51 protein-coding genes (1 of these 51 cut by a window edge) are annotated in these 55,580 nt (G+C 68.1%); 24 read left to right on the plus strand and 27 right to left on the minus strand.

The window, feature by feature from the left end:
- The first annotated feature begins 55 nt into the window (after positions 1 to 55).
- The 4 genes from AC1RVW_RS11945 to AC1RVW_RS11960 are packed head-to-tail and all read left to right on the plus strand — an operon-like array spanning position 56 to position 4,800.
- The gene (locus tag AC1RVW_RS11945; RefSeq protein ID WP_409194947.1) at positions 56 to 1,090 is read left to right on the plus strand and encodes an ABC transporter permease; all 1,035 of its coding nucleotides are present in this window, start codon (positions 56 to 58) and stop codon (positions 1,088 to 1,090) included.
- On the plus strand, positions 1,087 to 2,124 hold the full coding sequence (gene yjfF / locus AC1RVW_RS11950; RefSeq protein WP_493200081.1) for a galactofuranose ABC transporter, permease protein YjfF: 1,038 nt from the start codon (positions 1,087 to 1,089) through the stop codon (positions 2,122 to 2,124). Before AC1RVW_RS11945 ends, yjfF begins: the two co-directional genes overlap by 4 nt.
- Before the next feature lie 8 nt (positions 2,125 to 2,132).
- Positions 2,133 to 3,869 (plus strand): IlvD/Edd family dehydratase, encoded by a 1,737-nt coding sequence (locus AC1RVW_RS11955; protein ID WP_493200083.1) that lies wholly within the window; start codon positions 2,133 to 2,135, stop codon positions 3,867 to 3,869.
- 13 nt (positions 3,870 to 3,882) lie between these two features.
- The gene (locus AC1RVW_RS11960; protein ID WP_081268549.1) at positions 3,883 to 4,800 is read left to right on the plus strand and encodes a dihydrodipicolinate synthase family protein; all 918 of its coding nucleotides are present in this window, start codon (positions 3,883 to 3,885) and stop codon (positions 4,798 to 4,800) included.
- A 45-nt stretch (positions 4,801 to 4,845) separates the two neighbouring features.
- Here the strand turns inward: AC1RVW_RS11960 and AC1RVW_RS11965 are convergent, their stop codons facing one another.
- The 5 genes from AC1RVW_RS11965 to AC1RVW_RS11985 form a co-directional block, all read right to left on the minus strand.
- Positions 4,846 to 5,124, minus strand: coding sequence for a hypothetical protein (locus tag AC1RVW_RS11965; protein WP_081268548.1), 279 nt, complete (start codon positions 5,122 to 5,124; stop codon positions 4,846 to 4,848).
- Between the two features lie 163 nt (positions 5,125 to 5,287).
- Positions 5,288 to 5,725, minus strand: coding sequence for a hypothetical protein (locus AC1RVW_RS11970; protein ID WP_493200086.1), 438 nt, complete (start codon positions 5,723 to 5,725; stop codon positions 5,288 to 5,290).
- 66 nt (positions 5,726 to 5,791) lie between these two features.
- A complete protein-coding gene (locus AC1RVW_RS11975; RefSeq protein ID WP_493200087.1) occupies positions 5,792 to 6,196 on the minus strand; it encodes a hypothetical protein in 405 nt (134 codons plus the stop codon).
- 158 nt (positions 6,197 to 6,354) lie between these two features.
- Positions 6,355 to 8,922, minus strand: a complete 2,568-nt coding sequence (gene cphA, locus AC1RVW_RS11980; RefSeq protein ID WP_493200088.1) for a cyanophycin synthetase — start codon at positions 8,920 to 8,922, stop codon at positions 6,355 to 6,357.
- Between the two features lie 37 nt (positions 8,923 to 8,959).
- Positions 8,960 to 11,197 (minus strand): cyanophycin synthetase, encoded by a 2,238-nt coding sequence (locus tag AC1RVW_RS11985; protein WP_437437566.1) that lies wholly within the window; start codon positions 11,195 to 11,197, stop codon positions 8,960 to 8,962.
- A gap of 139 nt (positions 11,198 to 11,336) precedes the next feature.
- On the opposite strand from AC1RVW_RS11985, the gene AC1RVW_RS11990 reads away from it, so the two are divergent.
- Both AC1RVW_RS11990 and AC1RVW_RS11995 read left to right on the plus strand, forming a co-directional pair.
- The gene (locus AC1RVW_RS11990; protein ID WP_285413301.1) at positions 11,337 to 13,628 is read left to right on the plus strand and encodes a cyanophycin metabolism-associated ABC transporter; all 2,292 of its coding nucleotides are present in this window, start codon (positions 11,337 to 11,339) and stop codon (positions 13,626 to 13,628) included.
- Positions 13,625 to 14,104, plus strand: a complete 480-nt coding sequence (locus tag AC1RVW_RS11995) for a cyanophycin metabolism-associated DUF1854 family protein (RefSeq protein WP_493200092.1) — start codon at positions 13,625 to 13,627, stop codon at positions 14,102 to 14,104. Before AC1RVW_RS11990 ends, AC1RVW_RS11995 begins: the two co-directional genes overlap by 4 nt.
- 80 nt (positions 14,105 to 14,184) lie before the next feature.
- Here AC1RVW_RS11995 and AC1RVW_RS12000 read toward each other — a convergent pair whose 3' ends face one another.
- The 4 genes from AC1RVW_RS12000 to AC1RVW_RS12015 form a co-directional block, all read right to left on the minus strand.
- The gene (locus AC1RVW_RS12000) at positions 14,185 to 14,895 is read right to left on the minus strand and encodes a hypothetical protein (RefSeq protein WP_493200094.1); all 711 of its coding nucleotides are present in this window, start codon (positions 14,893 to 14,895) and stop codon (positions 14,185 to 14,187) included.
- On the minus strand, positions 14,892 to 16,424 hold the full coding sequence (locus AC1RVW_RS12005) for an alkaline phosphatase (RefSeq protein WP_493200096.1): 1,533 nt from the start codon (positions 16,422 to 16,424) through the stop codon (positions 14,892 to 14,894). Before AC1RVW_RS12005 ends, AC1RVW_RS12000 begins: the two co-directional genes overlap by 4 nt.
- A 32-nt stretch (positions 16,425 to 16,456) precedes the next feature.
- On the minus strand, positions 16,457 to 17,923 hold the full coding sequence (locus AC1RVW_RS12010; RefSeq protein WP_081268540.1) for an alkaline phosphatase: 1,467 nt from the start codon (positions 17,921 to 17,923) through the stop codon (positions 16,457 to 16,459).
- Positions 17,924 to 18,114: 191 nt separating this feature from the next.
- Entirely contained in the window at positions 18,115 to 18,525 is a 411-nt protein-coding gene (locus AC1RVW_RS12015) for a DUF2177 family protein (protein ID WP_081268539.1), read from the minus strand.
- 79 nt (positions 18,526 to 18,604) lie between these two features.
- On the opposite strand from AC1RVW_RS12015, the gene queC reads away from it, so the two are divergent.
- A complete protein-coding gene (queC, locus tag AC1RVW_RS12020) occupies positions 18,605 to 19,309 on the plus strand; it encodes a 7-cyano-7-deazaguanine synthase QueC (protein ID WP_081268538.1) in 705 nt (234 codons plus the stop codon).
- On the opposite strand, the gene AC1RVW_RS12025 is transcribed toward queC, so the two are convergent.
- Together AC1RVW_RS12025 and AC1RVW_RS12030 are read right to left on the minus strand one after the other, a co-directional pair.
- The gene (locus tag AC1RVW_RS12025; RefSeq protein ID WP_493200099.1) at positions 19,291 to 21,090 is read right to left on the minus strand and encodes an ABC transporter ATP-binding protein/permease; all 1,800 of its coding nucleotides are present in this window, start codon (positions 21,088 to 21,090) and stop codon (positions 19,291 to 19,293) included. The two genes, queC and AC1RVW_RS12025, sit on opposite strands and share 19 nt — an antisense overlap.
- Before the next feature lie 95 nt (positions 21,091 to 21,185).
- The gene (locus AC1RVW_RS12030) at positions 21,186 to 21,746 is read right to left on the minus strand and encodes a phosphonate degradation HD-domain oxygenase (protein ID WP_493200101.1); all 561 of its coding nucleotides are present in this window, start codon (positions 21,744 to 21,746) and stop codon (positions 21,186 to 21,188) included.
- Positions 21,747 to 22,013: 267 nt separating this feature from the next.
- Here AC1RVW_RS12030 and AC1RVW_RS12035 point away from each other — a divergent pair, with 267 nt between their 5' ends.
- From AC1RVW_RS12035 to AC1RVW_RS12080, 10 genes are all read left to right on the plus strand, one after another.
- Positions 22,014 to 23,048 (plus strand): putative 2-aminoethylphosphonate ABC transporter substrate-binding protein, encoded by a 1,035-nt coding sequence (locus AC1RVW_RS12035; RefSeq protein ID WP_081268535.1) that lies wholly within the window; start codon positions 22,014 to 22,016, stop codon positions 23,046 to 23,048.
- 25 nt (positions 23,049 to 23,073) lie between these two features.
- Positions 23,074 to 24,153, plus strand: coding sequence for an ABC transporter ATP-binding protein (locus AC1RVW_RS12040; RefSeq protein ID WP_081268534.1), 1,080 nt, complete (start codon positions 23,074 to 23,076; stop codon positions 24,151 to 24,153).
- Positions 24,154 to 24,390: 237 nt separating this feature from the next.
- On the plus strand, positions 24,391 to 26,067 hold the full coding sequence (locus AC1RVW_RS12045) for a putative 2-aminoethylphosphonate ABC transporter permease subunit (RefSeq protein ID WP_493200103.1): 1,677 nt from the start codon (positions 24,391 to 24,393) through the stop codon (positions 26,065 to 26,067).
- Positions 26,067 to 27,206 (plus strand): TIGR03364 family FAD-dependent oxidoreductase, encoded by a 1,140-nt coding sequence (locus AC1RVW_RS12050; protein ID WP_493200105.1) that lies wholly within the window; start codon positions 26,067 to 26,069, stop codon positions 27,204 to 27,206. Before AC1RVW_RS12045 ends, AC1RVW_RS12050 begins: the two co-directional genes overlap by 1 nt.
- A gap of 49 nt (positions 27,207 to 27,255) precedes the next feature.
- Entirely contained in the window at positions 27,256 to 28,080 is an 825-nt protein-coding gene (phnX, locus tag AC1RVW_RS12055) for a phosphonoacetaldehyde hydrolase (RefSeq protein ID WP_493200107.1), read from the plus strand.
- Positions 28,081 to 28,152: 72 nt separating this feature from the next.
- Positions 28,153 to 28,287 carry a hypothetical protein gene (locus AC1RVW_RS12060; RefSeq protein WP_267898692.1) on the plus strand — a complete coding sequence of 45 codons (135 nt, stop codon included), beginning with the start codon at positions 28,153 to 28,155 and terminating at the stop codon, positions 28,285 to 28,287.
- A gap of 141 nt (positions 28,288 to 28,428) precedes the next feature.
- Positions 28,429 to 29,700, plus strand: a complete 1,272-nt coding sequence (locus AC1RVW_RS12065) for an MFS transporter (RefSeq protein ID WP_081268530.1) — start codon at positions 28,429 to 28,431, stop codon at positions 29,698 to 29,700.
- 96 nt (positions 29,701 to 29,796) lie between these two features.
- The gene (locus AC1RVW_RS12070; protein ID WP_081268529.1) at positions 29,797 to 29,985 is read left to right on the plus strand and encodes a DUF2970 domain-containing protein; all 189 of its coding nucleotides are present in this window, start codon (positions 29,797 to 29,799) and stop codon (positions 29,983 to 29,985) included.
- Complete coding sequence (locus AC1RVW_RS12075) at positions 29,982 to 30,698, plus strand: c-type cytochrome (RefSeq protein ID WP_493200110.1); 717 nt, start codon at positions 29,982 to 29,984, stop codon at positions 30,696 to 30,698. The genes AC1RVW_RS12070 and AC1RVW_RS12075 overlap by 4 nt, the downstream gene beginning before the upstream one ends.
- A gap of 14 nt (positions 30,699 to 30,712) precedes the next feature.
- On the plus strand, positions 30,713 to 32,002 hold the full coding sequence (locus tag AC1RVW_RS12080; RefSeq protein ID WP_493200112.1) for a c-type cytochrome: 1,290 nt from the start codon (positions 30,713 to 30,715) through the stop codon (positions 32,000 to 32,002).
- Between the two features lie 12 nt (positions 32,003 to 32,014).
- On the opposite strand, the gene AC1RVW_RS12085 is transcribed toward AC1RVW_RS12080, so the two are convergent.
- The 13 genes from AC1RVW_RS12085 to gspG form a co-directional block, all read right to left on the minus strand.
- Positions 32,015 to 33,406 (minus strand): 8-oxoguanine deaminase, encoded by a 1,392-nt coding sequence (locus tag AC1RVW_RS12085; protein ID WP_493200114.1) that lies wholly within the window; start codon positions 33,404 to 33,406, stop codon positions 32,015 to 32,017.
- A 56-nt stretch (positions 33,407 to 33,462) separates the two neighbouring features.
- A complete protein-coding gene (locus AC1RVW_RS12090) occupies positions 33,463 to 34,362 on the minus strand; it encodes a 5'-nucleotidase (protein WP_081268526.1) in 900 nt (299 codons plus the stop codon).
- Between the two features lie 25 nt (positions 34,363 to 34,387).
- Entirely contained in the window at positions 34,388 to 35,626 is a 1,239-nt protein-coding gene (gene gspF, locus AC1RVW_RS12095) for a type II secretion system inner membrane protein GspF (protein WP_409194963.1), read from the minus strand.
- Positions 35,627 to 35,645: 19 nt separating this feature from the next.
- Entirely contained in the window at positions 35,646 to 37,037 is a 1,392-nt protein-coding gene (locus AC1RVW_RS12100; RefSeq protein WP_081268524.1) for a GspE/PulE family protein, read from the minus strand.
- 58 nt (positions 37,038 to 37,095) lie between these two features.
- Positions 37,096 to 39,399 (minus strand): type II secretion system secretin GspD, encoded by a 2,304-nt coding sequence (gene gspD, locus AC1RVW_RS12105; RefSeq protein WP_285414924.1) that lies wholly within the window; start codon positions 39,397 to 39,399, stop codon positions 37,096 to 37,098.
- A gap of 5 nt (positions 39,400 to 39,404) precedes the next feature.
- Positions 39,405 to 40,205 (minus strand): type II secretion system protein N, encoded by an 801-nt coding sequence (gspN, locus tag AC1RVW_RS12110; protein WP_493200117.1) that lies wholly within the window; start codon positions 40,203 to 40,205, stop codon positions 39,405 to 39,407.
- A gap of 10 nt (positions 40,206 to 40,215) precedes the next feature.
- On the minus strand, positions 40,216 to 40,764 hold the full coding sequence (locus AC1RVW_RS12115; RefSeq protein WP_493200118.1) for a type II secretion system protein M: 549 nt from the start codon (positions 40,762 to 40,764) through the stop codon (positions 40,216 to 40,218).
- Positions 40,761 to 41,972: a type II secretion system protein GspL gene (gene gspL / locus AC1RVW_RS12120; RefSeq protein WP_493200120.1), complete on the minus strand. Its 1,212-nt coding sequence runs from the start codon at positions 41,970 to 41,972 to the stop codon at positions 40,761 to 40,763. The genes AC1RVW_RS12115 and gspL overlap by 4 nt, the downstream gene beginning before the upstream one ends.
- Before the next feature lie 126 nt (positions 41,973 to 42,098).
- Positions 42,099 to 43,070 carry a type II secretion system minor pseudopilin GspK gene (gene gspK, locus AC1RVW_RS12125; RefSeq protein ID WP_493200122.1) on the minus strand — a complete coding sequence of 324 codons (972 nt, stop codon included), beginning with the start codon at positions 43,068 to 43,070 and terminating at the stop codon, positions 42,099 to 42,101.
- The gene (locus AC1RVW_RS12130; protein ID WP_106935600.1) at positions 43,067 to 43,765 is read right to left on the minus strand and encodes a PulJ/GspJ family protein; all 699 of its coding nucleotides are present in this window, start codon (positions 43,763 to 43,765) and stop codon (positions 43,067 to 43,069) included. The genes gspK and AC1RVW_RS12130 overlap by 4 nt, the downstream gene beginning before the upstream one ends.
- Positions 43,765 to 44,160, minus strand: a complete 396-nt coding sequence (gene gspI, locus AC1RVW_RS12135; protein ID WP_493200124.1) for a type II secretion system minor pseudopilin GspI — start codon at positions 44,158 to 44,160, stop codon at positions 43,765 to 43,767. Before gspI ends, AC1RVW_RS12130 begins: the two co-directional genes overlap by 1 nt.
- A complete protein-coding gene (locus AC1RVW_RS12140; protein ID WP_081268516.1) occupies positions 44,157 to 44,663 on the minus strand; it encodes a GspH/FimT family pseudopilin in 507 nt (168 codons plus the stop codon). Before AC1RVW_RS12140 ends, gspI begins: the two co-directional genes overlap by 4 nt.
- On the minus strand, positions 44,638 to 45,078 hold the full coding sequence (gspG, locus tag AC1RVW_RS12145; protein WP_081268515.1) for a type II secretion system major pseudopilin GspG: 441 nt from the start codon (positions 45,076 to 45,078) through the stop codon (positions 44,638 to 44,640). Before gspG ends, AC1RVW_RS12140 begins: the two co-directional genes overlap by 26 nt.
- A gap of 49 nt (positions 45,079 to 45,127) precedes the next feature.
- On the opposite strand from gspG, the gene AC1RVW_RS12150 reads away from it, so the two are divergent.
- Positions 45,128 to 45,712, plus strand: a complete 585-nt coding sequence (locus AC1RVW_RS12150) for a type II secretion system protein N (protein WP_493200127.1) — start codon at positions 45,128 to 45,130, stop codon at positions 45,710 to 45,712.
- Positions 45,713 to 45,785: 73 nt separating this feature from the next.
- On the opposite strand, the gene ilvA is transcribed toward AC1RVW_RS12150, so the two are convergent.
- Complete coding sequence (gene ilvA, locus AC1RVW_RS12155; RefSeq protein ID WP_493200150.1) at positions 45,786 to 47,390, minus strand: threonine ammonia-lyase, biosynthetic; 1,605 nt, start codon at positions 47,388 to 47,390, stop codon at positions 45,786 to 45,788.
- A gap of 50 nt (positions 47,391 to 47,440) precedes the next feature.
- On the opposite strand from ilvA, the gene AC1RVW_RS12160 reads away from it, so the two are divergent.
- Positions 47,441 to 48,571, plus strand: a complete 1,131-nt coding sequence (locus tag AC1RVW_RS12160) for a site-specific integrase (protein WP_493200129.1) — start codon at positions 47,441 to 47,443, stop codon at positions 48,569 to 48,571.
- Positions 48,572 to 48,680: 109 nt separating this feature from the next.
- Here AC1RVW_RS12160 and AC1RVW_RS12165 read toward each other — a convergent pair whose 3' ends face one another.
- On the minus strand, positions 48,681 to 49,919 hold the full coding sequence (locus tag AC1RVW_RS12165; protein WP_493200152.1) for a porin: 1,239 nt from the start codon (positions 49,917 to 49,919) through the stop codon (positions 48,681 to 48,683).
- A 271-nt stretch (positions 49,920 to 50,190) separates the two neighbouring features.
- Between AC1RVW_RS12165 and AC1RVW_RS12170 the strand changes: the two genes are divergently transcribed.
- Positions 50,191 to 50,640, plus strand: coding sequence for an OsmC family protein (locus AC1RVW_RS12170; protein WP_081268510.1), 450 nt, complete (start codon positions 50,191 to 50,193; stop codon positions 50,638 to 50,640).
- A 15-nt stretch (positions 50,641 to 50,655) separates the two neighbouring features.
- Here the strand turns inward: AC1RVW_RS12170 and coq7 are convergent, their stop codons facing one another.
- Positions 50,656 to 51,285, minus strand: coding sequence for a 2-polyprenyl-3-methyl-6-methoxy-1,4-benzoquinone monooxygenase (coq7, locus tag AC1RVW_RS12175; RefSeq protein WP_493200131.1), 630 nt, complete (start codon positions 51,283 to 51,285; stop codon positions 50,656 to 50,658).
- Between the two features lie 281 nt (positions 51,286 to 51,566).
- Between coq7 and AC1RVW_RS12180 the strand changes: the two genes are divergently transcribed.
- From AC1RVW_RS12180 to AC1RVW_RS12195, 4 genes are all read left to right on the plus strand, one after another.
- Positions 51,567 to 52,832, plus strand: a complete 1,266-nt coding sequence (locus AC1RVW_RS12180; protein WP_493200133.1) for a porin — start codon at positions 51,567 to 51,569, stop codon at positions 52,830 to 52,832.
- A gap of 185 nt (positions 52,833 to 53,017) precedes the next feature.
- On the plus strand, positions 53,018 to 53,998 hold the full coding sequence (locus tag AC1RVW_RS12185; protein ID WP_081268507.1) for an ABC transporter permease: 981 nt from the start codon (positions 53,018 to 53,020) through the stop codon (positions 53,996 to 53,998).
- A 1-nt stretch (position 53,999) separates the two neighbouring features.
- The gene (locus tag AC1RVW_RS12190; RefSeq protein ID WP_493200135.1) at positions 54,000 to 55,271 is read left to right on the plus strand and encodes a M20 aminoacylase family protein; all 1,272 of its coding nucleotides are present in this window, start codon (positions 54,000 to 54,002) and stop codon (positions 55,269 to 55,271) included.
- A 31-nt stretch (positions 55,272 to 55,302) separates the two neighbouring features.
- On the plus strand, positions 55,303 to 55,580 hold the 5' portion of the coding sequence (locus tag AC1RVW_RS12195; protein WP_106935592.1) for an ABC transporter substrate-binding protein. Its footprint extends 1,306 nt past the window's final position; only the first 278 of its 1,584 coding nucleotides appear in the window; it begins with the start codon at positions 55,303 to 55,305; its stop codon lies beyond the right edge, outside the window.

Genomic DNA, 55,580 nt, shown 5'->3' on the forward strand with positions numbered 1-55,580 from the left:
CCGCATGCCCCCATCCCAGCCTTCCCCCGGAAGGGGAAGGAGCAAGGCAGAACACATGAACCGCCTTTCATCTCTCATGAGCCATCGCCTGGCCTGGCCCATCGTCACCCTCGTGCTCCTGCTCGCGGTGAACACGGCCTTCAACGCCAGCTTCCTGCACCTCGAATGGCGCGACGGGCACCTGTACGGCAGCCTGATCGACATCCTGAACCGCGCAGCACCGCTGGTGCTGGTGTCGCTCGGCATGACGCTGGTCATCGCCACGCGCGGCATCGACATCTCGGTGGGCGCGGTGGTGGCCATCGCCGCGGCGCTCGCGGCCTGGATGATCGGCGGCTCGGTGGCCAGCGACGTGAGCCGCTTTCCCATGTCGCTCGCCATCGTCGCGGCCATCGGCATCGCGCTGTTGTGCGGGCTGTGGAACGGCCTGCTGGTCGCCAAGGTCGGCATGCAGCCGATCATCGCGACGCTGATCCTCATGGTGGCGGGGCGCGGCATTGCGCAGCTCATTGCCGACGGACAGATCATCACGATCTACTACAAGCCCTTCTTCTTCCTGGGCAGCGGCTACCTGCTGGGGCTGCCGTTCTCCCTGTTCATCGCGGCGGCGGTGTTCGTGCTGCTGTACCTGGCCATCACGCGCACCGCGCTCGGGCTGTTCATCCAGGCGGTGGGCATCAACCCGACGGCGGCGCGGGTGGCGGGCGTGCAGGCGCGGCGCCTGATCGTCGGGGCCTACGCGTTCTGCGGTGCCTGCGCCGGCGTGGCGGGCCTGCTGATCAGCTCGAACGTGAAGAGCGCGGACGGCAACAACGCGGGTCAGCTGATCGAGCTCGATGCGATCCTGGCGGTGACGCTGGGCGGCACGGCGCTCACCGGCGGGCGCTTCAGCCTCGTGGGCAGCGTGATCGGCGCGCTGATCATCCAGACGCTGACTTATGCGATCTATTCGCTGGGCGTGCCGCCGGAGATCAACCTGGTGGTGAAGGCGGGCGTGGTGTTCGCGGTGATGCTGCTGCAGTCGCCGGAGTTCAGGGCGCAAGTGCGGGCGCTGGTGCAGCGGCCCGCGCATGAAGGAGCGCGGTCATGAGCGCGGTGATCGACGTGACACCCTCGCCGCAACCTTCTCCCGCTTCTCCCGCGCGCGGGAAAGGAAGCAGGAAGGGGCTCAACCCCAAGTACCTGCCGCTGGCAGCGACCATCTCGCTGTTCGTGCTGGTGGCCACGCTGGGCTCGGTCTTCTACGACGGGTTCTTTTCGGCGCAGGTGTTCCTCAACCTGCTGATCGACAACGCATTCCTCATCGTCGTGGCGGTGGGCATGACCTTCGTGATCCTCTCGGGCGGCATCGACCTGTCGGTGGGCTCGGTGATCGCGCTGACCACCATGGTGTCGGCCTCGCTGGTAGAAAAACACGGCTGGAGCCCCGGTGTGGTGATTCCGCTGGTGCTGATGATGGGCACGGCCTTCGGCGCCTTCATGGGGCTGCTGATCGAACGCTACCGGCTGCAGCCCTTCATCGTCACGCTGGCGGGCATGTTCCTGGCGCGCGGGCTGTGCTACCTCATCAGCATCGACTCGATCAGCATCACCAACGCTTTCTATTCGGAGGTCTCGCAGATCCGCATTCCGGTCTGGGGCGAGGCCTCGGTGTCCATCAGCGCGGTGATCGCGGTGGCTGTGCTGCTGGCGGCGATCTTCATCGCGCATTGCACGCCCTTCGGCCGCGCGGTGTACGCCATCGGCGGCAGCGAGCATTCGGCCATGCTGATGGGCCTGCCGGTGCGCCGCACGCTCATCGGCGTGTACACGCTCTCGGGTTTCTGCTCGGCGCTGGCGGGCGTGATCTTCACGTTCTACATGCTCTCGGGCTACGGTCTGCATGCGGTGGGGCTGGAGCTCGACGCCATCGCGGCGGTGGTGATCGGCGGCACGCTGCTCACGGGCGGCGTGGGCTACGTGGCGGGCACGCTGTTCGGCGTACTGATGCTCGGGATCATCCAGACGCTGATTTCCTTCGACGGCACGCTGAGCTCGTGGTGGACCCGCATCGTGGTCGGCGCGCTGCTGTTCGTCTTCTGTTTGCTGCAACGCTTCTTTACCTCGCGCTCTCCACGGCGCTGATTCAACCCATGACAAAGAAACTTCGTTCGACCGAATGGTTCGGCCCGGCCGACAAGAACGGCTTCATGTACCGAAGCTGGATGAAGAACCAGGGCATTCCCGACCACGAGTTCGACGGCCGGCCGATCATCGGCATCTGCAACACCTGGTCGGAGCTCACGCCGTGCAACGCGCACTTCCGCAAGATCGCCGAGCACGTGAAGCGCGGCATCTCCGAGGCGGGTGGTTTTCCGGTGGAATTCCCGGTGTTCTCGAACGGCGAATCGAACCTGCGGCCCACCGCCATGCTCACGCGCAACCTTGCGAGCATGGACGTGGAAGAGGCCATCCGCGGCAACCCGGTCGATGCGGTGGTGCTGCTCACGGGCTGCGACAAGACCACGCCCGCGCTGCTGATGGGCGCGGCGAGCTGCGACATACCGGCCATCGTGGTCACGGGCGGGCCGATGCTCAACGGCAAGCTCGACGGCAAGAACATCGGCTCGGGCACGGCCGTATGGCAGCTGCACGAATCGCTGAAGGCGGGCGAGATCAACCTGCACCAGTTCCTCTCGGCCGAGGGCGGCATGTCGCGTTCGGCTGGCACCTGCAACACCATGGGCACGGCCTCGACCATGGCGTGCATGGCCGAGGCGCTGGGCACCTCGCTGCCGCACAACGCGGCCATTCCGGCGGTGGATGCGCGGCGCTACGTGCTCGCGCAGATGTCGGGCATGCGCGTGGTCGAGATGGCGAAGGAGGGGCTCACGCTGTCGAAGATCCTCACGCGCGAGGCCTTCGAGAACGCCATCCGCGTGAATGCGGCCATCGGCGGGTCGACCAATGCGGTGATCCACCTGAAGGCGATCGCGGGGCGCATCGGCGTCGAACTGGAGCTGGAAGACTGGACGCGCATCGGCAGCCACACGCCGACCATCGTCGACCTGATGCCTTCGGGGCGCTTCCTGATGGAGGAGTTCTATTACGCCGGCGGGCTCCCCGCCGTGCTGCGCAGGCTCGGCGAAGCCGGCCTGCTGCCGCATCCGGATGCGCTCACCGTCAACGGCCAGTCGATCTGGGACAACGTGCGCGAGGCGCCGAGCCTCGACGACGAGGTGATCCGCCCGCTCGACAAGCCGCTCATCGCCGATGGCGGCATCCGCATACTGCGCGGCAATCTGTCGCCGCGCGGCGCGGTGCTGAAGCCATCGGCCGCCACGCCCGAGCTGCTGAAGCATCGCGGCAAGGCGGTGGTGTTCGAGAACCTGGAGCACTACAAGGCGCGCATCGTCGACGAAGACCTGGACATCGACGCGAGCTCGGTGATGGTGCTGAAGAACTGCGGCCCCAAGGGCTATCCCGGCATGGCCGAGGTGGGCAACATGGGCCTGCCGCCCAAGCTTCTGCGCCAGGGCGTGAAGGACATGGTGCGCATCTCGGATGCGCGCATGAGCGGCACGGCGTACGGCACGGTGGTGCTGCACGTGGCGCCCGAGGCGGCCGATGGCGGCCCGCTCGCGGCGGTGCGCGACGGCGACTGGATCGAGCTCGACTGCGACGCGGGGCGGCTGCACCTGGACATCAGCGACGAGGAGCTGGCGGCGCGCCTGGCTTCGTTGTCGGCTTCGGACGCGCAGCCGATGAGCACGCGCGGCGGCGGCTACCAGAAGCTCTACGTCAACCACGTGCTGCAGGCCGACGAGGGCTGCGACTTCGATTTCCTGGTCGGCTGCCGCGGCGCCGCCGTTCCCCGCCATTCACACTGACTCACACACCAGCATGACCCCCAGATACCGCGGCATTTTCCCGGTGGTGCCCACCACCTTCACCGAGCAGGGCGCGCTCGACATCGAGAGCCAGAAGCGCTGTGTCGACTTCATGATCGACGCCGGCTCGGACGGCCTTTGCATCCTCGCGAATTTCTCGGAGCAGTTCGTGCTGTCCGACGAGGAGCGCGAGGTGCTCACGCGCGCGATCCTCGAACATGTGAAGGGCCGCGTGCCTGTGATCGTGACCACCACGCACTACAGCACCAAGGTGTGCGCCGAGCGCAGCCGCCGCGCGCAGGACATGGGCGCGGCAATGCTGATGGTGATGCCGCCGTACCACGGCGCGACTTTCCGCGTGCCCGAGCCGCAGATCTTCGAGTTCTATGCGCGGCTGTCGGACGCGGTGGGCATTCCGATCATGATCCAGGACGCGCCGGCCAGCGGCACCGTGCTGTCGGCGCCGTTCCTGGCGCGCATGGCGAAGGAGATCGAGCAGGTCGCGTACTTCAAGATCGAGACGGCCGGCGCGGCGTCGAAGCTGCGCGAGCTGATCCGCCTTGGCGGCGATGCCATCGAAGGGCCGTGGGACGGCGAAGAAGCCATCACGCTGATGCCCGACCTCGACGCGGGAGCGACCGGTTCGATGACCGGTGGCGGCTATCCGGACGGCATCAGGCCGATCATCGAGGCGCACCGCTCAGGCGACCGCGACAAGGCTTTCGCGCTCTACCAGCAGTGGCTGCCGCTGATCAACTACGAGAACCGGCAAGCCGGCCTGCTGGCCTGCAAGTCGCTGATGAAGGAGGGCGGCGTGATCGCATGCGAAGCGCCGCGTCATCCGCTGCCGCCGATGCACCCCGACACGCGCACCGGACTGATCGAGACCGCGAGGCGGCTCGATCCGATGGTGCTGCGCTGGGGGAAATGAGGAGGCGGGGAGAAGGAGAAAACGCGAACGGGCCTCGGGGGCCGTTCAGGCTTCGGGCGTGGGCGTAGCGCTGGCTTTTTCGAGTTCGCTGACCTGCAGGGACAGGTCGAACAGCTTGGACTTGCTGGCGTAATAGCGGTCGAGCCGCCATTCCTTCAGGATGTCCATGGCAAGCTGGAAGCTCTTGTAGTCGAGGTTGTAGAGCGTGATCAGTTCGAAGCTGCGTTCGGACTCGAGCGCCAACACGAGCTGGGCCAGAATCTTGGCCGATTCGTTGGCCGGGTCCGTTTCTATGAATCGGCGAGCGACCTTGATGGCATTCATGGGGAGTGGTTCCTCGGTAGGCAGGGACCGAGAACTATAGCTAGCACTCCTTTGCCTTTTATGACAGTCGTGTGACAACGGAGGGTATCCATTGGGGTTTCCCCTCGATTGCACACAAGGGCCGGTCCTGCCTCGTGCGGCGGGCCAGCCCCGGGGTCGCCGATCAGCGCATGGGACGCATCGGCATGGGCATCGGTTCCGGCGGCGGCGCCGGCACGACAGGCACCAGGGTGGTGGTCACCGATTCGCGGATCACGCCACCGCCCATCACGCTGCCGTCAACCATGGCGCGGGTGTCGCCCATGCTGCCGAGCACGCGGGCTTCGCAGGCCGAGCGTTCGGTAGGCGGTTGCAGGCCGCAGCGTGCCAGGGCATTGGCACGGTAGTCCGGGGCGCTGGTCAGGCCGCCGCGGGCGGCTGCCTGGCGCGCCGCGCCCGCTTCGCGGATGCAGGCCGCACGGTCCTGCTGGTTGTGGCCGCAGACGGCCAGTTCCCGCTGGTACGTGCTGGAGGATTCGCCTGCGGCCGAGGCGATGGTGGTGGCGGTCAGCCCGCCTGCGGCGAGCAGGGCCAGGATGATCGAACGCGTATTGCTTTTCATGGACGGCTCCTTGGAGTCAGCTAAAAGAAAACCGGGAAATGTTGGACCGGCGTGGATGTGCCGGGTTCAACGTGCGGGCTGTGCCGGCGGCGGCGTCACGGTCTCGCGGATCACGCCGCCGCCCATCACGCTGCCTTCGGTGGTAGTGCGCGCGCCGCCCTTGATGCGGGCTTCGCATTCGGCCTGGTCGGGGCCGGGCTGCTCGCTGCAGCGGGCGAGTGCGTTGACCTGCTCGCGCGGGGCGCTCGGCGTGGTCAGGCCGTCGCGCTTGGCCTCCTGGCGTGCGGCGCCGGCTTCGCGCAGGCACGCGGCGCGGTCTTGCTGAACGCCGTCGCAGGTGGCGCGTTCCTTCTGCATCCGTGCATCGGAGCCCGGTGCCTGTGCGCTGGCCGTCTGGGCGCCGAAAACGATGAAGCCGCTGGCGGCGAAGAGTGCCGTGGCGGATAGAAGTGAACGAACTGTTTTTGTCATGCGGGCTCCTTGGTTGGGCCACGCCATCCGCGAAAGGAGGTGCGTGACCGGAGCCACAGTGTGGTGTCGGCCTGGGGTGCGCGTCTGTGGGACAGGCCGCACCGCACGGCCGGGCCGGACGCGCCCATCGGTGTGGGACGTGTCCGGCAAGGCGGGCGTCAGCCCGCTGCGATGCGCTGCGCGAGGTGAGCGAGCGCTTCCTCGACCTGGTCGACGAGGATCAGCGAAAGATCGCCGGGCTGCAGGCGGGCCAGCGCGGTGTCGATGGCGACGAACTCTCCGCGGATCTCGTCGATGTAGCGCGTGCGCGCGGCGCCCTGCAGGCCCTGGCGCAGCAGCGCCATGACTTCGCCGTCGGCACGGCCGCGCTGCGCCGCGTCCTGGTAGAGGATCACGTCGTCGAAGGCCTGGCCGAGGATGGCGGTCTGGTCGCGGATGTCGGAATCGCGCCGGTCGCCCGCGCCGCTGATGACCACCGAGCGTTTCTTCGCGGGCATGGTGTCCACGGCCGACACCAGCGCGCGCATGGCGTCGGTGTTGTGGCCGTAGTCGGCGATCACGGTGGCGCCGCGATAGTCCATGACGTTGAAACGCCCGGGCACGCCGGCGGCGTCGTTCATGAAGCTCGCGAGGCCGCTGCGGATGGTGTCCCAGTCCAGGCCCACGGCCCACGCGGCGGCCACCGAGGCCATCACGTTGTCGACCTGGAAGCCGATGGTGCCGCCGCGGGTGATGGGCACGTCGCGCAGCGCGATGCGTTCGCGCCACGAGCCTTCGGCGGCCACCAGCGTGTCCTGGTCGACGTACACGGTGCGCTTGCCTTGCGCGCGGTGCGTGGCCATGACCGGGTGCATGCGGTCGGCGGTGAAGAAGATCACGTGGCCCGGGCAGCCCGCGGCCATGGCCGCGACGTTCGGGTCGGCGGCGTTGAGCACGGCGTAGCCGTCGGCGGCCACGTTGCGCACGATCACGCGCTTGAGCACCGCGAGGTCTTCCACCGTGGTGATGTAGTTCAGGCCCAGGTGGTCGCCGCTGCCGATGTTGGTGACCACGGCCACCTGGCAGCGGTCGAAGCCCAGGCCCTCGCGCAGCACGCCGCCGCGGGCCACTTCGAACACCGCCGCGTCCACGTCGGGGTGCATGAGCACGTTGCGCGCGCTCTTGGGGCCGCTGCAGTCACCGCTGTCGGTCTGGCGTCCGTCGACGTACACGCCGTCGGTGTTGGTCATGCCGGTGCGCAGGCCGCTGGAAGCCAGCAGGTGGTTGATGAGGCGCGCGGTAGTGGTCTTGCCGTTGGTGCCGGTGACGGCGACCACGGGGATGCGGCCGTCGTCGCCGTGGGCGAAGAGCGTGTCCATCACCGCTTCGCCCACCGCGCGGCCGCGGCCGAACGAAGGCGAGATGTGCATGCGAAGGCCGGGCGCGGCGTTCACTTCGACCACGCCGCCGTGCTGCTCCTCGAGCGGGCGCAGCACGTTCTCGCAGACCATGTCGACGCCGCAGATGTGCAGGCCGACCATCTGCGCCGCGTCGACGGCGCGCGCCGCGACTTCGGGGTGCACGGTGTCGGTCACGTCGGTGGCGGTGCCGCCGGTGGAAAGGTTGGCGTTGTTGCGCAGCACCACGCGCTGGCCGCGCGCGGGCACGCTGTCGGGCGTGAGGCCCTGCGATTCGAGCCGGCCGATGGCGATGTCGTCCAGGCGGATCTTGGTGAGCGAGGTGGCATGGCCCTCGCCGCGGCGCGGGTCGAGGTTCACGGTGTCGACCAGCTGGCGCACGGTGAGCACGCCGTCGCCGATGACCTGCGGCGGATCGCGGCGCGCGGCCGCCACCAGGCGATCGCCCACCACCAGCAGGCGGAAGTCGAAGCCGGGGAGAAACTTCTCGACCATCACCTCGCCGTAGGCGGCGGCCGAGTCGTAGGCCGAGAAAAGCTCTTCGCGCGTGTTGATGTTGACCGTGACGCCCTTGCCCTGGTTGCCGTCCTGCGGCTTCACCACCACGGGCAGGCCGATTTCGAGCGCGGCGGCCCAGCCGTCTTCGGCGTCGCGCACGGGGCGGCCCAGCGGCACCGGCACGCCGGCGGCATTGAGCAGCTGCTTGGTCAGTTCCTTGTCCTGCGCGATCGATTCAGCCACGCCGCTGGTGCTGTCGACCTCGGCGGCCTGGATGCGGCGCTGCTTGGAGCCCCAGCCGAACTGCACCAGGCTGCCGCTCGTGAGGCGGCGGTACGGAATGCCGCGCGCCACTGCGGCGTCGACGATGGAGCCGGTGCTCGGGCCCAGGCGCTCGGATTCGTCGAGGTCGCGCAGCTCGGTGATGGCGGCTTCGGCGTCGAAGGGGGTGTCGGCCTGGGCGGCGGCGATAAGCTGCTCGGCCAGTTCGGCGGCGCGGCGGCCCACGGCCTCCTCGGTGTACTGGAACACGACCTGGTAGACGCCATCTTCCACCGTGGGGGAGGTGTGGCCGAAGTTGACGGCGCAGCCGGCCTGGGCCTGCAGCGCGACGGCGGCGTTCTCGAGCACGTGGGCCAGCGCCAGCGGCTGGCCCAGCACCATCGGGTGCAGCTCGCCGATGGTGGGGAAGCGGGCGCGCAGGCGGTCCTCGAAGCCGGCGAGCCGGCTGACGGCGTTCTCGTCGCCGTGGCAGGCCACGACGGCCTCGATGGCGGTGTGGCGGCTCCAGAGGTTGGGCCCGCGGAGGGCCCGGATGCGGGTGACTTTCATGGTCGGCGTGGGACTGCTTGCGGGCTGGCGCGGGGGCTCAGGCCAGCTGGGGTTGAAGGGGCTGGGTCTGCGACAGCTGGAGCGAGGCCAGCGCGGCCTGCAGGTCGGCCTCGAAGGCCTCCACGCCGGCGCCGATCAGGTTCAGCGGAATGCCCATGGCCCAAGCCGCGGCCACGGCGGCCAGCAGGCTCTCGAGGCTCACGCCGGCATGGGTGGCGCGCCACACGGTCAGCCGGCCGAGGCCGGGCAGGAACGACTCGCTGCTGCCGTTGGCCAGCACCACGCGGTCCTGCCGCACCAGCACGGCCTTGCCGCCGGCGGCCTGGTGCGCGGTGAGCGCGGCGGCCTGCGGGTCGGCCGCATAGAGGATGACGGCACCGTCGCACAGCGGCGCGAGGCCGGCCACGCGGGCGTCGTCGGCATTCAGCACGGCGGTACCTTCGGACAGCACCACGTCGACCTGGGTGCGCAGCACCTTGACCATCTGGTCGCTCTCGGTGATGTCGTAGTCGGCCAGGGCTTCGCAGCCGTCGAGGTCGGTGACGATGCCGACTTCGCAGCGGTCGTAGGAGAGGCCGTCGCGCAGGATGGTCTCGGCGCCGTTCTCGATCACCACGGCCTGCACGGCGCGGTTCACGAGCAGGCGGTGGCCGGCGTCCCAGTTGGCGCTGTCGCGCGCGTCGACGCGGCGGCGCTCCAGGAACAGGCCGTCGCGGCAGGCCAGGCCGGTGTGGCGCCCGCCCAGGCCGACCAGCCACGCCACCAGGCGCGCCAGCACGGCGGTGTCGCGCGAGCCGGCCACGCCGACCACGGGAATGCGGCCGGGCGCGTCGTTGGGGAACAGGTGGTCGCAGATGGCGCGGCCCACCGGGCGCGGCGAACCGACGGCCGGCTTCAGGTGCATCAGCAGGCCGGGGCCGGCGTTGACTTCGACGATGGCGCCGCGCTGCGGGCCCAGCGGCTTGGAGATGTCCAGCGCCACGAGGTCGATGCCGGCAATGTCGAGGCCCACCACGCGCGCGGCCAGCACGGCGGCATGCGCGACTTCGGGGTGGACCTGGTCGGTGCAGTCGTTGGCCATGTTGCCGTTGCGCTGGATCGTGACCACGCGGCCGGCGGCCGGCACGGCGTCGGCGTCCAGCTCCTGGCGCTTGAGTTCGAGCTGCAGCTTGGCGTCGGTGTCGATGACGATCACGTCGAGCGGGAACTCCTCCTCGGCGCCGCGGCGCGGGTCGCTGTTGAGCTGTTTCTCGATCAGTTCGCGCACCGTGGCCTGGCCGTCGCCGGTCACGGTGATGATCTCGCCGCGCGCGGCAGCCACCACTTCGCCGCCCACCACCAGCAGGCGGTGTTCGTGGCCGCGGATGAAGCGCTCGACCATCACGTCGCTGCCCTCGGGCTCGGCGACCGCGAAGGCGGCAATGACTTCCTCGCGGGTGGTCAGCTCGAGCGAGACGCCCCGGCCGTGGTTGGCATCGGATGGCTTCACGACCACGGGCAGGCCGATGTCCTCGGCGGCTTCCCAGGCTTCTTCGGCATTGGCGACCACCTGGCCCTCGGGCACGGGCACGCCGCAGCTCGCGAGCAGGGACTTGGTCAGTTCCTTGTCGCTGGCGATCGATTCGCCGATGGCGCTGGTGTAGTCGGTTTCGGCGGTCCAGATGCGCTGCTGGTTGGCGCCGTAGCCCAGTTGCACCAGGTTGCCGCTGTTCAGCCGCATGTGGGGAATGCCGCGGTCGGTGGCGGCGGCCACGATGGCGGCGGTGCTCGGGCCGAGGTAGCAGTCCTCGACCTTGGCCTTGACCGCGTCGACGGCCTTCTGCACGTCGGCGGCGGTGAACGGGTCGTTGTTGATGGCGGCCATCAGCAGGCGGTGGCCCTCGGCGAGCGCCACGCGGGCGACCTGCTCGTCGCGCGCCCGGAACACCATGCGGTATACGCCGTGTTCGGAAGTACTGCGGGTTTGCCCGAAGCCGGTGGGCATGCCGGCCAGGTTCAGCAGCTCGATGACCACGTGTTCGAGCACGTGGCCCGACCAGGTGCCTTCGGTCAGGCGCTGGATGAAGCCGCCGCGCTCGCCGACGCCGCAGTGGTGCTCGATGAGCGCCGGCAGCAGCCCGGTCAGGCGGTCGGTGAAGCCGTCTATCTTGTTGGAGGGGTAGTCTTCCAGTTGACCCAGATCGAGCCAGACTTCGAGCACCGGACGGTAGGTCCAGAGATTGGGACCGCGCAGATAATTGATGCGCAGCAATTGGATGTCGTCGAAACGGGTCATGCAAACGTTCGATGTGCTTTGGCCGAGCACCGCGGCGCCTTCAAGCGCGCCCATGGCGATCGGTCAGAATCGGCGCCCGACCAAGGGCGCCATGACGCGGTCCATGCGGCCCGCGACGGGCAAGAGTCAAAGAAACACAATGCAACATCACGATCCAGTCGGCACCCGGGAGGGCGAAACAGAGGCGGCTTCAGACGCGCTGAAAAACCGGCTCGCAGTCGCGGAAAACGTTCTGGTAATACTGTCGGTTGACCTCGACGACCAACTTCGCTTCGCTTGCGGCCTAGTCGCCCTGACTGACCGGCGCCTGATCGCGCTCGATCCGGGCGGCGAATGGCGTGAGTGGCCACTGACGGACGCCTCCCTGGCGCTGCGGCTTTCCGACCATTCCGGCGTCGGAACCCTTGATTTGACGGGCTCCGAGGGCCGGTTGGCCCGCTGGCGCTACACCCTGGCCCACCAGGTGGCGGCGCTGCGCCTGCTCAAGCTTTTCGGCCAGCGCGCGTCCGATGTCGCCAAGGCGACACCCGAGCCGGCCGAGGCCGCCGACGGCGACGATGCCGCCGTTGCCGACACCGAACTCCAGACCCCGCCCTCGACCTGGGTGCTGCTGCGCCTGGGCCGTTTCGCCAAGCCGTACCGCAAGCAGCTGATCCTGGGGTTTGTCCTGACCCTGATTTCCACCGCCGCCACCCTGGTGCCGCCGTACCTGACCATCCCGCTGATGGACGACATCCTGATTCCGTTCCAGAACGGGCAGAAGATCGACACCATGCGCGTCGGCCTGTACCTGGGCGGGCTACTGGTCGCGGCGCTGGTCGGCTGGGGGCTGGGCTGGGCGCGCACCTACCTGCTGGCGCTGGTGTCCGAGCGCATCGGCGCCGACCTGCGCACCACCACCTACGAGCACCTGCTGACCCTGCCGCTCGACTATTTCGGCGGCAAGCGCACCGGCGACCTGATGGCGCGCATCGGCTCGGAAACCGACCGCATCAACGTTTTCCTGTCGTTGCACGCGCTGGATTTCGCCAACGACGTGCTGATGATCGTGATGACCGCCGTCATCCTGATCTCCATCAATCCGCTGCTGGCGGTGGTCACGCTGGTGCCGCTGCCCTTCATCGCCTGGATGATCCACGTCGTGCGCGACCGCCTGCGCACCGGCTTTGAGAAGATCGACCGCGTCTGGTCGGAGGTGACCAACGTGCTGGCCGACACCATTCCCGGCATCCGCGTGGTCAAGGCCTTCGCCCAGGAGCGCCGCGAGGCCGAGCGCTTCCGCGTCGCCAACGCCTACAACCTGCAGGTCAACGACAAGCTCAACCGCACCTGGTCTCTGTTCACGCCGACCGTGTCGCTGCTCACCGAAATCGGCCTGCTCGTGGTCTGGGCCTTCGGCATCTGGCAGGTGGCGCGCGGCAGCATCACGGTGGGCGTGCTCACCGCCTTCATCGCGTACATCGGCCGTTTCTATACGCGTCTCGACTCCATGAGCCGCATCGTCTCGGTCACGCAGAAGGCGGCGGCCGGCGCCAAGCGCATCTTCGACATCCTCGACCACGTGAGCAACGTGCCCGAGCCGGCCAACCCGGTGAAGGTCGAGCGCGTGCAGGGGCGCATCGAGATGAGCGGGCTGGGTTTCCGCTACGGCTCGCGCGCCGTCATCCACGACCTCGACCTGGTGATCGAGCCCGGCGAGATGATCGGCCTGGTGGGCCACAGCGGCTCGGGCAAGAGCACGCTGGTCAACCTGATCTGCCGCTTCTACGACGTGACCGACGGCGCCATCAAGGTCGACGGCACCGACATCCGCCGCTTCGCCGTGGCCGACTACCGGCGCCACGTGGGGCTGGTGCTGCAGGAGCCGTTCCTTTTCTTCGGCACCATCGCGCAGAACATCGCCTACGGCAAGCCCGACGCCACGCGGGAAGAGATCGTGGCCGCCGCGCGCGCCGCGCACGCGCACGACTTCATCCTGCGGCTGCAGCACGGCTACGACTCGCTGGTGGGCGAGCGCGGGCAGGGCCTGTCGGGCGGCGAGCGCCAGCGCATCAGCATCGCGCGGGCGCTGCTGATCGACCCGCGCATCCTGATCCTCGACGAGGCCACCTCGGCGGTGGACACCGAGACCGAGAAGGAAATCCAGAAGGCGCTCGACAACCTCGTGCAGGGCCGCACCACCATCGCCATCGCGCACCGCCTGTCGACGCTGCGCAAGGCCGACCGGCTCGTGGTCATGGACCGCGGCGAAGTGGTCGAGGTCGGGCCGCACGACGCCTTGATGGCGAAGCAGGGCGCCTACTGGCGGCTCTACCAAGCGCAGTTGCGCCAGGCCGACGACGATGCGAGCGAAGGAGCCGCGAACGAGCGCGCCAGCGCGCAGGCACCTTTGCCCATCGCCCACGCAGCCCATCCGGCGGGGGACGCATGAATACCCACAGCAGCAACGAATTCCAGCTGGAGCGCGACGCCTTCGGCCGCCTCGTATTGACCGACGCGCAAGGCGAACGCCACGCCGGCGTCGTGCCGGTGCGGGCCTTTCCGCTGAGCGCGCCGGGCCACGGCGTGTCGCTGGTGGGCAGCGAAGGGCGCGAGCTGGTCTGGATCGACAGCGTCGATCAACTGCCGGCGCAGGCCAAGGCGCTGCTGCAGGAAGAACTCGCGGTGCGCGACTTCGCGCCCACGCTGCTGCGCCTGCACGGCGTGTCGAGCTTCGGCGTGCCCAGCACCTGGACCATCAGCACCGACCGTGGCGACACCTCCTTCGTGCTGAAGGCCGAGGAAGACATCCGCCGGCTCGAAGGCGGTGCGCTGCTCATTGCGAGCGCGCACGGCGTGCAGTTCCGCATTCCCGATGTGAAGACGCTCGACCGGGCCTCGCGCAAGCTGCTGGAGCGCTTTCTCTGAGCACCAAAGAAAAAGCCCCGCAGCCTTTTCAGGGGCTCGGGGCCATGCGCGGCGCACCGCGAAAGCCGGGTTGAACCCGGTCAGTCCAGCAGGTCCGAGTAGTCGCCGCGCTCGTAGGCTTCGGTGGCCTTCCACGGCAGAGCCTTCGGCGCCGGGATGGCCGAGGCGGTCATCACGTTGACGGAAGTGCCGCGCGCGTTGCGCTGCTCGATCTTGCGGGCATACCTGCCGGCCGTGTCCCAGTCGATGCGAAGCGTGCCCTCGCCCTGCTTCAGTTCATAGCGTTGCACGCCCTTGCCGGCCGCGCCCAGGTCTTTCATGCGCGCCAGGCTCGCCGGATCGACCAGCCAGTAGGAGTTGGCCCACGAGCCGCTGTAGCCGACGTTGCCGTAGTTGGCCGCGTCGATGTCGATCAGCTTGCGCTGCTCGCGCAGCACCATGCCCACCTGCACCTTGCCCGCGGCGTCGCGGCGCACCCACAGCGGGGCGGCCGTGTTGTCCGCGTGGGCGTGGCCGATGTGCACCTTGCCCTCGCGGGCTTCGTGGTCGTGGTCCTCGCGCAGCGCGGGCGGCAGCTCGCGCTCGACCCACACCGAGCCGGCACGGCGGAACATCAGGTCGGCGTAGCGGCTCTCGCGTTGCACGCCGTCCTTGCCGATCGACATCATGTGGTGCTGGATGCGCAGGTTCTGGTCCGGCGCCTCGGCATCGCCCGCGGCGCTGGCTGCCAGCGGGAAGGCCACCAGGGCGGTGGCCGCCAGCAGCGTCTTGAGCGTCACGGATGCGATCACAGGCCGGCCGCTTCCTTGACCTTGTTGAACACCTTGATGTTCTCCATGGTGCCCTTGAAAATCTTCGAGCCGGCGCCGCCGGCAAACAGCATCACGTCGCCGCCGCCGTGGGTTTCAGCACCGGGCGAACCCAGGTTGATGCCGACTTCCTGCAGGAAGTTGTCGTCGGTGGTGTCCATGGCGGTCTGGTCGTCGCGCGAGGCGGCGCGCGCGGGCGCGATCCACTTCTTGTTGCCGTCTTCCGCGTTGACGTCACTGCCGGCGGTCGCGTTGGGGCGTCCGCCGTTGCCGAACACCAGCGTGGTGTACGGCTTGCCGTCCGCCGCCTTCGTGGGCTTGCCGTCGGCGTAGCCGTTGACCAGGCCGAGGATCGGGTTGCCGATCTTCGGATAGCCGTTGAAGGCGATCGCGTGGTCATGGTCGGCGGTGACCACCACCAGCGTGTTCTTCAGGCCCGGGTCCTTCTTGTTCATGAAGTCGAGCGCGGTCTGGATGGCCGCGTCGAAGGCCAGCGTGTCTTCCAGCGCGCGCTTGGCATTGGTGCCGTGCAGTGCGTGGTCGATGCGGCCGCCTTCCACCATCAGGAAGAAGCCCTTGTCGTTCTTGCTGAGCACGCCGAGGGCCTTCTCGGTCATGTCCGACAGGCTGGGCTGGTCCAGGCTCTGCTCCGCGCGGTCGAGCTCGTAGGCCATCTCGCTCTGCGAGAACAGGCCCAGCAGCTTGCCGGTTGCGGCCGTGTCGACGGCCTTGAGCTTGGTGCCGGTGTCGACGTAGGTGTAGCCCTTGGCCTTCATTGCGGCCACCAGGTCGACGCCGTCGGTTCGCTTGCTGCTGGGGTTGGTCGCCACCGGCAGGTAGTTGCGCTGGCCGCCACCCATCAGCACGTCCACGCCGTCGAGCAGCTTGGGGTTGTAGTTGGCATGGCCCGGCACGCTCTGCTCGGCAATGGTGTTGTAGCCGTTGCGATTGCAGATGTGGGCATAGGTGGTGGCCGGCGTGGCATGGCCCACGCGCGTGGTCGAAACGGCGCCCACCGAACGGCCCTTGGCCTTGGCCAGCTCGAGCAGCGTGTCGGCGGCCTTGCCGTTGGTCGGCGGGCAGGTGGTGTTCTCGCCGTTGATGTATTGCTTGCCGGTGCTGTCCACGGCAACGGTGTCGCTCGACATCGAGATCACCTCGTTGCGCATCTTCACGCCGGTCATGTAGGCGGCCATCGAGGGCGCGCTGTCGGTGGTCTGGCCGTCGAGCGAATAGGTCTTCACGCGGGCCGCGTACGGCAGCGACTGCATGACGAGGTTCGCGCGCTCCGGGCTCACCAGCGAGCCGGGCTTGGCCGCCAGTTGCTTTTCGCCCTTGTAGATGCGCGCGGCGGTCACGGTGACCGGGCCCATGCCGTCGCCGAGGAAGAAGATGACGTTCTTGGCTTCGCCGGCGGCGTGTGCGCTGCCGGCCAGGGTGCCGGCAGCGGCGCAGAAGAGGGCGGCGGCCAGGCGGGTCTTGCGGGTGATGCGGTTCATGGTCGTGTTCATGTTGGTGTTCGTCGATGAGCGCTTGCGGCCCCTCACAGGCCGACCGCCTTCTTGATCAGGCCGAACACGTCGGTGTTGGTGATGACGCCGGAGAAGTTGTCGGCGCCCAGGCCTTGCGCGCCGAGGAACACGTCGGCACCGCCGTGAGTTTCGGAGTCGCTGGCCGCGTCCGTGGGAACCACGGCTTCCTGCCGGTAGTCCTTGCTTTCCAGCGCGGTGCTGTCGATGGGGCCGCGCGTGGCCAGGCGGACAGGGCCGTTGCCGAAACCGATGATGGTGTACGGGTTGCCGTCCACGTCCTTGCTGGTCTTGCTGTTGTCGACGTAGTCCTTCACCAGGCCCAGCACGCCGGGCTTGCCCGGCTCGGTCTTGCCGGTGCGCGCGGCATAGCCGTTGAGCTGCAGCGTGTGGTCATGGTCGGCCGTGACCACCACCAGCGTGTTCTTCAGGCCCGGGTCGATGGCCTGCATCTTGTCGAGCGCGAGCTTGATGGCGTCGTCGAAGGCGCCGGTGTCCTGCAGCGCGCGGCGGGCGTTGGTGGCGTGCAGCGCGTGGTCGATGCGGCCGCCCTCCACCATCAGGAAGAAGCCCTTCTTGCGCGCGGCCAGTGCGTCGATGGCCTTGCCGGTCATTTCGGCCAGGCTCGGTTCCTTGGTGGCGTCGCGGTCCAGGTCGTAGGCCATGTGGCTCTTGGTGAAGAGGCCGGCGATCTTGGTGGTGCCGTCGACTGGCAGCTTGTCGAACTCGGTCTTGCTGCCGGCGTAGCTGTACTTGGCGGTCTTCAGTTCGGCGATCAGGTCGCGCTTGTCGTTGCGCTTGCCGCCCGCTTCCTTGGAGAGGAAGTAGTCCGTGCCGCCGCCGAAGAACACGTCGACGCCGTCGCCCAGCTTGCCGTTGTAGCCCGCGCCGCCCGGCACCAGCGCCGCGGCGATGGTGTTCTCGGCGTCGCGGTGGCACACGTGCGAGTATGTGGCGGCGGGCGTGGCGTGCGTGATGCGGGTGGTGGTCACCACGCCGGTCGCATAGCCCTTGGCCTTGCTCTGCTCCAGCAGGGTCTCGACGGCCTGGCCGTTGCCCGAGGGGCAGGTGCTGTCGAAGTTGACGTGATAGGCCTTGCCCGAGGCGTCGGTGGCCTTGGTCTCGGGGCTCATGGAGATGACTTCGTTGTTCATCTTGACGCCGGTCATGTAGGCCGACATCGACGGCGCGCTGTCGGTCACCTGGGCGTCGTTCGAATAGGTGTGGACGAAGGCCGTCTCGGGCAGCGTGTCCATCGTCAGGTCGCCGTCTTCGCCGACCTTGTAGATGCGCGCGGCGGTCATGGTGGTGATGCCCATGCCGTCGCCCAGGAAGAACAGCACGTTCTTCTGGGGCTGTGCGGCGGGCTGCTGCGGTTGCTGCGGCAGCGGCAGCAGCTGGGGGCCTTGGTTGCTGCCGCCGCAGGCGGACAGCAATAGCGAAGCGCCCAGCAGCGCTGGGGCAATGAAGCGTTGGGTCATGCGACTCCTCCGGAGGATTGTTTGAGTAGTGCGCGTGGCGCACAGATGTTCCGGAGGTGAAATCTAAAGACGTCGCGTGACTCGGCCATGACGACGCATGTCCGCTGAAAAAGTTCAGCGAATTTCAAGAAAGAAACACGCCGGAAGACTCCGGCGTGTCATGCCCGCTTGCTAGCGGGGAGGGCGCTTGCTCAGCGCGCCGCCATCCAGCGCCAGGCCACCGCGCCCGCCGCCGCCGCCACGCCGCTCACCACTGTGCCCCAGGCGATGTCGATGAACGACAGGGCCAGCGGCCAGTTGCGGATCACCGCGAGGTTGGTCAGGTCGTAGGTGGCGTAGCAGAACATGCCGAACAGTGCGCCCAGCACGGCCGCGCGAACCACGCTCTGCGCCTCGACGCCCGGCATGATCGCGAACAGCAGCAGGCCTATCGGGTAGACCAGGTAGAAAACAGCGGCAAAGGCCAGGCGCGGGTTCGGCGACATCAGGTCGCCCATGGCCTCCTGGTACATGCCCTTGGCGACCACGCCCAGCCAGATCATGTCGATCACCAACAGCACCACGAAGGTGACTGCCCATGCAACCAAGTGTTTAGTGCTCATTCGCGGCATCGTATCCGCGCAGCCTGGGCGGCCTGCGAAAATTGCGCCTTTGGACTACAACGGCCCGCCGTTGACGGATATGCCCCTGCACACCACCGCCCTCGTTCTTTTCTCCGGCGGCCAGGACTCGACCACCTGCCTCGCCGACGCGCTCTCGAAGTACCAGCGCGTCGAAACCCTGGGCTTCGACTACGGGCAGCGCCACCGCGTCGAGCTCGACGTGCGCGGCACCATCCTCGCGAAGATGCGCGAGCGCTTTCCCGAGTGGGCGCCCCGCCTGGGCGAAGACCACGTGCTCACGCTGGCGGCGCTGGCGCAGCTCGGCGGCTCCTCGCTGACCGAGGAGGTCGCCTTCGCGATGCAGGCCGACGGCCTGCCCAACACCTTCGTGCCGGGGCGCAACCTGCTGTTCCTCACGCTGGCCGGCGCGCTGGCGTACCGGCGCGGGCTGCAGGTGATCGTCACCGGCGTGTGCGAGACCGACTTCTCCGGCTACCCCGACTGCCGCGACGACACCATGAAGGCCATGCAGCTCGCCCTGTCGCTCGGGCTGGAGCGCCGCCTCGTCATCGAGACGCCGCTCATGTGGATCGACAAGGCCGAGACCTGGCAGATGGCCCACCGCCTGGGCGGCGAGCCGCTGGTCGACCTGATCGTCGAGGAAACCCACACCTGCTACCTCGGCGACCGCACGCACCGCCAGGCCTGGGGCTACGGCTGCGGCGAGTGCCCCGCCTGCGACCTGCGCAAGAAGGGCTGGGAGCGCTACGCCGCCGCCGGCTGAACGGCCGCGGTGTCCAGCCGGTAGCGCGGCCCGCCGCCGGCCGCGCCCTCCGCCTGCGGCACCATGGTCCAGCGCTGGTTGTGGAAGTCGCCCACGGCCGCGCGGTGCGCGATGGACACCATCGCGCCGCCGGCCGCCTGCACCGTGGCCGCGAGGCGCTTGTAGAGCACGCCCTCGGCCTGCGCGTCCAGCGCGCTGGTGATCTCGTCGGCGAACAGCCACGCCGGCTTCTTCAGCAGCACGCGCGCAATGGCCAGGCGCTGCTGCTCGCCGCCGGAGAGTTTCTGGCTCCAGGCGTCGCTCTCGTCGAGGCGGTTCACCAGGTCGGGCAGCAGGGCGTCGGCCAGTGCCTGGCGCAACTGGTCATCGTTGAAGTTCGTGGCCGGGTTGGGGTAGGTCAGCGCGTCGCGCAGCTTGCCGTCGGGCACATAGGGCCGCTGCGGCATGAAGGCGACGTTGTCGGGCACCTGCAGCCGGCCTTTCGAGAACGGCCAGATCCCCGCGAACGAGCGGAACAGCGTCGACTTGCCGCTGCCCGACGGGCCCTGCAGCAGCACGCTGTCGCCGGGCTTGACCGCCAGGGCGGCGCCGGCGAGCAGCGGCGTGCCGTCGGGCAGCGCGACGCCCAGGTCATCGCTGTGCAGCACCGCGGCGGGCGCGCGCTGCAGGCCGTCGTCCTGCGCGGCATGGGCGGCCATGCTGTCGTCGAAGCTGGTGAGACGGTCGGTGGTGGCGCGCCACACGGCCACGCTGTCGTAGTTGTCGACGAACCAGCTGAGCGACTCCTGCACCTTGCCGAAGGCAGAGCCGATCTGCATCAGGTGGCCCAGCTGGAACGCGCCGCCAAAGTACTGCTGCCCCGCCACCAGGAAAGGAAAGATCACGGCCGCCTGCCCGAAGAACGAGGTGAAGGTGACCAGGTTCTTCTGCTGCTTGATCAGCAGCAGGTAGTTGCGCAGCACGTTGCTGAAGCGCAGGTCGAGCTGGTCGCGTTCGACCTTCTCGCCGTGGTCCAGCGCGATGGCCTCGCTGTATTCGCGCACCCGCACCAGGTGGTGCCGGAAGTCGGCCTCGAAGCGCTGCTGCCTGAAATTGAGGCCGATCAGCGGACGACCGATGAAATGCGTGATGACGGTGCCCAGCACGGAATATCCCAGCGCCACCCAGACCATCGCGCCGACGATCTGGTGGGTGGTGCCGTTGAACGTGAACGAGAAATTGCCCGACAGCCCCCACAGCAGCCCGATGAAGCTCATGAGCGTGACCACGGCGTTCAGCAGGCCCATGGAGAGAGACATCGTGGCGCTGGTGAAGATCTGCATGTCTTCCTGGATGCGCTGGTCCGGGTTGTCCGGCGTCTGCCCGTCCTTGCCGGCGTAGCGCGCCAGTTCCAGGTGATAGAAGGTGCGGTCGGCCATCCAGCGCGACAGGTAGCTGCGCGTCATCCAGGTGCGCCAGCGCAGCTGCAGCAGCTGGGTCACGTAGAACTTGAGCACCTGCACCGCGATGTTGGCGAAGGCGATCCAGCCGAACACGCCCACCTCGTGCCAGAAGACCGCCGCGTTCTTGTTCTGCAGCGCGTCGTAGAAGCGGCCGTACCACTCGTTGCCGAGCACGGCCACGTACACGTAGAACAGGTTCAGCGCGACGATGGTCAGCAGCATCGCGCGGGCGCGCCACTTTTCCTCGGAGCTGAAGTAGGGCGCCGCGAGCTTGAATACCCGGCGCAGGACCTGGACCAGCGTGCCCGTGCGCGCGGTGATGGAGGGGGATGAAGACATGCGGTTTTCCTCTCGGCGCTCGTGCGCCGCTCGCCATGAGGAAAACATATGTTTCTTAGATGGGGCTGAATCGCTCCCGCCGCCCCGAGAACCGCTCAGTTCAGCATCACCCGCGCCGCGACGGCCAGGAAATGCGCCAGCGGGGGCGTCTTCAGTCCTTCCGTCTTCGCCTCTTCGTCCCACAGGCGCAGCCGCACGGCGTCGTCGGCCCAGTGGTGCTCGGCAAAGCGCCGGGCCGCCCCGTCGTCCATCACGCCGCCCTGCAGCGCGAGGCTGCGCACCGAGTCGGGCGAGAGTTTCGAGAAATAGCCGGGCCGCGTGGCGCACAGGTAGCGCTTGGCGTCCACGTGCAGCCGTATGGGCTCGCGCACCTCGACGTCGAAGGCGCCGCGCAGCAGGGGCAGGGCGATGTACTGGTGGCGGTCGTCGATGCCGAGCTCTGTAGGAGAGTGCGATAGCGTCTGGTGCTCGGCGATCAGCAGGTGGCCCAGGTCGTGCAGCAATGCGGCCGTCACCAATGAGTCGCTGGCGCCGGCCTGTTCCGCGAGCCAGGCGCATTGCAGCGCGTGTTCGAGCTGCGTGACGGGCTCGCCCGCATAGGCAACCCCGCCCCGTTCGGCGAACAGGCGGGCGATCTCGGCGAGGTCGAGTGTCATGGAAGTGGAACGCAGCGGGCGGAGGGAAAGCGCGGGTGACAGCGCGCGAAGTCTGGCGCGCAGCGGTGACATGCGGATGACGACGCCCGTTGCCCCTGGCGCCATTTTGGGGATTTGTGTTTTTTTGAGGCATCTGACAAATCCCTGTCACATGCCGCTGCCAGCATCGCCGCATTCGTCGCTGGACAGGATTTGCGTACTTTCGGTCTCCTGCCCGCAGCGTCTTCCGAATTGCCTCACTTCTTTTTCCACTTGGGAATCTCCACCATGCTGCACCGTCAACTCCGCCGCGCCCTCGTGCCGGCCGTCCTGTTCTCGCTGGCATTTGCCGCATCGGCCCAGGGCCGCACCGAACTGCTGGTCTATACCGCGCTCGAGGCCGACCAGGTGCAGGCCTACAAGGCCGCCTTCGAAAAGGAGAACCCGAGCATCGAGCTGAAGTTCGTGCGCGACTCCACCGGCATCGTCACCGCCAAGCTGCTGGCCGAAAAGGCCAACCCGCAGGCCGACGTGGTGTGGGGCCTGGCCGCCACCTCGCTGATGCTGCTCGACAAGGAAGGCATGCTCCAGCCCTACGCGCCCAAGGGCCTGGACGCCATCAAGCCCAACATGCGCGATGCGGCCAACCCGCCCAAGTGGGTCGGCATGGACGTGTGGTCGTCGGCCATCTGCTTCAACACCGCAGAAGCCGCGAAGAAGAACCTGCCCAAGCCCACCAGCTGGGCCGACCTGACCAACCCGGTCTACAAGGGCCAGATCACCATGCCCAACCCCGCCGCGTCGGGCACCGGCTACCTGATGGTCTCGGGCTGGATCCAGATGATGGGCGAAGAAAAGGCGTGGAAGTACATGGACGCGCTGCACCAGAACATCGGCATCTACAGCCAGTCGGGCAGCAAGCCCTGCCGCCAGGCCGGCGCCGGCGAGTTCGCGCTGGGCATGTCCTTCGAATACCGCGCCAACAAGACCAAGCGCGAAGGCGCGCCCATCGACATCGTGCTGCCGAAGGAAGGCCTCGGCTGGGACATGGAAGCCACCGGCATCATCAAGACCAGCAAGAAGCAGGAAGCCGCCAAGGCGCTGGCCGACTGGGCCGTCACCAGGCAGGCCAACGAGCTGTATGCCAAGAACTTCGCGGTGCTGGCGCTGCCGGGCGTGCAGGAAAAGCTCGAGTTCGTGCCGGGCGACGTCGAGAAGCTGCTGGCCAAGAACGACTTCGCCTGGGCTGCCGCCAACCGCGACCGCATCCTGACGGAGTGGTCCAAGCGCTACGAGTCCAAGTCGGAAAAGAAGCCCCTCTGATCCAACCCCCAGGCGGTATCCGGCCATGACGAGCAGCAGCTTTCTTTCCCTTCGCGGCATCGGCAAGTCCTTTGGCGCCACCCGCGTGCTCGACGGCATCGACCTCGACATCGAGCCCGGCGAGTTCGTGTGCCTGCTCGGCCCCTCGGGCTGCGGCAAGACCACGCTGCTGCGCATCGTCTGCGGCATCGAGCGTGCCGACAGCGGCCGGATCCTTCTGGGCGGGCAGGACATCGCGGGCCTGCCGCCCGCGGCGCGCGGCTTCGGGGTGGTGTTCCAGTCGTATGCGCTGTTCCCCAACCTCACGGCCGCGCAGAACATCGCCTACGGCCTGCACCCCACCGGCGCGCTGGCCCGCGAGATGGCCAAGCGCTCGCGCGAGATGCTCGACCTGGTCGGGCTGGCCGCGCATGCCGACAAATACCCGGTGCAGCTTTCGGGCGGCCAGCAGCAGCGTGTGGCGCTGGCACGCGCGCTGGCGCCCAATCCGCGCCTGCTGCTGCTCGACGAGCCGCTCTCCGCGCTCGACGCGCAGGTGCGCGCCAGCCTGCGCAGCGAAATCCGCGCGCTCCAGAAGCGCCTGGGCATCGTCACCATCATGGTCACGCACGACCAGGAAGAAGCCCTGTCGATGGCCGACCGCGTGGTGCTGATGCACAACGGCCGCATCGAGCAGGCCGGCACGCCCGACGAGCTGTACCGCCAGCCGCGCACCCGCTTCGTGGCCGGTTTCGTGGGCCGCATGAACATGCTGCCCGCCACGGTGCTGGCCGACGGCAAGGTACGCGTGCGCGACAGCGAGCTGCTTTGCGCCCCCGGCAACCTGAGCGTCGGCGCGCAGGCCACCGTGGGCATCCGCCCCGAGCACGTGGTGGTGAAGCGCTACGGCACCGAACTCGGCGCCAACAGCTTCGCGGCGCGCCTGCTCGACACCGAATTCTTCGGCAACCGCACCTCGGCCCGCCTGGCCTGCGAGCCGCTGGGCATCGAGATCGAAGCCGAGCTGCCCGCCGACGCGCGCGGCGGTGGCGGCGAGCCGCTGGTGCCGAGCAGCATGGTGCACATCCAGTTGCCGTTGAATGCGCTGTCCGTTCTGGCGCATTGAGATGAGCGGGTGTCCTTTGGGCCTTTCAGGGCGCGCTCACGCCGACGGGGTACCTTGCTCCGCGAATGTCCCCCGGCCTGCGGCCTCCTCCTTTATTTCGCTGCGCAAGGCACCCCATCGTCGTGATCGTTGGACAGCGCAGCCGTTGATCGGCCGCGAACGAGCAGCGCGCCCCGAACAACAGCGTCGCGACCCGACATGAACAGTTCCCCAGACACCATCGCCATGGTGCCCCCCATGGCAAAGCACGCAAGCGCGTTCGATCGCGAACGCTGGATCACCGGCGCGGCCGTTCTGCTGGTCGTGCTGCTGCTGGTCGTGATCGTCGCGTTGCCGGTCGGCGCGCTGGTCGGCCAGAGCTTCTTCGACCGCGCGGGGGCCTTCGTCGGCCTGGCCAACTTCGCGCGCTATCTCGACAACCCGGCGCTGGTGCAGTCGGCGTTCAACAGCCTGGGGCTCGCGTCCCTGAGCGCCGTGATCTGCACCGCCATCGCCTACGTCTACGCCTACGGCCTCACGCTGTCGTGCATGCCGGCCAAGGGCCTGCTGCGGGCGGTGGCGCTGGTGCCGCTGCTGGCGCCGTCTCTGCTGCCGGCCATCAGCCTGGTCTACCTGTTCGGCAACCAGGGCCTGTTCAAGGGGCTGATGGGCGACGTGTCGATCTATGGGCCGCTGGGCATCGTGCTGGGCTCGGTGTTCTGGACGCTGCCGCATGCGCTGCTGATCCTCACCACGGCCATGGCCACCTCCGACGGACGGCTCTACGAGGCCGCGCAGACGCTGGGCGCCTCGCGCTGGCGCATCTTCCGCACGGTGACGCTGCCGTCCTCGCGCTATGGCCTGATCGTGGCCGCGATGGTGGTGTTCGTGCTGGTCATCACCGACTTCGGCGTGCCCAAGGTGGTGGGCGGCCAGACAGGCGTGCTCGCGACCGACATCTACAAGCAGGTGGTCGGGCAGCAGAACTTCCAGATGGGCGCGGTGGTGGGCCTGGTGCTGCTGATTCCGGCGGTGCTGTCGTTCCTGGTGGAGCGGCATGTGCGCGGCAAGCAGGCGGCGGCGCTGTCGGCGCGTGCCACGCCCTACCAGCCCGAGCCGGTGAAGGCGCGCGACCGTGCGCTGCTGGCCTTCTGCGTGCTCACGGCCTGCGGCATTCTCGTGATGATCGGCATGGCGGTGTTCGCGTCGCTGGCCACCTACTGGCCCTACAACCTGGCGCCTTCGTTCAAGAACTACGACTTCAGCAACATGGACGGCGGCGGCTGGGGCAGCTACTTCAATTCGCTGCGGCTGGCCGTGTGCGCCGCCGTTGCGGGCGCGTTCATCACCTTCGTCTCGGCCTACCTGGTCGAGAAGCCGCGCCACTTCGGCCTGCTGCGCGAACTGCTCAACCTGCTGGCCAACCTGCCGCTGGCGGTGCCCGGGCTGGTGCTGGGCGTGGGCTACATCTTCTTCTTCATCTCGCCGTCGAACCCGCTGCGCGCCATCTACGGCAGCATGACCATCCTGGTGGTGTGCACCGTGGCGCACTTCTTCTCGGTGGCGCACCTCACCTCGCTCACCGCGCTGCGCCAGCTCGACCGCGAGTACGAGCTGGTGTCCGAGTCGATGGGCGTGCCGTTCTGGCGCACGCTGTGGCGCGTGCACCTGCCGGTGGCGCTGCCCACCGTGCTCAACGTGGGCGGCTATTTCTTCGTCAACGCGATGACGACCGTGTCGGCCGTCGTGTTCCTCTATTCGCCGCAGACCTCGCTGGCCGCCATTGCCGTGCTCAACATGGACGATGCCGGCGACGTTGCGCCCGCCGCGGCCATGGCCTCGCTGATCATGCTCACGGCTGCCGTCGGCCGCGGAGTGTTCGCGCTGGCGGGGCACTGGGCGCTCGAGCGCACCCAGAACTGGAGGCACCGGTAATGCCCGGTACCCAAGCCCATCATCCCGATCATTTCGACCTCGTCGTGGTCGGCGCCGGCATCGTCGGCCTGGCCCATGCCTACACCGCGGTGCAGCGCGGCCTCAAGGTCTGCGTGGTGGAGCGCGACGCGGCCTGTATCGGCGCCTCGATCCGCAACTTCGGCTTCATCACCATCACCGGGCAGGCGCCCGGCGACACCTGGCGCCGCGCCATGCACGCACGCGACGTGTGGCAGCGCATCGCGCCCTGTGCGGGCATCGACATCGTGCACCGCACCCTCTGGCTCGCGGCCTGCCGGCCCGAGGCGCACGACGTGCTCGAAGCCTTCATGCGCACGCCGATGGGCGAAGCCTGCGAGCTGCTCGACGCCGCCGATGCGCAAGCCAAGGCACCGGCGCTGAACCTGTCGGACGCATGCTCGGTGCTGTTCAGCCCGCATGAGTTGCGCGTGGAATCGCGCACCGCCATCGGCCTGCTCGCCCGCTGGCTGGCCGAAGCGCACGGCGTGACGTTCCGCTTCGGCGAGGCGGTGCTCGAGGTGCAGACGCCGCGCGTGCGCACCTCGCGCGGCACGCTGCATGCCGAGCGCGTGGCTGTCTGCACCAACACCGATCTTCACGGCCTCTTTGCCGATCGCATGGCCGCGCACGAACTCACGCTGTGCCGCCTGCAGATGCTGCGCGTGAAGCCCGAGGCAGGCTTCCAGCTGCCGGGCTCGGTGATGACGGACCTGAGCCTGGTGCGCTACGAGGGCTACAGCACGCTGCCCGAAGCCGCCGCGCTGCGCGCCCGCCTGCAGCAGGAGGAGGCCGCTTCGCTGGAACACGGCATCCACCTGATCGTGGTGCAGAGCGCCGACGGCTCCCTGGTGGTGGGCGACTCGCATCACTATGGCGACGCGCCCGAGCCCTTCGCGATGGAAGAGGTCGACCAGCTCATCCTGCGCCATCTGCGCAGCACGCTCAACCTCGAGAACGCGCGGGTCACCGAGCGCTGGACCGGCGTGTACCCCTCGTCGAAGACCACGCCCTGCGTGATCGACGCGCCCGACGACGCCACGCGCGTGGTGATCGTCACCAGCGGCAGCGGCGCCAGCACCGGCTTCGGCATTGCGCACGACGTCTTCGAGAAATGGTGAGGCGCCCGCCGCGCTTGCCCCCGTTCCCATTCTTCCTGTCCTTGCAGCCATGAACGCCCACAACCATTCCCAGCTCCAGGCCGTCGTCTTCGATTGGGCCGGCACCATCCTCGACTTCGGCTCCTGCGCGCCCATGGGCGCCTTCGTGAAGCTGTTCGAACAGTTCGGCGTGGACATCACCATCGCCGAGGCGCGCGGCCCGATGGGCGTGGCCAAGTGGGACCACATCAAGGCGCTCGGCACGCTGCCGCGCATCGCCGCCCAGTGGGAAGCCAGGCAAGGCCACGCCTTCAGCGATGCCGACGTCGACAGGCTCTACGAAATCTTCACGCCGATGAACGCAGCCAGCGCGCGCGACCACGCCACCTTCATTCCGGGCGCGGTCGAAGCGGTGAACGTGGCACGCCAGCGCGGCCTGAAGATCGGCTCCACCACCGGCTACAACCGACCGATCATGGAAGTCGTCGTGCCCATCGCCGCGGCCGGCGGCTATTCGCCCGACAACCTCGTGTGCGGTGGCGACCTCGCCGAAGGCCGCCCGTCGCCGCTCATGATGTACCGCTGCTTCGCCGACCTCGGCGTGTGGCCGCCGCACACGGTGGTGAAGGTGGACGACACCGGCGTCGGCCTGCAGGAAGGGCTGAACGCGGGCACCTGGGCCGTGGGCGTGGCCATCAGCGGCAACGCCAACGGTCTCACGCTGGCCGAGTGGCAGGCGCTCGACGAAGCGCAGCAGCAGGAGCGCCGCACGCGCGCCACCGCCGAACTCGAGGCCGCCGGTGCGCACTACGTGATCGACAGCGTGGCCGACCTGCCGAAGGTGCTCGAGTACATCGAGCAGCGGCTGCAGCGCGGCGAGCGCCCCACGGCCTGATCGAAGCCGCGCGGCCCCGGCACGCGGCGGCGTCCGACTTGACGCGCCGCGAGGCAGGCATAGCATGGCTGCATGCGAAGCACATCCTTTGTTCTTCTGTTCTGTCTGGGCCTGCTCGTGGGCGCCTGCGACGACAAGCCGAAGCCCGGTGTGCCGGTGCCGAAGGCTTCCGTGAGTGTCGCGGTGCCCGTGCTGGCCGAAGGCTGATCCCCGCAGGCAGGCGGTTGCGGCGCCTTCGGCGCGGCCGCCGCGCGCTTCAGCCATTGCCGTGCAGCACCACGCCTGCGGCTGTCTTCCGCGAGAATGCCACGCGACATGCGCTGGCCCTTCCCGGCGCGGAGAAGAACAATGACGACGACCCGAGAGACAACCGCCCACCAGGCGGATTCGCGCTACGCCATGCTGCGCCTGGGACTCACGCTGCTGATCATGACGGTCGGCAGCAGCGGCATGTACGTGGTGTCGGTCATGCTGCCCGCGGTGCAGGCCGAATTCGGCATCGCCCGCGCCGATGCTTCGCTTCCCTACACATTGCTGATGCTGGGCTTCGGCCTCGGTGGCGTGCTGATGGGCAAGCTGGCCGACCGCATCGGTGTGATGTGGCCGCTGCTGTTCGGCTCGGTGTTCCTGGGCGCGGGGTACATCGCCACCGGCATGTCGGGCGGCATCGTGTCGTTCACCGTCGCGCAGGCGCTGCTGGTGGGGCTGCTCGGCAGTTCGGTGGCCTTCGCGCCGCTGGTGGCAGACACCTCGCTGTGGTTCGTCAAGCGGCGCGGCATCGCGGTCGCGGTGTGCGCGAGCGGCAACTACCTGGCGGGCGCGGTGTGGCCGCCGATCGCGCAGCACTTCGTCGAACTGGTGGGCTGGCGCCAGACCTACATCGGCATGGGCGTCTTCTGCGGCATCACGATGGCGCTGCTGGCCTTGTGCTTCCGTGCGCGGCCGCCGGCGCTTGCGCAGGCGCCTGCCGAGGTCAATGCATCGAGAACGGCACTCCCGCGAGACCCGGCACGGCCCTTCGGCCTGAGCATGGGCACGGCGCAGGGCCTGCTGTGCGTGGCCGGCGTGGCCTGCTGCGTTGCGATGGCGATGCCGCAGGTGCACATCGTGGCCTACTGCGGAGACCTCGGCTACGGGCCGGCGCAGGGCGCGATGATGCTGTCGCTGATGCTGGGCTTCGGCATCGTGAGCCGGCTGGTGTCGGGCGCCATCTGCGACCGTATCGGCGGGCTGCGCACGCTGCTGCTGGGCGGCGTGCTGCAGTGCGTGGCGCTGCTGCTGTTCCTGCCTTTCGACGGGCTGGTGCCGCTCTATGTGATCTCCGCGCTGTTCGGGCTGTTTCAGGGCGGCATCGTGCCTTCGTACGCGATCATCGTGCGCGAGCACTTTCCGCCGGCGGAGGCGGGCGCCCGCGTGGGCACGGTGCTGATGTTCACGCTGTTCGGCATGGCGCTGGGCGGCTGGATGTCGGGCAAGGTGTTCGACCTCACGGGCAGCTACCACGCGGCCTTCCTGAACGGCATCGGCTGGAACCTGGTGAACGTGAGCATCGCGTCCTTCCTGCTGTTCAGGACGCTTCGGCGATCAGGCTGCCGAGTGTTTGCATTGCCCGCTCGCTGAGCGCATGCCGTTGCGGGGCAGCACTTCATCTGCACCGGTCAATTGAGGCGAATCTGCATCTGTTCTTTTTGGCCCGGCGGGGCCACACTAGTCCTCATGTCGAATCTGCTGGGCGCGGTGCGCGCCGTTCTCTGGAGTTTCATCGGGCTGGGCGGCCGCCGTGCCGATGCCGACAAGCGGACCGCTCAGGTCGGCATCCTGCCGCTCATCGGCGTGGCGCTGGTCCTGGTGCTGCTGTTGATCGCCGGGCTGCTGGCCCTGGCGCACTACGCAGCCGGCGCATGAAGGCCGGCCTCCGATTCGCCGCGACCGCGCTGCTGCTCGTGGTGTCCGGCCTGGCCGGCACTGCAGGTGCCGCGACGCCCGCCGCCGTGCCCGACACCATCGAGCAGCGCGTGGCCGCATGCATCGCTTGCCACGGCCGCGAAGGCGCGACCACCAATGCCGGCTACTTTCCGCGCCTGGCGGGCAAGCCGGCCGGCTACCTCTTCAACCAGCTCGTGAGCTTCCGCGACGGGCGGCGCTCCAACAGCGACATGGCGTACATGGTGCAGCACATGTCCGACGCCTACCTGCGCGAGATCGCCGAGTACTTTGCCGGGCTCGATTTGCCCTATCCGCCGATCTCGCCGCTCAGCGACGCCAAGCCCGAAGTGCTGGAGCGCGGCCGCGTGCTCGCGCTGCAAGGCGACGCCGAGCGCCGGCTGCCGGCCTGCGTGCAGTGCCACGGCGCGGCCCTGACCGGCGTGCAGCCCGTCACCCCGGGCCTGCTGGGGCTGCCACGGCTCTATGTGGCGTCGCAGCTCGGCGCCTGGCTCACGAACGAGCGGCATGCCATCGCGCCCGACTGCATGGCCGAAGTCGGCCGCCGCATGTGGACCTCGGACGTCAATGCGGTGGCGAGCTGGCTGGCGACGCAGCCGATGCCGGCCAATACCAAGGCCGTTGCGTCGCTGCCGGCGCCGATGCCGATCGCCTGCGGCGGTACCGCGAAGTGACGAAAGAAGCACCCATGAGCCTGCTGCGGCGCACCGTCTGGGTGGTGCTGGCGCTGATCGTGCTGCTGGCACTGGTCTCCGGCGTCCTGGTGGCGATGAACCTGCGCGGCGAGGACGCGCTGCCCGCGCAGGCCGAGAGCTTCAACGCCACGCCGCAGCTGGTCGAGCGCGGCCGCTACCTCGCATTGGCCGGCAATTGCGCGGGCTGCCACACCACGCGCGGCGGCCGGCCCTATGCGGGCGGCCTGCCCATCGAGACGCCTTTCGGCACCATCTATTCGAGCAACCTGACGCCCGATGCGCAGACCGGCATCGGCAGCTGGAGCAGTGCGCATTTCTGGCGCGCGATGCACAACGGGCGCAGCAAGGACGGGCGCCTGCTGTACCCGGCATTTCCGTATCCGAACTTCACCAAGGTGACGCGCGAGGATTCGGACGCCATCTACGCCTACCTGCGCAGCCTGGCGCCGGCGTCGGAGCAGAACCGCGAGCACCGGCTGCGCTTTCCATACGACACGCAAGCGGCGCTGGCGGTGTGGCGTGCGCTCTCGTTCAAGCCCGAGCCCTTCGTCGCCAATGCGGGTAAGCCGGCCGAGTGGAACCGCGGCGCCTACATGGTCGACGGGCTGGGCCATTGCATCGCCTGCCACGGCAGCCGCAATTCGCTGGGCGCCACCGAAACCAAGCGTGGCCTGTCGGGCGGGCTGATCGCTGTGGAAAACTGGTACGCCCCGTCGCTCACCGATCCGCACGAGGCCGGCGTGGCCGACTGGCCGAGCGCCGACGTCGTCGCGCTGCTCAAGACCGGCGTCGCGCCGCGCGGCTCGGTCATGGGCCCGATGGCCGACGTGGTGTTCCGCAGCACGCAGTACCTCAGCGATGCAGACCTGGGCGCAATGGCCAGTTACCTGAAAGACCTCCCCGACACGGCCGCCACGCCGGCCGCGTCCGCAGGCCCCAAGGCGCCCATCCGCCGCGATGCCGGCACGATGGCGCGCGGCGCGAAGATCTACGACCAGCGTTGCGCCTACTGCCACGGCGACCAGGGCCAGGGTGCCATCGGCGCCTACCCGCCGCTTGCGGGCAACCGCGCCGTCAACATGGCGCGGCCGACCAACCTGATGCAGGTCATCGCGCACGGCGGCTTCCTGCCCACCACGGCGGGCAACCCGCGCCCCTACGGCATGCCGCCGTTCGGCCAGACGCTCGATGCCGCCGAAGTGGCGGCGGTGCTCACCTACATCCGTGGTTCATGGGGCAACGACAGCGCCCCCGTCACGCAGCTCGACACGATGCGGCGCTGAACACCGCACGGCTCAGGCGGTGTGCGGGTGCCGCGCGGCCCCGTACAGCGTGCGCGCGAGGTCGCGGTGCCTTGCCAGCAGAGGTGCCAGTTCGAGCCCGGTGAACTCGCCGCCGCGGATGCGCACAGCGCCGCCGATCACGCTCAGCGACACCGATGCCGGCGTGCAGAACACCAGCGCCGCCACCGGGTCGTGCCCGGCGCCCGCGTGGGCGACGCCGCGCATGTCGAAGGCCACGATGTCCGCCGACATGCCGGGCGCGAGCGCGCCGATGTCGTCGCGGCCCAGCACCTGCGCGCCGCCGAGCGTGGCGATCTCCAGCGCCTCGCGCGCCGTCATCGCCGCCGGGCCGTAACCCACGCGCTGCAGCAGCATCGCCTGGCGCGCCTCGCCCAGCATGTGCGCGCCGTCGTTCGACGCGCTGCCGTCCACGCCCAGGCCCACGGGCACGCCCGCGCGCCGCATGGCGCCGATGGGCGCGATGCCCGAAGCCAGCCGCATGTTGGAGCAGGGGCAGTGCGCCACGCCGGTGCCGGTGCGGCCGAACAGCGCGATGCCTGCCTCGTCCAGCTTCACGCAGTGCGCATGCCACACGTCTCGGCCGACCCAGCCCAGGTCTTCGGCGTACTCGGCCGGCGTCATGCCGAACTTCTCGCGCGAATAGGCCACGTCGTTGTCGTTCTCGGCCAGGTGCGTGTGCAGCGACACGCCGCGCTCGCGTGCCAGCTCTGCCGACAGGCGCATCAGTTCGCGCGACACCGAGAACGGCGAGCAGGGCGCCAGCACGATGCGGCGCATCGAATGGCGCGAGGTGTCGTGCCAGCGGCCGATGAGGCGTTCGCTGTCGCGCAGGATGGCTTCCTCGGTCTCGACCACCTCGTCGGGCGGAAGGCCGCCCGCGCTGCGGCCCACGCTCATGCTGCCGCGCGCCGCGTGGAAGCGCATGCCCATGGCGTCGGCCGCCTCGATCGAATCGTCGAGCCGCGAGCCGTTGGGGAACAGGTAGAGATGGTCGCTGGTGGTGGTGCAGCCAGAGAGCATCAGCTCGGCCATCGCGGTCTGCGTCGACACGCGGATCATCTCGGGCGTGATGCGCGCCCACAGCAGGTACAGGTTGGTGAGCCAGCCGAACAGCTCGGCGTCCTGCGCCTCAGGCACGGCGCGCGTGAGGCTCTGGTACATGTGGTGGTGCGTGTTGACCAGGCCCGGCATCACCACGTGGCCGCGCATGTCGATGGCCTCGGCGCGGCCGTCGCGCAGGGCCTCGTGATACGCGATGGGCAAGTCGGCGGTGGGACCCGTCCAGGTTATGGCGGGGCCGTCGCACACCACGGCGCCGTCGGCGATTTCGTGCCGTGCGGCGTCCATGGTGACCAGGATGTCGGCGTGTCGGAGGATCAGCATGCCGGCATTCTTGCCCCGGTCAGCAGCGGGGGCAAGCACGAGGCCGGGCGCTCGGTTCAGGGCTCGTTGCTGATGCCGCTGCTCACATGCCCGGCCGGCACATGCCGCGAGGCCGCATCGACGTGCCCCGTCTGGTCGTCGAAGAAGAAGTCGGGCTCGAACTCGCGCAGGAACTCGCCCTTGGGCAGGCCGCCGAGGAACATGGCCTCGTCGACGCGGATGTTCCACTTCATCAGCGTGCGGATGGCGCGCTCGTGCGCCGGCGCGCTGCGTGCGGTGACCAGTGCGGTGCGGATGCGCATCTGCGCATTGCCGGCCATCTGCAGCCTGTGCAGCGCCATCAGCAGCGGCTTGAACGGGCCTTCGGGCAGCGGCAGGTCGGCCTTGCTGAGTTCGTGCGCCTGGAAGGCGTCGAGGCCCTCGGCCTGGAACACGCGCTCGGCCTCGTCGGAGAACAGCACGGCATCGCCGTCGAAGGCAATGCGCACTTCGTTCGGCCAGGCGTCGCTGGCTTTCACCGATTCGACCAGCACGCGCGCGGCCGGAAAGCCGGCATTGAGCGCCTCGCGCACGTCCTGCGCGTTGACCGACAGGAACAGGTGGGCCCGCAGCGGGCGCAGGTAGCCGAAGGGCGGGCGGCCCTGCGTGAACACGCCGCGCTGCAGCTTGATGTCGGCGGCAGCGCTCGACCTGAAGATGCGCATGCCCGACACCGGGTCGTTGCGCGAGAGGATCACCACCTCCACGCGCTGCACGCCGTCGTCGTTGAAGCGCAGCAGCTTGCGGATCAGCGAATACGCGATGCCGGGCGCGGCCGGCACGTCGATGCGGTCGAGCTGCAGCTTCATGTAGCCCTCGTTGTCCCCCGACTCGAAGATCGTGTTTTCTTCTTCGAGGTTGAACAGGGCGCGCGAGGAGATCGCGACCACGAGCTTGTCTTCGAGGGTTACGGGCATGTTGCGTCCTGCCTGGCGGTGGCCGTCACTTGACGAACTGGTTCAGCTGGATGATGGGGAGCATCACGGCCAGCACGATCAGCATCACCACGCCGCCCATCGCCACGATCAGGAGCGGCTCGAGGATGGTGGCCAGGTGCATCGCGCGGCGCTGCACTTCTGCGCCGAGCTGGTTGGCCGCGCGCTGCAGCATCAGCGGCAGGGTGCCGGTCTGCTCGCCCAGGCGCGCGAACATCGACACGAGGCCCGGAAAGCGCTTTTTCTGCGCGAGCGCCGAGGCCAGCGGCGCGCCTTCGCGCACCAGCACCAGCGCGTCGAGCGCGTCGGCGCGCATCGCGCGGTTGCCCAGCGTTTCGGAGGCGGCCTGCAGCGCGCGAAGAATGGGCACGCCGGCCGTGGCGAGCATGGCCAGCGTGCTCGCGAAGCGCGCCGCGTTGTAGCCGCGCGCGAGCTTGCCCACCAGCGGCAGCCTGAGCCAGGCCGCGTCGAACTTGAGGCGGAAGGCTTCCTGCGCCAGCGCCATCCGCATGCCGACGGCACCAATAACGACGGCACCGAGCATCCACCAGCCGTAGTTGCGCACGCCCGCGCTCAGCGACAGCATCACCGTAGTGAGGAACGGCAGCGAGCGCTTGGTGCCCGCGAACACCTGCGCCACCTGCGGCACCACGTAGCTCACGAGGAAGATCACGATCACGATCGCCACCAGCGTGACGATGGCCGGATAAAGCGCCGCGCCGATCAGCTTCTGCTGCAGCGCCTGGCGCTCCTCGAGGTCGTCGGCCAGGCGGTCGAGCACCAGGCCGAGGTTGCCGCTCTGCTCGCCGGCGCCGATCACCGCCGTGTAGATGGGCGAGAACTCGCGCGAATGCGCCGACAGCGCCCGCGCGAACGGCGAGCCCGCGTTGACTTCCGCGCGCAGCGAGGCGACGAGGTTGCGCTGCGGCTCCGATTCGGCTTCGTCGGTGAGCGCGGTGAGCGCGCGTTCCAGCGGCAGGCCGGACGACACGAGGCCCGCGAGCTGGCGCGTCCACACGGCGAGGCCTGTGGAGTTGAAGACCCGCTTGCCGCCGCCGAGCCAGCGCGACATGCCGCTGCGCTGGCCGGTGCCGTTGACGTGGTCGCTGCCGACCGGCTTGACCGACAGCGGAATGAGCGCCTGCGCCCGCAGCAGGCTGCGCGCGCTGCGGGCGGTGTCGGCTTCCAGCACGCCTTCGCGCGACTGGCCGCTGGCATCGATGGCTTCGAAGGAATAGGCGGGCATGGGGCGGCCGGGGCGCTGGTCAGTCGCGCGTGACGCGCAGCAGTTCGGCGCGCGATGTGATGCCGGCCTGCACCAGCCGCTCGCCGTCTTCGCGCATCAGGCGCAGTCCGCCGCGCGCGCCGGCCTGCAGCAGTTCGCTTTCGGCGGCCTTGCCGTGGATCAGCCCTTGCACTGTCTCGTCCGCCACCAGCAGCTCGAAGATGCCGGTGCGGCCCTGGTAGCCGGTCTGGCCGCAGACCTCGCAGCCGGCGCCGGCGCATGCCGTGCACACCTTGCGAACAAGGCGCTGCGCGAGCACGCCCAGCAGCGACGAACTCAGCAGGAAGGGCTCCACGCCCATGTCGGTCAGGCGCGTGACAGCGCTGACGGAATCATTCGTGTGCAGCGTGGCCAGCACCAGGTGGCCCGTGAGCGAGGCCTGGATGGCGATCTGCGCGGTCTCGAAGTCGCGGATTTCGCCGATCATGATCACGTCGGGGTCCTGCCGCAGGATGGCGCGCAGGGCCTTGGCGAAGGTGAGTTCGATCTTGGCGTTGATCTGCGTCTGGCCCACGCCCGGCAGCTCGTATTCGATGGGGTCTTCCACCGTCATGATGTTGCTGCGGCTCGCGTCCAGCCGGGCCAGCGCGGCGTACAGCGTGGTGGTCTTGCCCGAGCCCGTGGGCCCGGTCACCAGGATGATGCCGTGCGGCTGCGCGATGAGCTTCTCGAAGCGTTCCAGCGTGTCGCCCTGCATGCCGACCGACTCGAGCGTGAGCTTCGATTCGCTCTTGTCCAGCAGGCGCAGCACGGCGCGTTCGCCGTGGGCGCTGGGCAGCGTCGACACCCGCACGTCGACCGCGCGCGTGCCGATGCGCAAGCTGATGCGCCCGTCCTGCGGCAGCCGCTTCTCGGAGATGTCGAGGTCGGCCATGATCTTCAGGCGCGAGATCAGCGCGGCGTGCAGCGCGCGGTTGGGCTGCACCACCTCGCGCAGCGTGCCGTCGATGCGAAAGCGCACGGACGACGTGCGCTCGTAGGGCTCGATGTGGATGTCGCTGGCGCCGTCGCGCGCGGCCTGCGTGAGCAGCGCGTTCAGCATGCGGATGATGGGCGCGTCGCCGGCGCTGGCCAGCAGGTCTTCGACCGCGGGCAGCTCCTGCATCATGCGGGAGAGGTCGGCCTCGTTCTGCACCTCGCTCACCACCGCGGCCGCGCTCGACTCGCCCTGCGCATAGGCCGCGCTGATGCGCTGCGCCAGCGGGCCGTCGGCCAGCACCTCGAAGGTCCGCACGCCGTACTTGCGCGAGACCTCGCCCACCGCGCTGCGCGCTGGATGGCTCGACATCCACAGCGTGTAGCTGCCGTCGTCGGTCTCCTCGAGCAGGAGTTGCTGGCTGCGTGCGAACGCGTAGGGCAGGGGATAGCGCATGGGCGGGATCAGCGGGGCGTGTGCGTTCTTGGCTTGGCGACGGGGAATGGTAGAGGCATCAGGGCAGTTCGCGCGCCGTGGCGGGGTCGGCCGTGGGCGGCAGCGTGCCGCGCAGCGGGCTCGGGGCCAGCCGGCGGGTGTCCGCAGCCGGGCGCGGCGGCGGAATGAGCTGGGTGCCTTCGATGCGCGACTCGACGCGCCGGGGCGGCTCCGCCGCGCGCGCCGGCGGGGCCAGCTCGGGCAGCACGTTCGCGCCGTCGACGCCGCGCAGCATCACGTTGGAGGTGTCGGGCTGCGAGCGCTGCTGCATGCCGCGGATCTCGTCGTAGCGGTCGTAGGCGAAGGCCTCGGTGGAAACGGCATCGCGCATCACCGCCGGGCGCAGGAACATCATGAGGTTGAGCTTCTCGCGCGTGCGGGCCTGGCTCTTGAACAGGTTGCCGAGCACGGGAATGTCGCCGGCCACCGGCACCTTCTCGACCGTGTTGTTGTAGGTGTCCGACAGCAGGCCGCCGAGCATGACGAGGCCGCCGTCTTCCACCAGCACGCTCGATTCGATGGAACGCTTGCTGGTGGTGGGGCCGTTCGGGTTGTTGACGGTGTTCGGGTCGACCGTGGAGGTCTCCTGGAAGATCGTCAGCTTCACCGTGCCGTTCTCGTTGATGGTCGGGCGCACGCGCAGCGTCAGGCCGACGTCCTTGCGCTCGACGGTGGTGAAGGGGTTGACGCCCACGGAGCCCGAGGTGCTCGCGTACTGGCCGGTGACGAAGGGCACGTTCTGGCCGATCACGATCTTGGCCTCTTCGTTGTCCAGCGTCAGCAGGTTGGGCTTGGACAGCACGTTGGAGTCCTTGTCGCTGTCGAAGAAGCTGGCAATCGCGCCCAGGATGTACTGGCCGCCGATCTTGCCGGCGATGCCCAGGTTCAGCCCCGAGGTCAGGTTGAGGTTGGCCGGGTTCTTGGTGGCCAGCGCCTGCGTCAGCGTCAGCAGGTTGGCGCCCGCCACCGACGAGTTGGTGCCGAGCACGGCGTTGTTGCCCAGCGCGCTCTGCCACTGCACGCCGAACTTCGCGGCGGCGGTGTCGCCCACTTCGACGATCAGCGCCTCGATCATGACCTGCGCGCGGCGGCCGTCGAGCCGGTCGATCACGGCGCGCATCTGGCGGTACTGCGGCTCGGGCGCGGTGATGATGAGCGAATTGGTCGACGGATCGGCCTGGATCTGGCCGCCGGTCGAGGGCTGGTTCGCGTTGTTGAGCGGTGCGCTGGCGGCGGGCGAGCTGCCGTTCTGGCCGCCGCCGCTGTTCAGGTTGACCTGCATGGCCTGCGGGGCGCTCTGCTGCGGCACCGAGCTGCCGCCCGCCGCGCCGGGCTGCCCCGGGGTGCCGGACTGCTGGTTGGCGGCCATGGCCGCGCGCAGCGTGGCCGCGAGGCGCACCGCATCGGCGTTCTTCAGATACACCACGTAGATGTTGCCGGCCGCGCCGTTGCTGCTTTCGGCGGCGGGCCGGTCGAGCTTCTCGACCAACGTGCGCACCAGCTGCACGCGCGCCGGGTTGGCTGCGCGAAGGATCAGCGCATTGCTGCGCGGATCGGCCAGCAGCGTGGTGCGGAACGATGCATCGGCGGCACCCGGGGCGGCGGCCGCGCCCGGTGCGCCCGAGCCGCTGCCGTCGACCAGCCGCGTGAGCAGCGGCACCATGTCGGTGGCGACCGAGTGCTTGAGCTGGATGACCTCGACGTCGGACGCGTTGGGCACGTCGAGCGACGCGATGATGCGGGCCAGCCGGCGCATGTTGTCGGCGTAGTCGGTGATCACGAGCGAGTTGTTGCCCGGATTCACGTTGATGGTGTTGTTCGGCGGGATCAGCGGGCGCAGCACCGGCAGCAGGCTGTTCGGCGACTCGTAGTTGAGCCGGAAGATCTGCGTGACGATCTGGTTGCTGCCGCTGGACGAGACGGCGCCGATGGAGGTGTTGACGGCGCTGCTCTGCAGCTTGGCGTCGGCCTCGGGCACCACCTTGTAGAGGCCGTCGGCCTCCACCACCGCGAAGCCCTGCAGGCGCAGCGCCGAGGCGAACTGGTTGAACGCAGCCGCCGGCTGGATGGCGCGGTCGGTGACGAGGTTCATGGTGCCCTTGACGCGCGGATCGACCACCACGTCGCGGCCCGTGACCACGGCCATGGTGCGGGCCACGGCCTCGATGTCGGCATTGGCGAAGTTGAGCGTGATCGGCTCGCCGCGGCGCGGCGCGTCGCCGGCCTGCGCGAAGGCCGCGGGCGCGGCCTGAAGGAACGTGGCGGCGATCAGCACGCGCACCGCGAGCGCGACGGTGCCGGTCGAAAACAGTGGCTTCATCATGAGGATCAACCCAGGGTGATGATCGAACGCGCGTTGTCGCGCCGTCCGATGATGTTCAACAAATTGGAAAGTGCGTCTTCGCGGCCGGGCGCGGCATTGGCTTCGCCGTTGAAGCGGAAGGTGGTGCCGTTCCAGCTGCCGCTGCCGTTCAGTTCGAGGCTGCCTTCGCGCGTGCTGAGCAGCAGCGTGGGGCGGTTGCCGCCTTCGAGCGTGAGCCGGTAGCTGCCCATCGGACGCAAGGTCGACAGGCTGGAGGAAACGTCGGTGGCGTCGAGCGTGGCCTGGCCCGCGATGCGCAGCGCGGGGCCGTCCCATTGCATCGCGAAGGCCTTGGTGGTGAGGTCGAGCGCGCCGTCGAGCTTGAGCGTGTTCCAGGGCGCGCCCAGGCCGGTGAGCATGCTGGCGGGCCAGCGCGAGCGGCTGTCCTGCCATTCGAGCTGCACGCCGCCGGCGCGCGGGCTGGCGCGCAGCTGCAGCGGCTGGGCCGCGCAGCAGGGCAGGTCGAGGCTGGCGGAGATGCCGCCCCAGCCCGGACGCATGCGCCAGTGCAGCAGGCCGGGCAGCGACACCGCCTCGGCGCCGCCGGCACCGCTGGCGAACACCACGGCGGCCGTGCCGTTCCAGACCGTGCCGCGCGGGTTGGCCAGCACCAGCCGGCCCTGGCTCCAGCCCGACAGCGCCGCCGACAGCCAGCGCGCCGGCGCGAACATCAGCACCGTCAGCACCACGCCGATCGCGATGCCGAGCAGCGCCCAGCGCCAGCCACGGCGCGGCGCGGGACCGGAGGAGGGAGGCCGGGTCACCATGCGGGATGGCTCATCGTGCTGCGGGCAGCGCCATGACGACGGTGCCGTCCCAGCGGACCTGCGGCGCGGACGAAGCGTCCTTGTTGCCGGCTGAGGGCGTGGGCGTGGAGGCCACGGGGGCGCGGGTCAGGTGCGCCTCGCGCGGCACGGCATGCGCGTTGCCGCGTGCCTGCGCGAGCCACTGGGCGACGGTGTTTGCGGGCACCGACCGCATCGTGACGGTGGCGGCGCCGTCGCCGCCGGTCGTCATGAGCTGGGCGTTGCCGTTGCCCAGGCCTTCGCGCACGGATGTTTCGAGGGCGCGCATCGCGTCGTCGCGGTTCAGCCGCGGCTGCGACTGCAGCGCCTTCGCACGGTTCTGCAGCGTGGCCATCTGCTGCAGCTGGGCGTCGAGCCGTGCGTGTTCGGCCGGTGCCGCGGCCAGCGTGCGCAGGGCGGGCGCCAGCGCGATCCACCAGAGCAGCGCCAGCGCCACGAGCGTGACGGCGACCGCGACCATGCGCCGCTCGCGCGTTTCAAGAGTGGCCCAGCGGGCCTTGAGCTGTTCGCTGAAGTTCATCGGGTGGACTCGGCCTGGACCAGCAGCAGGTCGCCTTCGGTGCGCACGTTGTAGCCGCGCGGCGTGAGTGCGTTGGTGATCTGCGAGACCTCGGAGGGCTGCAGGCCGAGCCCGCGCAGGCGCAACTGGCCGGCGCTGTAGTCGACGGCGGTCGGGGTCTTGCCGGGCGGGAGGTTGGTGGCGAGGGCGCCGACCATGGGTTCGAAGTCGCTGCCGACCACGTCGCCCACGGCCTGCTGCAGCGCCGCCACTTCGCGCTGCATCTGCAGCGGGGCGTCGGCCACGATCTTCACCGAGGGGAAGGTCTGGGTCAGCATGGCCCTGGCGGCCTGGCGCTTGGCATCGAGCGCGTTGCGCTCCTTCCAGGCCCAGGCGTTCAGGCCGATCAGCTGCGTCAGCAGCAGCACGACCACGCCCCAGCGCGCGGCGCGCCATTCGGGGGCGTAGCGCAGCGTCTGCAGCACCGACGCGAACTTCTTGCCGGCGCGCGCGCGGCCGGTCGCGGCAAGGTCGAACTGCGCGAGTTCCCACGGCGTGCGCGCGGCCTGCAGCCAGCGCTGCGGCGTCTGCACGATCGGCACGCGGCGCTCCAGCAGGTGCTCGGCGGCCTCGGCCACGGCGGGCTCGGTGGTGATGACCGCGGTGTCCAGCGGCAGGCCGTCCGACAGGGCCATCCCCGCGCCGGCCAGCGGCAGCGAGACCACGCCGTCGGCGTCGCACACCGTGAGCTGCGGTGATTCGGGTTCGCCCGTGATCTGCAGCAGCGGCGGGCCGTCGGCCGGCTGCGGTGCGAACTCCGGGACGATGCGCACCACGCGCCGCCCGGCCGCTTCGAGCCCCTGCACGATGCTGCGCAGCCAGATGCGGTTGCAGGCCGCGACCCACACGGGCGCGCCGGCCTTGGCGTCGGGTTCGAGCGCGAAGTGCAGGGCTTCGGGTTCGTCGAGCAGGTGTTCTTCGAGCAGGCCGTCCAGCACGGCGCGCAGTTTCGAGGCGCTGCCGGTGCTGCCCTTGGGCAGGGTGACGCGGTGCCACGACAGCGCCGCGGAGGGAATGCCGAGCATGACTTCAGTGCTCGATGGCAGGAGCGCCAGCAGCGCGCGGCCTTGGTTGCGCAATGCAATGCCGTCGTCGCCTGCCTGGGCCCAGTCGTACTCGCTCGCGGCATCGGCCGGAGGGAGGGGGGCAATGAGCAGCAGGGGAGTCATGTCGATGTTGGAAAAGCCGGTGATTGTAGGTGGGCGTCTTACAGGCTGGCGCTCTGATTTCGATAGCGTAACTTGTTGAGGTGACGGGCGTTGGAGGACCTTTTGTTAACAAAAATGCGCGTGAAATCAGGGTTTGACCGGAGAGTTCGTTGCGCCGGCGCCGCGCGTGCGCCAGACCGTCGTCACCGTGACACCGTTGCGTTGTAGGAGCGAGTGCTCCTCGACCCAGGTGCGGTCGATCCTCAGCTTGCCGTAGACCTCGAAGAACTGCGTGCCCACGCCATGCTGCGCGGCATTGAATGGAGCGCCGCCGCTGGGCAGCGCGGCATTGGCGGCGGCCAAGTCCTTGAAGAAGGCGCGCGTGCGCCGCTCGACGAGCTGGCGCGCATCGGCGATGCTGAGCGACTCCATGCTCGCGCTGATGGCCTCGGCGCTCGCCGTGTTGATGTTCAGCGTGGTGCGCACCGGCAGGATCGTCACGTAGGGTTCCAGTGCCGCGGCGGTGGAAGGCGAGAGGCCGAGCCACACCAGTTGCGAGACTTCCTGCGGCATCAGCGGCGCGCCGCTGCCGTCGGCACCGCTGTCGCTGGCCAGCGCACCCGCGAGCCCCGCCGTCATGCGGTTGAGCTCCGACAGCGGCAGGCCCAGCAGGTTGAACAGGCGGGTGAAGGTGGCGACGCTGGCCGGCACCGGCTTGCCGCCGTCGACCAGCGACAGCATGTTGAGCTTGGACTGCGCGTCGACGATGCGGCCCGACAGGAACGCGTCGGGCAGGCCCTCGAGGTTGTCGCTGGCCACGTTCTTCTCGGCCGACAGGAAGCTGGTGAGCCGGGCTTCCTCGAGCGGCACGGCCCACGGCTCGCCCAGGTGGTCGGGGCCGCCGGCGCGCCCGTCCTCGGACAGGATCAGGCGCGACCAGTCGAGCGCGCCGATCAGCACCCATGCCGCCTGCACGCGCGCGCGCTCGGCGCCTTCGACCTCCGAAGCGCGCCACTGCTGCCACAGCGCGGCGGCCGCGAAGGTCGCGACCAGCATGACGGTCAGCATCGCCGCCAGCAGCGCGGCGCCCGACTGGTTGCGGCGGGTCGTCGTGCTCATGATCTGGGCGATCCCACGGTCGGGCGGACCCAGTCGCGCGTGAGCGTGCCCGAGAGGCCGTCGCCCGGCGGCAGGCTCAGCACGAGGCGCACGCCGTCGGGCATCGCGATGACGGGGCCCGCCGGGTTGTTTGGGTTGGGCGCGACGCTGGCCAGCTGGCTGGCGGGCACCCAGCTGTTGTCGCGGAAATAGAAGAGTTGCCAACTGTTGACGGGCACCAGCGCGGTGTCGGAGGCGCCGCCGGTCTGCGTGCCGCCGTCCTGCGACCACGCGGCCGCAAGGTTCCAGGCCTGCTGCCATTCGCCGCGCGTGGTGAAGGGCAGTGACTGCCAGCGCCGCCAGCGCGTGCCGTCGGGGCCGGCCCGCAGCGCCCAGGCCACCACCAGCACCGAAGGCGACGTGGTGTCGCCGCCGCGCCGGGTGAGCCGCAGCACGCGGCCGTCCCAGTCGATCGGGCGGGTCTGCGCCAGCGTGGTCATGGCGTCGAGGTCGGCGCCCCACTGCGCGAGCGTGGCCTGCAGGGTCAGGACCGCGTCGGCGCGCTGCTTGTTCTGGGTGGTGGCGCGCGACATGCTGTCGAGCCCGCGCCAGCTCACGAGCGAAAGCAGCGCCATCACCGCGATGGCCACCAGCAGCTCGATCAGCGTGAAGCCGCGTGAAGTTGTGCCCGGACGGGCCTGGCGGGCGTCGTGCATCAGTAGCGCCCGACAACGGTGGAGATGCGCAGGATCGGCGCATTGGCCTCGTCGCGCACCTGCACGTCGACGCGGCGGAAATTCGGGTTGAGCGTGGGCGTGGTCGTCGTCGTCACGTTGAACGACAGGCCGGCCTGTGCGCAGATGGAGCCCGAGTCGCCCACGGCCGGCATCTGCCGTGCGAGGCGGGCCTTGGCGAGTTCGTTCTCGGCGCACAGGTCGGCCAGCACCAGGTCGGACTGGCGCTGCGCGTTGCGCGTGAGCGACATCGTGGCCTGCGAGCCGGCGGCCAGCGCAATCGCGACGATGCCCAGCGCGATCAGCACTTCGATCAGCGTGAAGCCGCTGATGCGCGCCTTGCGCGAGACAGATCTGGCGGGCCTGCTGCTGGTCATGGTGCGTCCGCAAAGACGGTGAACGGGCGCAGCCCGTCGGTGGCGATGCGCAGCGTGCGTGCGGGTGGGCCGGCGGAGAAGAGCGTCACCTGCTGCGCCGGAATGATCGGGTCGGGACCGAGCTGCAACACGGGCACCGGCGTGCCGTTGGCAAGCGCGGGCTGGGCCGTGATGCCTTCGGCGGCCCAGCCGCTGGGCAGTGCGTCGGGCGGCAGGCCGTCGAACACGAAGCTGCCTTCCACGGGGCGCCAGCGCACAGCGACACCGCTGGCCCTCGACTGCGCGCGGGCCGATTCGAGCAGGGCGGCGAGCCGGTCGGCTTCGCGGTCGAGCTTGGCTGCGTTGGTGTCGCGCATCGCGAAGCTCACGGCGGCGGTGGCGATCGCGATGATCGCGATCACGACGATCAGCTCCAGCAGCGTGAAGCCGGAGGATGAGCAGCGCGGAGGCTGGTTGCGGCGCCGCGCGCCAATGCCGCTACTGCCAGCTGCCGATGTCGGCATTCTTGCCTTCGCCGCCGCTCTGGCCGTCGGCGCCGAACGAAAGCACATCGACCTCGCCCTTGATGCCCGGGTTCATGTACTGGTAGGGGTGGCCCCACGGGTCGTTGGGCAGCTTCTCCACGTAGGGCTTCCAGTTGGGCGCGGCCGGGCCGGTGGTCGGGCGCGTGAGCAGCGCCTGCAGGCCCTGCTCGGCGGTGGGGTAGCGCTGGTTGTCCAGGCGGTAGAGCTTGAGCGCCTGCATGAGATTGTTGATGTCGGTGCGTGCGGCAGTCACGCGGGCGTCGTCGGCGCGCTCGATCACGTTCGGCACGATCAGTGCGGCCAGCACACCGATGATGACCAGCACCACCATCAGCTCGATCAGCGTGAAGCCGCGTTGGGCGGTGCGGGTGGCGGCACGAAGGAATTTGTTCATAGGTTGGACGACATGATTCGGAAAGCGCGCTGCATGATAATCCGCGGCCATGACAAGTCCTTACTCCGCCGCCCGCTGGCATGCCCCACTTGCAACCACGGGAGTTTGGGCGCTGGCCGCCGGTGCCGCGGTGTTCTGGGTACTCCGGCTGGCTTCGCCCGCCGACGCGGTGGCCGCAGCGGCATCGATGCCGCGCCCTTCGGTGGCGGCTGATTCCGATGCGGTGGCCCGCCTGCTGGGCGTGCTGCCCGCGTCGAGCACGGCGCCGGTAGCGCCGGAAGCGGCGAGCCGCTTCGCGTTGTCGGGCGTGGTCGCGGACCCGTCGAAGCAGGGGGCGGCGCTCATTGCCATCGACGGCAAGCCGCCGCGCCCGTTCCGCGTCGGCTCGAAGGTGGGCGACAACTACGTGCTGCAGTCCGTGGGCCTGCGTTCGGCAACGCTGGGCGCGCAGGTCGACGGGCCGGCGGCGTTCACCCTGCAACTGCCGGTGCGCGCGCCCATCAGCGTGAGCGCGTCGCCGGTGCTTCCCACAGTGACTTCGCCCACGCCGGTCGTCGTGTCGCCTGTCGGACTGCCGCAGGCCGCGCCGCCCGCGGCCATGGCGCCGCAGCCGATGCCGGCGCAAGCGCAATAACGCCAACCACGCGCACCACGCGAACGACGAATCGAGCCGGCCTTGCGCCGGCTTTCGTTTTTCGGTCTTCCGCTCAGGCTTGCAGGAAGAGCCGGTATGCGGGGTTTGCCGTTTCCTCGACGTAGGGATAGCCCAGCGTTTCGAGGAAGGCCGTGAACTCCGTCGACTCGCCAGCCGGCACTTGCAGCCCGACGAGGATGCGGCCGTAGTCGGCGCCCTGGTTGCGGTAATGGAACAGGCTGATGTTCCAGTTCGGTTGCATCAGACTCAGGAACTTGAGCAGCGCGCCCGGCCGTTCCGGGAACACGAAGCGCAGCAGGCGCTCGTCGTGCGCGAGGCCCGTGCGTCCGCCGACCAGGTGCCGCAGATGCTCTTTCGCGAGCTCGTCGTGCGTGAGGTCGAGCGAGTCGAAGCCGTGGTCGTTGAAGGTTCGTGCGATGGTGGCCGACTCGCCGCGCGCCGCGGTGGTGAGGCCGACGAACACATGCGCCTTGGCGGCATCGCTGATGCGGTAGTTGAACTCCGTCACGTTGCGCGGCGCACCGCCGCCCTCGGCATCGCTGGCCGGCATTTCGCTGATCAGCTCGCAGAAGCGGCGGAAGCTGCCGCGCTCTTCGGGCATCGTGACGGCGAACAATGCCTCGCGCTCCTCGCCGACCTCGGCGCGCTCGGCCACGAAGCGCAGCCGGTCGAAGTTCATGTTGGCGCCGCAGAGGATCGCCGCGTAGGTCTCGCCCTGGCGGCCGTGCTTCGCCGCGTATTCCTTGATCGCGGCCACGGCCAGCGCTCCGGCGGGCTCGACGATGCTGCGCGTGTCGACGAAGATGTCCTTGATGGCTGCGCACACGGCGTCGGTGTCCACGGCGATGTAGTCGTCGACGAGCTCGTTGGCGATGCGGAAGGTCTCCTCGCCCACGAGCTTGACGGCAGTGCCGTCCGAAAACAGGCCGACGTCCGGCAGGTTCACGCGCTGGTGTGCCGCGACCGATTGCATCATCGCGTCGGAGTCGTTCATCTGCACGCCGATCACCTTGATCTCGGGGCGCACGGCCTTGATGTAGTTGGCCACACCGGAGATCAATCCGCCGCCGCCGATCGCGACGAACACCGCATCGAGCGGGCCCTGGTGCTGGCGCAGGATTTCCATTGCGATCGTGCCCTGGCCTGCAATGACATCGGGGTCGTCGAACGGATGAACGAAGGTGAGGTTTTGTTGAGCCTGCAGTTCGAGTGCGTGCAGATATGCATCTGAATAGCTGTCGCCATGCAAGACGATTTCGCCGCCGAAACCGCGCACTGCGTCGATCTTCAATTTGGGTGTCGTCACCGGCATGACGATGACGGCGCGCGTACCGAGCTTGCGCGCGCCCAATGCAACGCCTTGCGCGTGATTGCCGGCCGATGCGCAAATCACGCCGCTCGCCAATTGCGCCGCGCTCAAGTGCGCCATCTTGTTATAGGCACCACGCAGCTTGAAGCTGAAGACCGGCTGCTGGTCTTCGCGCTTGAGCAGCACTGTGTTGCCGAGTCGCGCGCTGAGCGCACGCGCCTTCTCGAGCGCGGACTCGACGGCAACGTCGTAGACCCGGGCATTGAGTATTTTTCTGAGATAGTCGGCGGGCGTCAGCGCCGGAGTAACAGGTGCATTGCGCACGATTTTTTCCAAGGGAGTTTTCAGTTGTTAACTGTCGATGATAAGAGGCATCGCGATTGCATGCGGGATATGACATGGACACAAATGTCATAAACCTCTTCAACAAAGCCCCTGCCGCTAACGATTCGGGATTTTTTGGACGCACCTATCCCGCGATTCATACCACCGCCAATCAATTTACGATTGAGCAAAATCTGTTATCAATTTCTGTCAGTGATCTTTCGAAAGGGCTGATGCAAGCGGAGGCCGCGCGCGTTCAGCGAAAAGAAATTGGGCGTGCCACATGGCAGGTGATGGGCAACAGATTGCGCGCGCACATCGTTCCGCTGTTGGGTGATGTGCCTGCGCAGTCGTTTGCAACTGCGGACGCGCAACGTTTGATCGATCGCCTGGGTGAGCAGGGCTTCACCAGTACGACGATTGCCCAGTACCTCGTGTTGCTGCGCAAGGTGGTCATGCACGGCGTTCACATCGGCGTGCTTCGCGATGCGCCTGCCTTTCCAAAGGTCAAGGTGCGCAGCCAGCCGCGTGGGAGCTTCAGCGTGGCGGAGTACCGGACGATCATCGAAACCGCGCGCAGCTTGCGAGGGCAATCGCATCCGGTGCTCGATCAACTTGCTGCCGGCGAACGTTTCTGGATAGCGCGCGAGTTGCTTGTGATGCCGGACGAGTTGCCCTGGCTGATTCGATGGATGGTTAACACCTTCGTGCGTCCGAGCGACATCAAGCTCATGAAGCACAAGCACATCGAGATCGTGCGCGGCAAGCACGTGTATCTGCGGATGAACTTGCCGGAGACCAAGCGGCACAGCCAGCCCATCGTGAGCCTTCGTCCCGCGGTACGCGTGTACGAATGCTTGCTCGCCTATCGCGGCGAGCATGGTTACGGTGGCGCAGAAGACTACATCTTCATGCCGCAGTTGAAGAACCGCGAGCATGCGCTGGCGGTGCTCAACTTCTTCTTTCACTGGGTGCTCGAAAAGGCCGGTCTCGCGAAAGGGCCGTTGGGCCAGTCGAGGACGCTCTACTGTTTGCGCCATACCGCAATCACGCTGCGGCTCTTGTACGGGCAGGGGATCGACATGCTGACCTTGGCGCGCAATGCGCGTACGAGCGTCAACATGGTCGAACGTTTCTACGCATCGGTGTTGAGCGGAGAAATGAATGTGGGGTTGCTGCAAAGCCGGCGTAGCCGGGGCAGCTGAAAAAGTGGGATAGAAAGGCCAAAAAGCCGCCCGGCGTGAACCGGGCGACTTGGGGCTTTGCTGTTGACTCGAACTGGCAGGAGCCAGCATCGGGATCAGACCGAGAAGATCAGAAAGCGTGGCGGACGCCGAAGTCGTAGCCCGTCGAGGTCTTCGGCGTGAACACGCGATCCGTAACCTTGTAGAAGCCAGGGCCGCCAACGGTCAGGGCGGCACCGTTCTTGTTGCTGACGCGAGCGATCGTTGCGTACAGAGCGGTGCGCTTCGACAGGTTGTGCACGTAGCCCAGAGCCAGCTTGTTGGCCTTCGGATCGGCGTTGTTCAGCACGAATGGGTTGTACGGCTGGTTGAAGTCGTACTTGACTGCCGAGTACGACGCGCGGATCAGGCCAGCGCCCACCGGCACGGTCACACCGATCAGGTAACCGGTCAGATCGACGTCGGAACGCGCACCGGTGATCGGCCTGATTGCGTAGTCGCGCGAGTTCTTGAGGCGCGACAGTTCGCCGAACAGCTTCGCGGGGCCGAAGTCGTACGAGGCGCCCAGGTTGAAGGTCTTCACCGAGTCGGTGGTGCCGGCGTAGAACTGATCGCCGACCGTGCTGTTGCCATAGGCCATTGCCACGTCCAGGGGACCGTTGGCGTAGCCGATGCGACCGCCGATGTAACGGCCTGCGCGGCTCTTCGAGGTGGCGCTGTCTTCCGGGGTGAATCGGCCGCTGCTGTACTTGTCGTTCTCGTGGAACGCGTACATCACTTGACCATAGAAGCCACCAAGGTTCGGCGGCAGGAAGTAGCCGATCGAGTTGCTGGCGCGAGAGTAGTTCTGGTTGCCGCCGAAGCCGCCGGTGTCCTTGGCGCCGCCCGTGCTCAAGTTGTAGCCGCTGGCCGTGTTGATCAGGTTGGAGCCCACGCCGTTGGTGCCGAACGGGTCGAACACGGTGTCGTTCCAGAAGGTCGGGGTGTAGTCACGACCCAGGCGGATTTCACCGAAACCGCCCGACAGGCTCACGGTAGAGCGACGCGAGAAGGTCGAAACGCCAGTGGCGCCGTCGTCGTTGGAGACGGGGGCTTCGAGCCAGAAGCTGGCTGCCAGGCCGCCACCGAGGTCTTCCGTGCCACGGAAGCCCAGGCGGCTGGTGTTGTAGCCAGAGTTGGCCAGGGCCGTACGGCTGACCTTGACGCTGCCCCGGTTCGTGTAGGTGGCAGCGCCGAAGTTGTTGTTCAGGACGGTGGGCTTCAGGTCACGCGAGGTGCTCGAATAACTGCTGATAGATGCGTCGACCACACCGAACAGAGTGACGGACGACTGGGCAGAGGCAACACCGGCGACAGCCAGGGCAGCCAGAGCAACTGCCCTTTCGGCGCGAAAACTAGAGTGGCTTCAGAGGGCGCGAGGGGGGCGCGGAAAGAAAAAAGCCCCGAGCTTTGCAGCTCGGGGCTAAATCCACCAATTGGAAGGGTGGAGGAGACAACTGGGTGCGCATACGTTTGCGCAATGAAATAAAGTATATCGGCTGTTTGTTGCGATGCAACAAGCGAGTGATGCTTTTCCCACACACAAACGGGTGTCGGCGTGCATTTTTGCCCGACATCCCTCACTGGAAACCCAATATTTCATGGAATGCACAGTAAGTTGGACCGGCGACTCGGGCACCAGGTCGGCGATGGGCTTCGTGGCCGAGACGGGCAGCGGCCACGTCCTGATGATGGATGGCGCCCCTGACGCTGCAAAACCCGAGAACGGCGGCCAGAACCTGGCCGCCAGGCCGATGGAAACCGTGTTGGCCGGCACGGGCGGCTGCACGGCCTATGACGTCGTGCTGATCCTCAAGCGCGGGCGTCACCAGGTGGAGCGATGCAGTGTCAAGCTCACCAGCGAGCGCGCTGAAAAGGACCCCAAGGTCTTCACCAAGATCCACATGCACTTCACCGTGGCCGGCAAGGGCATTCCGGCCTCCGCCGTGGAGCGTGCGATTGCGCTGAGCCACGAAACCTACTGCTCGGCCAGCATCATGTTGGCGAAGACCGCTGAAATCACGACCAGCTTCGACCTGATCGAGACCTGAGGCTGGCGGCCGCCCTCAGATGCGGTGCGCCAGCGTGGTCATCACGCGGGAAGCCATGCGCATCAACGCCTTGGCCGGGGCGGGCAACTCCGCGGCGCCAGCGTCGACGGCTTGCGCGGCGTGGCGTGCTTCGTCAGCCTTCATCTGCTCGACCACGGCCCTTGAGGCGCTGTCCTCGGGCGGAAGCCGGTCCAGATGGCTGTCCAGGTGGGCCTCCACCTGGCGCTCCGTCTCCGCGACGAAGCCCAGGCTCAATGGGTCTCCAAGACGCCCCGCAACGAGGCCGAGGCCGAATGCCCCGGCATACCAGATCGGATTCAGGAGGGACGGCCTCGCTCCCAGATCATCGAGGCGCTGGCGTGTCCAGGCCAGGTGATCTGTTTCCTCATGCGCGGCCTCGATGAAATGCGCGCGCAGGGCGGGATCACGTGCCACGGCGGCCTGGGCCGTGTAAAGCGCCTGCGCGCAGACTTCGCCGACATGGTTCACGCGCATCAACGCGCCGGCTTCGCGGCGCTCCGTCTCGCTCATTTCGCCCGGTGCCTGGGAAGGCGCAGGCAGGGCCCGGGTTGCGTGGGGACGGGCAAACAGGGTGCGCAATGCCGCGTCCGCCGCGGTCAGGACGGGATCAAACAAAGCAGTCATGCCCCTATTTGACCGCACACGGGAAACCCCGGATCGAACGGGCATTGCATTTCATATAGTGGAGCGAAGCTGCCCTAAGACCTTTGTTGCAGGACTGCAACGAAACGCGCAGACCAGCCAACATTTCGGGAGATTTGTTTTGCCCTGCCGCAGCGGCTCTGGTGCAATAGCATCAACTTCCCAAAAGGAGGTTGGCCCGGGGTCCGGTGGGAGCACAAATGTGCCAGTCACGGTGAGCCCTTCGCACCGGAGCCCTATGTTTAACCTTGGAGAAACTTGCAATGAAAAAATCTCTAGTTGCTCTGGCTGCCCTGGCTGTCGCCGGTGTTGCCTCGGCTCAGTCGTCCGTCACTCTGTTTGGTGTGGTCGACGCGTCGATCAGCGGCTATTCGAGCACGGCACGTGACCTGAACCCGACCGTGTTCCCCAATGCTTTCGGCATTCCCGTCTATCTGAACCAAGGTTCGGTCAAGACCAGCAGCCGTCAACTGGCTAACTCGGGCTACAACTCCAGCCGTCTGGGCTTCCGTGGTACGGAAGACCTCGGTGGTGGCCTGGCAGCCAGCTTCTGGCTCGAAGCCCCGATCTCCAACGACGACGGCCAACAAGGTATCGCTACGTTCGCACGTCGCTCTACCGTGAGCCTGTCGGGTGGTTTCGGTGAAATCCGCCTGGGTCGTGACTACACCCCGACGTTCTGGAACGACACCGTGTTCGATCCGTTCGGCACCAACGGCGTTGGCACCAACCTGATCTCGACGGCTAACACCTCGTTCGGCGGCTTCGGTACCCCCGCAGCTTCGACCGGCGCGTTCACCAACGTCGGTACCAGCAACTACGTTCGCGCAAGCAACACCATTGGCTACTTCCTGCCCCCGAACCTCGGCGGCTTCTATGGCCAAGTGATGTACGGCATGAGCGAGAAGACCAAGTACGACAACGGCATCTACACGCCCACGACGGCTAACGCCGCTCGTCAAGGTCGTTACGTCGGTGGCCGTTTCGGCTACGCGAACGGTCCTCTGGACGTGGCTCTGGCCTACGGTTCGAGCACTGTTGGCGACAACTACTACGCTGGCACGACCACCAAGGTCAACACCCTGAACCTGGGCGCTTCGTATGACTTCGGTCCCGTGAAGCTGTTCGGTGAAGTGTCGCAAGCCAAGAACAAGATCGACTACGAAGTGACGCCTTTCCTGGGCGGCCGCAACGACATCGACCTGAAGGGCTACCTGATCGGCGTGACGGTTCCCGTCGGTGCCGGCCTGATCCGCGCTTCGTACTCGGCAGTCAAGTACGACACGAACCAGCCTTACAACCCGTTCGTGCTGAACAACAACGCCGACCCGAAGGCTAACAAGCTGGCTCTGGGCTACGTGCACAACCTGTCGAAGCGCACGGCTCTGTACGCTACGGTTGCTCGCATCAGCAACAAGAACGGCGCTGGCCTGACGGTTGGCGGCCCTGGCTTCTACCAAAACGCAGCTGGCACCTTCACCCCGAAGACCTCGACCGGCTACGACTTCGGTATCCGTCACGCTTTCTAATTTGACGCTGGCGCAAGCCAGCTTCGGATGAAAAAGCCAAAAGCCACTCGGCGAAAGTCGAGTGGCTTTTTTTCGTCTGCGGTTTTCATGCTGCCCCTGGGGAAATCACGGACCGCATCCTCGGGGAACCACCGTGCGGGCACGCACCTTGCACTGCTAGCATGCCAGTTCACTTTGTTTACTGAATGATTGCCTTCGTACTGCGCCGCCTGATCCAGGCCGTGATCGTGATGGTCGCGGTCGCGTTCATCGCCTTCCTCTTGTTCCAATATGTCGGTGATCCCGTCGTGTTCCTCCTGGGGCAGGACGCGAAGCCCGACCAGATCCGTGAATTGCGCGCCGCATTGGGGCTCGACCAGCCCTTCTTCGTGCAGTTCTGGCACTTCCTGGTCAATGCCGCCCAGGGCGAGTTCGGGCTGAGCCTGCGTCAGGGCGCGAAGGTGTCGCGCCTGATCGGCGAGCGCTTCCCGGCCACGCTCGAACTGGCGCTCGTGGCTGCCGTGCTGGCGCTGTTCATCGGCATTCCGATGGGCGTCTACACCGCACTGCGCCGGGGCACCTTCCTGAGCCAGTTCTTCATGACGGTGTCGCTGCTCGGCGTGTCGCTGCCCACATTCCTGATCGGCATCCTGCTGATCCTCGTCTTTGCCGTGACGCTGGGCTGGTTCCCGAGCTTCGGGCGCGGCGAGACCGTCAAGTTCGGCTGGTGGAGCAGCGGTCTCTTCAGCGTCGACGGCTGGCAGCACATCGTGCTGCCGGCGGTGACGCTGGCGATCTTCCAGCTCACGCTCATCATGCGGTTGGTGCGCGCCGAGATGCTCGAAGTGCTGCGCACCGACTACATCAAGTTCGCGCGCGCCCGCGGCCTGTCGAACCGCGCGATCCATTTCGGCCATGCGCTCAAGAACACGCTGGTGCCCGTGATGACCATCACCGGCCTGCAGCTCGGCGGCCTCATCGCCTTTGCGATCATCACCGAGTCGGTGTTCCAGTGGCCCGGCATGGGCCTGCTGTTCATCCAGGCCGTGACCTTCGCCGACATTCCGGTGATGGCCGCCTACCTGTGCCTGATTGCCTTGATCTTCGTGGTGATCAACCTCGTGGTCGACCTGCTGTACTTCGTGGTCGATCCGCGGCTGCGCGTCGGCAAGGCGGGAGGGCACTGACATGACCGCAGCGACAACAGAAGCTCCGCGCCTGAAGGCATCCGGCCGCGCATTCGCGCACATCGCAAGCTTCTACCCCGAGATCACGGCCTTCCGCCGCGACCTGCACGCCCACCCCGAACTCGGCTTCGAAGAGGTCTACACCTCCGGGCGCGTGCGCGAGGCACTGCGTGCCTGCGGCGTGGACGAGATCCACGAGGGCATCGGCAAGACCGGCGTGGTCGGCGTCATCCGCGGGCGCTCGACGGCCAGCGGCCGGATGATCGGCCTGCGCGCAGACATGGACGCGCTGCCCATGCGCGAGGACAACGATTTCGGCTGGCGCTCCGCCAGCGACGGCCTGATGCACGGCTGCGGCCACGACGGCCACACCGCCATGCTGGTCGGCGCCGCGCGCTACCTGGCCGAGACGCGCGACTTCGACGGCACCGCCGTGCTGATCTTCCAGCCCGGCGAAGAGGGTTTCGCGGGCGCGCGCGTGATGATCGAGGACGGCCTGTTCGACCGCTTCCCCGTGAATGCCGTCTACGCGATGCACAACTGGCCCGCCATGCCGGCCGGCACCGTCGGCATCAACCGCGGCGCGATGATGGCCGCGGCCGACCGCATCACGATCAACATCAAGGGCAAAGGCGGCCATGGTGCGCATGCCTACCTGACCGTCGACCCGGTCGTGGTCGCGGCGCACATCATCACCGCGGCCCAGACCATCGTCTCGCGCAACGTGCGCCCGATCGATGCCGCCGTCATCAGCATCTGCGCGATGCAGGCCGGCGATCTCGGCGCGATGAGCGTGGTGCCCGGCGAGGCCACGCTGGTGGGCACCGTGCGCACCTTCAGCGCGCGGGTGCAGGCGCAGGTCGAGCAGCGGCTCAACGAGCTGTGCGCGGCCATCGCGTCAGGCTTCGGCGCCACCGCCACCATCAGGTACGAGCGCATCTACCCCGCCACCATCAACACCGCGCCCGAGGCCATGTTCGCGGCCGACGTGGCCGAGTCGCTGGTCGGCGCGAAGAACGTCGACCGCAGCATGGAGCCCAGCATGGGCGCCGAAGACTTCTCCTTCATGCTGCAGAAGAAGGCGGGCGCCTATCTACGCATCGGCCAGGACGTGCGCGACGGCGCCTTCCTGCACAACAGCCGCTACGACTTCAATGACGAGATCCTGCCGCTGGGCGCCGCGTTGCACGCGGGCCTGATCGAGCAGGGCATGCCGCTTGCCGCCACCCGCGGCGCGCAGCCAGGGAAAGCCGCCGCTACCGCGGCGCCGTGATTTGTTTGATTCCAACCCGAGGAGTGTTCCCATGAGTTTCAAGAAGAATGTGGCCGCGGCCGCCGTTTTGTGCGCCCTGAGCGCCGTCAGCATGGTCGCCGGCGCGCAGACCATCCGCATCGCGAACCAGGGGGACGCGCTATCGCTGGACCCGCACTCGCTCAACGAATCGCTTCAGCTGAGCGTCACCGCCAACGTGTATGAAACCCTCGTGGGCCGCAACAAGGACCTGAGCCTCGCACCGCTGCTGGCCACCAGCTGGAAGCAGACCTCGCCGAACGTCTGGCGCTTCGAACTGCGCAAGGGCGT

The sequence above is a fragment of the Variovorax sp. MPBD4-3 genome (genome assembly GCF_058809745.1).

What these genes read in the sequence shown, in the direction of transcription:
- AC1RVW_RS11975 (WP_493200087.1), bottom strand. Translation starts at nt 6,196, where the DNA reads ATGACAAAAACAGTTCGTTCACTTCTATCCGCCACGGCACTCTTCGCC.
- AC1RVW_RS11995 (WP_493200092.1), top strand. Translation starts at nt 13,625, where the DNA reads ATGAATACCCACAGCAGCAACGAATTCCAGCTGGAGCGCGACGCCTTC.
- AC1RVW_RS12045 (WP_493200103.1), top strand. Translation starts at nt 24,391, where the DNA reads ATGGCAAAGCACGCAAGCGCGTTCGATCGCGAACGCTGGATCACCGGC.
- AC1RVW_RS12065 (WP_081268530.1), top strand. Translation starts at nt 28,429, where the DNA reads ATGACGACGACCCGAGAGACAACCGCCCACCAGGCGGATTCGCGCTAC.
- AC1RVW_RS12060 (WP_267898692.1), top strand. Translation starts at nt 28,153, where the DNA reads ATGCGAAGCACATCCTTTGTTCTTCTGTTCTGTCTGGGCCTGCTCGTG.
- AC1RVW_RS12130 (WP_106935600.1), bottom strand. Translation starts at nt 43,765, where the DNA reads ATGCACGACGCCCGCCAGGCCCGTCCGGGCACAACTTCACGCGGCTTC.
- AC1RVW_RS12010 (WP_081268540.1), bottom strand. Translation starts at nt 17,923, where the DNA reads ATGACCCAACGCTTCATTGCCCCAGCGCTGCTGGGCGCTTCGCTATTG.
- AC1RVW_RS12090 (WP_081268526.1), bottom strand. Translation starts at nt 34,362, where the DNA reads ATGCCCGTAACCCTCGAAGACAAGCTCGTGGTCGCGATCTCCTCGCGC.
- AC1RVW_RS12170 (WP_081268510.1), top strand. Translation starts at nt 50,191, where the DNA reads ATGGAATGCACAGTAAGTTGGACCGGCGACTCGGGCACCAGGTCGGCG.
- AC1RVW_RS12100 (WP_081268524.1), bottom strand. Translation starts at nt 37,037, where the DNA reads ATGCGCTATCCCCTGCCCTACGCGTTCGCACGCAGCCAGCAACTCCTG.
- AC1RVW_RS12005 (WP_493200096.1), bottom strand. Translation starts at nt 16,424, where the DNA reads ATGAACACGACCATGAACCGCATCACCCGCAAGACCCGCCTGGCCGCC.
- AC1RVW_RS12075 (WP_493200110.1), top strand. Translation starts at nt 29,982, where the DNA reads ATGAAGGCCGGCCTCCGATTCGCCGCGACCGCGCTGCTGCTCGTGGTG.
- AC1RVW_RS12115 (WP_493200118.1), bottom strand. Translation starts at nt 40,764, where the DNA reads ATGAACTTCAGCGAACAGCTCAAGGCCCGCTGGGCCACTCTTGAAACG.
- gspF (WP_409194963.1), bottom strand. Translation starts at nt 35,626, where the DNA reads ATGCCCGCCTATTCCTTCGAAGCCATCGATGCCAGCGGCCAGTCGCGC.
- gspI (WP_493200124.1), bottom strand. Translation starts at nt 44,160, where the DNA reads ATGACCAGCAGCAGGCCCGCCAGATCTGTCTCGCGCAAGGCGCGCATC.
- AC1RVW_RS12035 (WP_081268535.1), top strand. Translation starts at nt 22,014, where the DNA reads ATGCTGCACCGTCAACTCCGCCGCGCCCTCGTGCCGGCCGTCCTGTTC.
- AC1RVW_RS11990 (WP_285413301.1), top strand. Translation starts at nt 11,337, where the DNA reads ATGCAACATCACGATCCAGTCGGCACCCGGGAGGGCGAAACAGAGGCG.
- gspL (WP_493200120.1), bottom strand. Translation starts at nt 41,972, where the DNA reads ATGACTCCCCTGCTGCTCATTGCCCCCCTCCCTCCGGCCGATGCCGCG.
- coq7 (WP_493200131.1), bottom strand. Translation starts at nt 51,285, where the DNA reads ATGACTGCTTTGTTTGATCCCGTCCTGACCGCGGCGGACGCGGCATTG.
- AC1RVW_RS12160 (WP_493200129.1), top strand. Translation starts at nt 47,441, where the DNA reads ATGGACACAAATGTCATAAACCTCTTCAACAAAGCCCCTGCCGCTAAC.
- yjfF (WP_493200081.1), top strand. Translation starts at nt 1,087, where the DNA reads ATGAGCGCGGTGATCGACGTGACACCCTCGCCGCAACCTTCTCCCGCT.
- AC1RVW_RS12190 (WP_493200135.1), top strand. Translation starts at nt 54,000, where the DNA reads ATGACCGCAGCGACAACAGAAGCTCCGCGCCTGAAGGCATCCGGCCGC.
- queC (WP_081268538.1), top strand. Translation starts at nt 18,605, where the DNA reads ATGCCCCTGCACACCACCGCCCTCGTTCTTTTCTCCGGCGGCCAGGAC.
- AC1RVW_RS12180 (WP_493200133.1), top strand. Translation starts at nt 51,567, where the DNA reads ATGAAAAAATCTCTAGTTGCTCTGGCTGCCCTGGCTGTCGCCGGTGTT.
- AC1RVW_RS12140 (WP_081268516.1), bottom strand. Translation starts at nt 44,663, where the DNA reads ATGCCGACATCGGCAGCTGGCAGTAGCGGCATTGGCGCGCGGCGCCGC.
- gspD (WP_285414924.1), bottom strand. Translation starts at nt 39,399, where the DNA reads ATGATGAAGCCACTGTTTTCGACCGGCACCGTCGCGCTCGCGGTGCGC.
- AC1RVW_RS11965 (WP_081268548.1), bottom strand. Translation starts at nt 5,124, where the DNA reads ATGAATGCCATCAAGGTCGCTCGCCGATTCATAGAAACGGACCCGGCC.
- AC1RVW_RS11970 (WP_493200086.1), bottom strand. Translation starts at nt 5,725, where the DNA reads ATGAAAAGCAATACGCGTTCGATCATCCTGGCCCTGCTCGCCGCAGGC.
- gspG (WP_081268515.1), bottom strand. Translation starts at nt 45,078, where the DNA reads ATGAACAAATTCCTTCGTGCCGCCACCCGCACCGCCCAACGCGGCTTC.
- gspN (WP_493200117.1), bottom strand. Translation starts at nt 40,205, where the DNA reads ATGGTGACCCGGCCTCCCTCCTCCGGTCCCGCGCCGCGCCGTGGCTGG.
- AC1RVW_RS12050 (WP_493200105.1), top strand. Translation starts at nt 26,067, where the DNA reads ATGCCCGGTACCCAAGCCCATCATCCCGATCATTTCGACCTCGTCGTG.
- AC1RVW_RS12040 (WP_081268534.1), top strand. Translation starts at nt 23,074, where the DNA reads ATGACGAGCAGCAGCTTTCTTTCCCTTCGCGGCATCGGCAAGTCCTTT.
- AC1RVW_RS11985 (WP_437437566.1), bottom strand. Translation starts at nt 11,197, where the DNA reads ATGACCCGTTTCGACGACATCCAATTGCTGCGCATCAATTATCTGCGC.
- AC1RVW_RS11960 (WP_081268549.1), top strand. Translation starts at nt 3,883, where the DNA reads ATGACCCCCAGATACCGCGGCATTTTCCCGGTGGTGCCCACCACCTTC.
- AC1RVW_RS12015 (WP_081268539.1), bottom strand. Translation starts at nt 18,525, where the DNA reads ATGAGCACTAAACACTTGGTTGCATGGGCAGTCACCTTCGTGGTGCTG.
- phnX (WP_493200107.1), top strand. Translation starts at nt 27,256, where the DNA reads ATGAACGCCCACAACCATTCCCAGCTCCAGGCCGTCGTCTTCGATTGG.
- cphA (WP_493200088.1), bottom strand. Translation starts at nt 8,922, where the DNA reads ATGAAAGTCACCCGCATCCGGGCCCTCCGCGGGCCCAACCTCTGGAGC.
- AC1RVW_RS12150 (WP_493200127.1), top strand. Translation starts at nt 45,128, where the DNA reads ATGACAAGTCCTTACTCCGCCGCCCGCTGGCATGCCCCACTTGCAACC.
- AC1RVW_RS12185 (WP_081268507.1), top strand. Translation starts at nt 53,018, where the DNA reads ATGATTGCCTTCGTACTGCGCCGCCTGATCCAGGCCGTGATCGTGATG.
- gspK (WP_493200122.1), bottom strand. Translation starts at nt 43,070, where the DNA reads ATGAGCACGACGACCCGCCGCAACCAGTCGGGCGCCGCGCTGCTGGCG.
- AC1RVW_RS11945 (WP_409194947.1), top strand. Translation starts at nt 56, where the DNA reads ATGAACCGCCTTTCATCTCTCATGAGCCATCGCCTGGCCTGGCCCATC.
- AC1RVW_RS11955 (WP_493200083.1), top strand. Translation starts at nt 2,133, where the DNA reads ATGACAAAGAAACTTCGTTCGACCGAATGGTTCGGCCCGGCCGACAAG.
- AC1RVW_RS12070 (WP_081268529.1), top strand. Translation starts at nt 29,797, where the DNA reads ATGTCGAATCTGCTGGGCGCGGTGCGCGCCGTTCTCTGGAGTTTCATC.
- AC1RVW_RS12025 (WP_493200099.1), bottom strand. Translation starts at nt 21,090, where the DNA reads ATGTCTTCATCCCCCTCCATCACCGCGCGCACGGGCACGCTGGTCCAG.
- AC1RVW_RS12080 (WP_493200112.1), top strand. Translation starts at nt 30,713, where the DNA reads ATGAGCCTGCTGCGGCGCACCGTCTGGGTGGTGCTGGCGCTGATCGTG.
- AC1RVW_RS12085 (WP_493200114.1), bottom strand. Translation starts at nt 33,406, where the DNA reads ATGCTGATCCTCCGACACGCCGACATCCTGGTCACCATGGACGCCGCA.
- AC1RVW_RS12030 (WP_493200101.1), bottom strand. Translation starts at nt 21,746, where the DNA reads ATGACACTCGACCTCGCCGAGATCGCCCGCCTGTTCGCCGAACGGGGC.